The organism is Pantoea sp. DY-5, assembly GCF_019795955.1.
GTDB lineage: Bacteria > Pseudomonadota > Gammaproteobacteria > Enterobacterales > Enterobacteriaceae > Pantoea > Pantoea leporis.
In genome coordinates this window covers 288,358-344,669 of the sequence record NZ_JAIMIE010000003.1, presented here as the reverse complement: position 1 = coordinate 344,669, position 56,312 = coordinate 288,358, and the positions used below count along the sequence as shown (strand labels likewise).

The 56,312-nt window shown below is 55.3% G+C and carries 54 protein-coding genes and 2 tRNA genes (2 of these 56 only partly in view); 34 read left to right on the top strand and 22 right to left on the bottom strand.

All coding sequences use genetic code 11. The features are described 5' to 3' along the window. The 7 genes in view from rpoN to K5Y30_RS12625 are tightly spaced (at most 48 nt apart) and all read right to left on the bottom strand, a layout consistent with a single transcriptional unit that may run on beyond the window. A protein-coding gene (gene rpoN / locus K5Y30_RS12655; RefSeq protein WP_101762282.1) for an RNA polymerase factor sigma-54 crosses the window boundary here: on the bottom strand, positions 1–1,388 show its 5' portion. It extends 52 nt beyond the left edge of the window; only the first 1,388 of its 1,440 coding nucleotides appear in the window; the start codon lies at positions 1,386–1,388; its stop codon lies off the left edge, out of view. Positions 1,389–1,436: 48 nt separating this feature from the next. Next, a complete protein-coding gene (gene lptB, locus K5Y30_RS12650; protein ID WP_008104371.1) occupies positions 1,437–2,162 on the bottom strand; it encodes an LPS export ABC transporter ATP-binding protein in 726 nt (241 codons plus the stop codon). A gap of 5 nt (positions 2,163–2,167) precedes the next feature. Further along, complete coding sequence (gene lptA, locus K5Y30_RS12645) at positions 2,168–2,722, bottom strand: lipopolysaccharide ABC transporter substrate-binding protein LptA (RefSeq protein ID WP_036648348.1); 555 nt, start codon at positions 2,720–2,722, stop codon at positions 2,168–2,170. Beyond that, on the bottom strand, positions 2,697–3,269 hold the full coding sequence (gene lptC / locus K5Y30_RS12640; RefSeq protein WP_101762281.1) for an LPS export ABC transporter periplasmic protein LptC: 573 nt from the start codon (positions 3,267–3,269) through the stop codon (positions 2,697–2,699). Before lptC ends, lptA begins: the two co-directional genes overlap by 26 nt. Continuing rightward, positions 3,266–3,832 carry a 3-deoxy-manno-octulosonate-8-phosphatase KdsC gene (gene kdsC, locus K5Y30_RS12635; protein WP_101762280.1) on the bottom strand — a complete coding sequence of 189 codons (567 nt, stop codon included), beginning with the start codon at positions 3,830–3,832 and terminating at the stop codon, positions 3,266–3,268. Before kdsC ends, lptC begins: the two co-directional genes overlap by 4 nt. Before the next feature lie 12 nt (positions 3,833–3,844). Further along, positions 3,845–4,825 carry an arabinose-5-phosphate isomerase KdsD gene (gene kdsD / locus K5Y30_RS12630; protein ID WP_110868082.1) on the bottom strand — a complete coding sequence of 327 codons (981 nt, stop codon included), beginning with the start codon at positions 4,823–4,825 and terminating at the stop codon, positions 3,845–3,847. A gap of 13 nt (positions 4,826–4,838) precedes the next feature. Further along, positions 4,839–5,822, bottom strand: a complete 984-nt coding sequence (locus tag K5Y30_RS12625; RefSeq protein WP_222211640.1) for a calcium/sodium antiporter — start codon at positions 5,820–5,822, stop codon at positions 4,839–4,841. A gap of 227 nt (positions 5,823–6,049) precedes the next feature. Here K5Y30_RS12625 and mlaF point away from each other — a divergent pair, with 227 nt between their 5' ends. From mlaF to murA, 7 genes are all read left to right on the top strand, one after another. Continuing rightward, on the top strand, positions 6,050–6,865 hold the full coding sequence (gene mlaF, locus K5Y30_RS12620) for a phospholipid ABC transporter ATP-binding protein MlaF (RefSeq protein WP_008104360.1): 816 nt from the start codon (positions 6,050–6,052) through the stop codon (positions 6,863–6,865). A 4-nt stretch (positions 6,866–6,869) separates the two neighbouring features. Then, positions 6,870–7,652 (top strand): lipid asymmetry maintenance ABC transporter permease subunit MlaE, encoded by a 783-nt coding sequence (gene mlaE / locus K5Y30_RS12615; RefSeq protein ID WP_007886633.1) that lies wholly within the window; start codon positions 6,870–6,872, stop codon positions 7,650–7,652. A 4-nt stretch (positions 7,653–7,656) separates the two neighbouring features. Next, positions 7,657–8,193 (top strand): outer membrane lipid asymmetry maintenance protein MlaD, encoded by a 537-nt coding sequence (mlaD, locus tag K5Y30_RS12610; RefSeq protein ID WP_176970166.1) that lies wholly within the window; start codon positions 7,657–7,659, stop codon positions 8,191–8,193. 18 nt (positions 8,194–8,211) lie between these two features. Continuing rightward, on the top strand, positions 8,212–8,847 hold the full coding sequence (gene mlaC, locus K5Y30_RS12605; RefSeq protein WP_222185310.1) for a phospholipid-binding protein MlaC: 636 nt from the start codon (positions 8,212–8,214) through the stop codon (positions 8,845–8,847). Beyond that, on the top strand, positions 8,847–9,152 hold the full coding sequence (mlaB, locus tag K5Y30_RS12600) for a lipid asymmetry maintenance protein MlaB (protein ID WP_008104353.1): 306 nt from the start codon (positions 8,847–8,849) through the stop codon (positions 9,150–9,152). Before mlaC ends, mlaB begins: the two co-directional genes overlap by 1 nt. Before the next feature lie 114 nt (positions 9,153–9,266). Next, a complete protein-coding gene (gene ibaG / locus K5Y30_RS12595) occupies positions 9,267–9,524 on the top strand; it encodes a BolA family iron metabolism protein IbaG (RefSeq protein ID WP_008104351.1) in 258 nt (85 codons plus the stop codon). 46 nt (positions 9,525–9,570) lie between these two features. Then, positions 9,571–10,830, top strand: a complete 1,260-nt coding sequence (gene murA / locus K5Y30_RS12590) for a UDP-N-acetylglucosamine 1-carboxyvinyltransferase (RefSeq protein ID WP_222185114.1) — start codon at positions 9,571–9,573, stop codon at positions 10,828–10,830. Between the two features lie 68 nt (positions 10,831–10,898). Here murA and K5Y30_RS12585 read toward each other — a convergent pair whose 3' ends face one another. Further along, entirely contained in the window at positions 10,899–11,180 is a 282-nt protein-coding gene (locus K5Y30_RS12585) for a helix-turn-helix transcriptional regulator (RefSeq protein ID WP_222185311.1), read from the bottom strand. Positions 11,181–11,414: 234 nt separating this feature from the next. Beyond that, entirely contained in the window at positions 11,415–12,386 is a 972-nt protein-coding gene (gene ispB / locus K5Y30_RS12580; protein WP_222211638.1) for an octaprenyl diphosphate synthase, read from the bottom strand. 253 nt (positions 12,387–12,639) lie between these two features. Here ispB and rplU point away from each other — a divergent pair, with 253 nt between their 5' ends. The 3 genes from rplU to cgtA all read left to right on the top strand — a co-directional run bounded on the left by rplU (position 12,640) and on the right by cgtA (position 14,649). Next, positions 12,640–12,951: a 50S ribosomal protein L21 gene (rplU, locus tag K5Y30_RS12575; RefSeq protein ID WP_007886644.1), complete on the top strand. Its 312-nt coding sequence runs from the start codon at positions 12,640–12,642 to the stop codon at positions 12,949–12,951. 15 nt (positions 12,952–12,966) lie between these two features. Beyond that, positions 12,967–13,224 (top strand): 50S ribosomal protein L27, encoded by a 258-nt coding sequence (gene rpmA / locus K5Y30_RS12570; RefSeq protein WP_009092448.1) that lies wholly within the window; start codon positions 12,967–12,969, stop codon positions 13,222–13,224. A 249-nt stretch (positions 13,225–13,473) separates the two neighbouring features. After that, the gene (cgtA, locus tag K5Y30_RS12565) at positions 13,474–14,649 is read left to right on the top strand and encodes an Obg family GTPase CgtA (RefSeq protein WP_101762271.1); all 1,176 of its coding nucleotides are present in this window, start codon (positions 13,474–13,476) and stop codon (positions 14,647–14,649) included. A 41-nt stretch (positions 14,650–14,690) separates the two neighbouring features. Here cgtA and K5Y30_RS12560 read toward each other — a convergent pair whose 3' ends face one another. Genes K5Y30_RS12560 through K5Y30_RS12540 form a run of 5 tightly spaced genes read right to left on the bottom strand, consistent with a single transcriptional unit; the run spans position 14,691 to position 19,547 of the window. Further along, positions 14,691–15,107 carry a hotdog fold thioesterase gene (locus K5Y30_RS12560; RefSeq protein ID WP_101762270.1) on the bottom strand — a complete coding sequence of 139 codons (417 nt, stop codon included), beginning with the start codon at positions 15,105–15,107 and terminating at the stop codon, positions 14,691–14,693. 3 nt (positions 15,108–15,110) lie between these two features. After that, on the bottom strand, positions 15,111–15,869 hold the full coding sequence (gene dhbA, locus K5Y30_RS12555) for a 2,3-dihydro-2,3-dihydroxybenzoate dehydrogenase (RefSeq protein WP_222211636.1): 759 nt from the start codon (positions 15,867–15,869) through the stop codon (positions 15,111–15,113). Then, entirely contained in the window at positions 15,866–16,720 is an 855-nt protein-coding gene (locus K5Y30_RS12550; protein ID WP_222211634.1) for an isochorismatase, read from the bottom strand. Before K5Y30_RS12550 ends, dhbA begins: the two co-directional genes overlap by 4 nt. 18 nt (positions 16,721–16,738) lie before the next feature. Next, positions 16,739–18,355 carry a (2,3-dihydroxybenzoyl)adenylate synthase gene (locus K5Y30_RS12545; RefSeq protein WP_222211632.1) on the bottom strand — a complete coding sequence of 539 codons (1,617 nt, stop codon included), beginning with the start codon at positions 18,353–18,355 and terminating at the stop codon, positions 16,739–16,741. A 10-nt stretch (positions 18,356–18,365) separates the two neighbouring features. Further along, positions 18,366–19,547, bottom strand: coding sequence for an isochorismate synthase (locus K5Y30_RS12540; RefSeq protein ID WP_137385051.1), 1,182 nt, complete (start codon positions 19,545–19,547; stop codon positions 18,366–18,368). 176 nt (positions 19,548–19,723) lie between these two features. Here K5Y30_RS12540 and fepB point away from each other — a divergent pair, with 176 nt between their 5' ends. Beyond that, the gene (gene fepB / locus K5Y30_RS12535; protein WP_110868075.1) at positions 19,724–20,689 is read left to right on the top strand and encodes a Fe2+-enterobactin ABC transporter substrate-binding protein; all 966 of its coding nucleotides are present in this window, start codon (positions 19,724–19,726) and stop codon (positions 20,687–20,689) included. Here the strand turns inward: fepB and entS are convergent. After that, positions 20,684–21,934 (bottom strand): enterobactin transporter EntS, encoded by a 1,251-nt coding sequence (gene entS, locus K5Y30_RS12530; protein WP_222185134.1) that lies wholly within the window; start codon positions 21,932–21,934, stop codon positions 20,684–20,686. The genes fepB and entS overlap by 6 nt on opposite strands. 141 nt (positions 21,935–22,075) lie before the next feature. On the opposite strand from entS, the gene fepD reads away from it, so the two are divergent. Genes fepD through K5Y30_RS12515 form a run of 3 tightly spaced genes read left to right on the top strand, consistent with a single transcriptional unit; the run spans position 22,076 to position 24,839 of the window. After that, the gene (gene fepD, locus K5Y30_RS12525; RefSeq protein ID WP_222185136.1) at positions 22,076–23,065 is read left to right on the top strand and encodes a Fe(3+)-siderophore ABC transporter permease; all 990 of its coding nucleotides are present in this window, start codon (positions 22,076–22,078) and stop codon (positions 23,063–23,065) included. After that, positions 23,062–24,045, top strand: a complete 984-nt coding sequence (fepG, locus tag K5Y30_RS12520) for an iron-enterobactin ABC transporter permease (protein ID WP_101762263.1) — start codon at positions 23,062–23,064, stop codon at positions 24,043–24,045. Before fepD ends, fepG begins: the two co-directional genes overlap by 4 nt. Next, a complete protein-coding gene (locus K5Y30_RS12515; RefSeq protein WP_110868073.1) occupies positions 24,042–24,839 on the top strand; it encodes an ATP-binding cassette domain-containing protein in 798 nt (265 codons plus the stop codon). Before fepG ends, K5Y30_RS12515 begins: the two co-directional genes overlap by 4 nt. A gap of 84 nt (positions 24,840–24,923) precedes the next feature. Here K5Y30_RS12515 and K5Y30_RS12510 read toward each other — a convergent pair whose 3' ends face one another. Together K5Y30_RS12510 and fes are read right to left on the bottom strand one after the other, a co-directional pair. After that, positions 24,924–28,835, bottom strand: coding sequence for an enterobactin synthase subunit F (locus K5Y30_RS12510; RefSeq protein ID WP_222211630.1), 3,912 nt, complete (start codon positions 28,833–28,835; stop codon positions 24,924–24,926). Continuing rightward, the gene (fes, locus tag K5Y30_RS12505) at positions 28,820–30,049 is read right to left on the bottom strand and encodes an enterochelin esterase (RefSeq protein WP_222211628.1); all 1,230 of its coding nucleotides are present in this window, start codon (positions 30,047–30,049) and stop codon (positions 28,820–28,822) included. The genes K5Y30_RS12510 and fes overlap by 16 nt, the downstream gene beginning before the upstream one ends. A 259-nt stretch (positions 30,050–30,308) precedes the next feature. On the opposite strand from fes, the gene K5Y30_RS12500 reads away from it, so the two are divergent. After that, on the top strand, positions 30,309–32,579 hold the full coding sequence (locus tag K5Y30_RS12500) for a TonB-dependent siderophore receptor (RefSeq protein WP_110868070.1): 2,271 nt from the start codon (positions 30,309–30,311) through the stop codon (positions 32,577–32,579). A 6-nt stretch (positions 32,580–32,585) separates the two neighbouring features. On the opposite strand, the gene pmrB is transcribed toward K5Y30_RS12500, so the two are convergent. From pmrB to dacB, 3 genes are read right to left on the bottom strand one after another with little or no spacing between them, the layout of a single operon-like run. Further along, positions 32,586–33,647 carry a two-component system sensor histidine kinase PmrB gene (gene pmrB, locus K5Y30_RS12495; protein WP_222211626.1) on the bottom strand — a complete coding sequence of 354 codons (1,062 nt, stop codon included), beginning with the start codon at positions 33,645–33,647 and terminating at the stop codon, positions 32,586–32,588. Continuing rightward, positions 33,644–34,306: a two-component system response regulator PmrA gene (gene pmrA, locus K5Y30_RS12490; protein ID WP_222211624.1), complete on the bottom strand. Its 663-nt coding sequence runs from the start codon at positions 34,304–34,306 to the stop codon at positions 33,644–33,646. The genes pmrB and pmrA overlap by 4 nt, the downstream gene beginning before the upstream one ends. Further along, on the bottom strand, positions 34,306–35,739 hold the full coding sequence (dacB, locus tag K5Y30_RS12485) for a serine-type D-Ala-D-Ala carboxypeptidase (protein ID WP_137386837.1): 1,434 nt from the start codon (positions 35,737–35,739) through the stop codon (positions 34,306–34,308). Before dacB ends, pmrA begins: the two co-directional genes overlap by 1 nt. Positions 35,740–35,985: 246 nt before the next feature. Here dacB and greA point away from each other — a divergent pair, with 246 nt between their 5' ends. Then, complete coding sequence (gene greA / locus K5Y30_RS12480; RefSeq protein ID WP_222211615.1) at positions 35,986–36,462, top strand: transcription elongation factor GreA; 477 nt, start codon at positions 35,986–35,988, stop codon at positions 36,460–36,462. A 126-nt stretch (positions 36,463–36,588) separates the two neighbouring features. Here greA and yhbY read toward each other — a convergent pair whose 3' ends face one another. After that, positions 36,589–36,882 (bottom strand): ribosome assembly RNA-binding protein YhbY, encoded by a 294-nt coding sequence (gene yhbY, locus K5Y30_RS12475; protein WP_007886683.1) that lies wholly within the window; start codon positions 36,880–36,882, stop codon positions 36,589–36,591. Positions 36,883–37,008: 126 nt separating this feature from the next. On the opposite strand from yhbY, the gene rlmE reads away from it, so the two are divergent. The 17 genes from rlmE (at position 37,009) to K5Y30_RS12390 (ending at position 55,100) form a co-directional block, all read left to right on the top strand. Beyond that, positions 37,009–37,638 (top strand): 23S rRNA (uridine(2552)-2'-O)-methyltransferase RlmE, encoded by a 630-nt coding sequence (gene rlmE, locus K5Y30_RS12470; RefSeq protein WP_007886684.1) that lies wholly within the window; start codon positions 37,009–37,011, stop codon positions 37,636–37,638. Positions 37,639–37,813: 175 nt separating this feature from the next. Continuing rightward, on the top strand, positions 37,814–39,721 hold the full coding sequence (ftsH, locus tag K5Y30_RS12465; protein WP_036620266.1) for an ATP-dependent zinc metalloprotease FtsH: 1,908 nt from the start codon (positions 37,814–37,816) through the stop codon (positions 39,719–39,721). 130 nt (positions 39,722–39,851) lie between these two features. Continuing rightward, positions 39,852–40,685 carry a dihydropteroate synthase gene (gene folP, locus K5Y30_RS12460; RefSeq protein ID WP_222211613.1) on the top strand — a complete coding sequence of 278 codons (834 nt, stop codon included), beginning with the start codon at positions 39,852–39,854 and terminating at the stop codon, positions 40,683–40,685. A gap of 3 nt (positions 40,686–40,688) precedes the next feature. Continuing rightward, positions 40,689–42,023, top strand: coding sequence for a phosphoglucosamine mutase (gene glmM, locus K5Y30_RS12455; RefSeq protein WP_222211611.1), 1,335 nt, complete (start codon positions 40,689–40,691; stop codon positions 42,021–42,023). A 214-nt stretch (positions 42,024–42,237) separates the two neighbouring features. Then, the gene (gene secG, locus K5Y30_RS12450) at positions 42,238–42,573 is read left to right on the top strand and encodes a preprotein translocase subunit SecG (protein WP_007886689.1); all 336 of its coding nucleotides are present in this window, start codon (positions 42,238–42,240) and stop codon (positions 42,571–42,573) included. A 49-nt stretch (positions 42,574–42,622) separates the two neighbouring features. Further along, positions 42,623–42,709: transfer RNA gene (locus K5Y30_RS12445), tRNA-Leu, on the top strand. Between the two features lie 59 nt (positions 42,710–42,768). Continuing rightward, positions 42,769–42,845: transfer RNA gene (locus K5Y30_RS12440), tRNA-Met, on the top strand. 212 nt (positions 42,846–43,057) lie between these two features. After that, positions 43,058–43,510, top strand: a complete 453-nt coding sequence (gene rimP, locus K5Y30_RS12435; protein ID WP_137386838.1) for a ribosome maturation factor RimP — start codon at positions 43,058–43,060, stop codon at positions 43,508–43,510. 24 nt (positions 43,511–43,534) lie between these two features. Beyond that, entirely contained in the window at positions 43,535–45,022 is a 1,488-nt protein-coding gene (gene nusA / locus K5Y30_RS12430) for a transcription termination factor NusA (RefSeq protein WP_101762251.1), read from the top strand. 17 nt (positions 45,023–45,039) lie between these two features. Next, positions 45,040–47,730 carry a translation initiation factor IF-2 gene (gene infB, locus K5Y30_RS12425; RefSeq protein WP_064737725.1) on the top strand — a complete coding sequence of 897 codons (2,691 nt, stop codon included), beginning with the start codon at positions 45,040–45,042 and terminating at the stop codon, positions 47,728–47,730. Between the two features lie 65 nt (positions 47,731–47,795). Then, positions 47,796–48,203, top strand: a complete 408-nt coding sequence (rbfA, locus tag K5Y30_RS12420; protein ID WP_101762250.1) for a 30S ribosome-binding factor RbfA — start codon at positions 47,796–47,798, stop codon at positions 48,201–48,203. Beyond that, positions 48,203–49,147 (top strand): tRNA pseudouridine(55) synthase TruB, encoded by a 945-nt coding sequence (truB, locus tag K5Y30_RS12415; protein WP_222211609.1) that lies wholly within the window; start codon positions 48,203–48,205, stop codon positions 49,145–49,147. The genes rbfA and truB overlap by 1 nt, the downstream gene beginning before the upstream one ends. 133 nt (positions 49,148–49,280) lie before the next feature. Then, on the top strand, positions 49,281–49,550 hold the full coding sequence (gene rpsO / locus K5Y30_RS12410) for a 30S ribosomal protein S15 (RefSeq protein ID WP_036620269.1): 270 nt from the start codon (positions 49,281–49,283) through the stop codon (positions 49,548–49,550). 309 nt (positions 49,551–49,859) lie between these two features. Beyond that, positions 49,860–51,998 (top strand): polyribonucleotide nucleotidyltransferase, encoded by a 2,139-nt coding sequence (gene pnp / locus K5Y30_RS12405; RefSeq protein WP_101762248.1) that lies wholly within the window; start codon positions 49,860–49,862, stop codon positions 51,996–51,998. Between the two features lie 129 nt (positions 51,999–52,127). Then, positions 52,128–53,012: a lipoprotein NlpI gene (gene nlpI, locus K5Y30_RS12400; RefSeq protein WP_008104288.1), complete on the top strand. Its 885-nt coding sequence runs from the start codon at positions 52,128–52,130 to the stop codon at positions 53,010–53,012. A gap of 104 nt (positions 53,013–53,116) precedes the next feature. Then, the gene (yrbN, locus tag K5Y30_RS24950) at positions 53,117–53,173 is read left to right on the top strand and encodes a protein YrbN (RefSeq protein WP_098053093.1); all 57 of its coding nucleotides are present in this window, start codon (positions 53,117–53,119) and stop codon (positions 53,171–53,173) included. Positions 53,174–53,189: 16 nt separating this feature from the next. After that, the gene (locus K5Y30_RS12390) at positions 53,190–55,100 is read left to right on the top strand and encodes a DEAD/DEAH family ATP-dependent RNA helicase (RefSeq protein WP_137385063.1); all 1,911 of its coding nucleotides are present in this window, start codon (positions 53,190–53,192) and stop codon (positions 55,098–55,100) included. A gap of 69 nt (positions 55,101–55,169) precedes the next feature. Here the strand turns inward: K5Y30_RS12390 and K5Y30_RS12385 are convergent, their stop codons facing one another. Next, positions 55,170–55,916: an SDR family NAD(P)-dependent oxidoreductase gene (locus K5Y30_RS12385; RefSeq protein ID WP_222211607.1), complete on the bottom strand. Its 747-nt coding sequence runs from the start codon at positions 55,914–55,916 to the stop codon at positions 55,170–55,172. A 183-nt stretch (positions 55,917–56,099) separates the two neighbouring features. Between K5Y30_RS12385 and K5Y30_RS12380 the strand changes: the two genes are divergently transcribed. Then, positions 56,100–56,312 carry the start of an AraC family transcriptional regulator gene (locus K5Y30_RS12380; RefSeq protein WP_137385065.1) on the top strand. The gene runs 705 nt beyond the window's last position, so only the first 213 of its 918 coding nucleotides appear in the window; it begins with the start codon at positions 56,100–56,102; the stop codon falls past the right edge of the window.

Below are 56,312 nucleotides of genomic sequence, written 5' to 3'. Positions count from 1 at the left end.
TATTTAGCAACCGTACGTCGCGCTACCATAATGCCCTGTTCGGATAACATGGAGGTCAGTTTGCTGTCGCTCAAGGGTTTTGCGGGGTTTTCCGCTGAGATTAATTTTTTCACCAATGCACGAATTGCCGTGGACGAGGCTTCGCCGCCGCCTTCGGTGTTGACGTGACTGGAGAAAAAATACTTCAGTTCAAAGATGCCACGCGGGCTGTGTAAATACTTTTGCGTGGTCACGCGGGAAATGGTGGATTCATGCATATCAACAGCCTGAGCGATATCCGCCAGCACCATCGGACGCATGTACTCCTCACCCTGCTCAAAAAACGCCTGCTGCTGCTCAACGATACAGCGTGTCACTTTTAGCAGCGTGTCGTTGCGGCTCTCCAGGCTCTTTATCAGCCACTTGGCTTCCTGTAAGTTGCTGCGAATAAACTGATTATCGCTTTCATTACGGCCAGCTCCGCCCATCGCCGCATACTGCTGATTGATTTTCAGGCGCGGCATGCTGTCGGAATTGAGTTCAACCGTCCAGCGCTTGCTGATTTTGCGGACCAGCACATCGGGAATGACATATTCCGGTTCACTGGTGTTAATCGACTGGCCTGGGCGCGGATCGAGGGACTGAATCAGCAGCATCGCCTCTTTCAGCACCTCTTCCTTCAGACGGGTTACGCGCATCAGGCTGCGGAAATCATGGTTGGCCAGCAGATCGAGATGTTCGCTAACAATCAGGCGTGCTTCCGCCAGCATGGGCGTGTCGGCAGCATATTGCGACAGCTGGACTAACAGGCAATCACGCAAATCACGCGCACCGACGCCGATTGGATCAAAACGCTGCACGCGCTTGAGCACGGCTTCGACTTCTTCCAGCGCCAGCTCTTCATCACCAATACTGTCATAAATGTCTTGTAAGCTGACGGTGAGGTAGCCGGTGTCATCAATGGCATCAACAATTGACGTGGCAATCGCGCGATCGGTATCAGTGAACGGCGTTAACTCAACCTGCCACATCAGGTAATCCTGCAGCGATTGGGTGGTTTCGCCTTGGTAGATCGGCAGTTCGTCATCCTGGTAATCGGTGCCGGTGCCTGACGGTGTGCCTGCGGTGTAGATTTCGTCCCAGGTAGCGTCGAGCGGAAGCTCTTCAGGCATATCTTTCTGTTCAAGCGCTTCGCGCGTGTCTAACGAATCACTTTCCTGATCCTGAAATTCACGTGCGTCAACTTCTTCGTGCAGTTCGGTTTGTTCAAGCAGCGGATTGCTTTCCAGCGCCAGTTGCAGTTCTTGCTGGAGTTCAAGCGTAGAGAGTTGCAGCAAGCGAATGGCTTGCTGCAACTGTGGAGTCATCGCCAGCTGTTGGCTGAGCCTGAGTTGCAAACCTTGCTTCATAATTCGGTAAGAATTTCCTAAGCAAACGTAGGGTGTTACAACACCTTATCAGAGTCTGAACTCTTCGCCCAAATAAACACGCTTAACTTGCTCATCTACAAGAATTTCATCAGGCGTGCCATGGGCAATTAAATGTCCCTGGCTGACGATATAAGCGCGTTCACACACCGCGAGGGTTTCACGCACGTTATGGTCGGTAATCAGCACGCCAAGGCCGCTGTCACGCAGATGCTCGATGATTTTCTTGATGTCGATAACCGAGATCGGGTCAACACCGGCAAAAGGCTCATCCAGCAGGATGAATTTCGGATTAGCCGCCAGCGCGCGGGCAATTTCCACACGACGGCGTTCACCACCCGACAGCGCCTGGCCCATGCTGTCGCGCAGATGGCCAATATGGAACTCTTCCATCAGCTCGTTGGCCCGATCCTGACGCTGTTCTTCGGTTAAATCATCACGGATCTGCAGCACAGCCATCAGGTTGTCGTACACGCTCAGGCGACGGAAGATCGAAGCTTCCTGCGGCAGATAGCCGATGCCGCGACGGGCGCGCGCATGCAGCGGCAGAATGCTGATGTCTTCATCATCAATCACGATGCGGCCGGCATCGCGCGGCACAATGCCCACCACCATGTAGAAGGTGGTGGTTTTACCGGCACCGTTTGGGCCCAGCAGGCCGACAATCTCGCCGGATTTTACCTGCAGGCTAACATCTTCCACCACGCGGCGGCCTTTGTAGGCTTTCGCCAGGTTTTCAGCGATTAGTGTAGCCATAGCAATCAGTTACTCTTTTTAGGGCTCGCGGACGAACCGTTTTTGTCCTGCAGCTGCGACGGTACCAAAACGGTAGTCACGCGCTTGCTGTCGCCCTGGCTGAACGCCTGCATCTTCTGCTCTTTCACCAGGTAAGTGATGCGGTCGCCTTTGATGTTGCTGTCCTGCTGCTGAATGAAGGCATTGCCGGTCAGCTCAACAAAATCGTTCGCCAATTCATAGTGCAGTTTACTGGCGTGGCCTTGCACCGGCTTACCGTTATCCTGCATCTGATAGAAGGTGGCTGGCGTGCCGTAAGCATCAACAATGGTTTTTTTGCTATCGCCGCCCGGACGAGTGACCACCACTTTATCGGCGGTAATCTTGATGGAACCCTGCGTCACAATTACGTTGCCGGTAAAGGTCGCAACGTTGCCCTGCAGATCCAGCGCCTGGTTAACGGAGTCGATATTTACCGGTTTGTCTGAGTCACCGGTTAATGCCAGCGCAGGCAGGCTCGTTGCCAGCAGCGTACTCACCAGCAATAACTTAAGGCTATTTTTGTTCATTTTGAATTTCATAGGAAGTTTTGACCTTTTCAAGCAGCTCAGCATGTTTCGTCCGTAAATTGCCGCGCATTTTCATGCCAGTGGAATTAAAACTGCGGCCAAAAAGGGTGACTTGATCGTCAGATGTCACATCCTGGGTGACCAAATTAACCTGAGCGTTATCGGTAAGGATGCGCTCAAGCTGTGAATCCTGAGTCAAAGAATTGACAACAACGTTGCCGTAAAGATAAAGCATACGATCTTTGGTCAGCTTTGCCTTATCGGCGCGTACCGACCATGTCGCCACTTTATTTACGTCATAGGTGGTCATCACCGGATTATCGAACCAACTTATCTCATCGGCAGCAAAGTAGGTCACTTTATCGGAGACCAGCTTATAGCCCAGCGCGCCTGTGGGGTTATACACCACCGTGTTCGATTTCTCGCTGGTGTAGGTTGGCGCTTGATCGTTGGTTGCCACCGGCGTTCTGTCGTCATCCTGGTTGGTGAGATTCCAGCCGATCAGCACTAAGGCGATCAAGGCCAGGATCAGCGTCATCCAACGCCTGCTCTTACTCATATTGATTGCCCTTTGGCATCCTCAAATTTGTTCTGCGCCATCAAAATCAGATCGCACAACTCACGTACCGCACCGCGGCCACCAGCAATGCGGGTCACATAATGCGCGCGCGGCAGTAAAATCGGGTGAGCATCAGCAACGGCAACGCTCAAACCCGCCTGCGCCATTACCGGCCAGTCGATCAGGTCATCGCCAATGTAGGCGACCTGATCGGCCGTTAATGACAGTTTATCCAGGAGTTCCCGCCAGGCCAAAAGCTTATCCGATTGTCCCTGGTAAAGATGCGTAATGCCGAGCGTCTTACAGCGATCTTCCAGCAGTTTTGCTTTGCGGCCGGTAATAATAGCCACTTCGACGCCGGAGGTCAGCAGGCAACGCACGCCATAACCATCACGCACGTTAAAAGCTTTCAGCTCTTCACCGCTGTTGCCCATATAAATGACGCCATCGGACATCACGCCATCAACGTCACAAATCAGCAGGCGAATCTTCGCAGCACGCGCCATGACGTCCGCGCTCACCGGACCGTAGCAAGTCTCGACCATCGCCGTTTCAGCACTCATTATTTCTTCCTGTTAGACCACGCCAGCGCGCAGCATGTCATGCATATGTACCACACCGAGCAGGCGATCGTCATCGGCCACCAGCAGGGCGGTGATGTTTTTGTTTTGCATCAAATTAAGGGCGTCAACGGCCAGCATATTGGGGCGCACGCGAATGCCGCCGCTGGTCATCACTTCCTGAATGGTGGCTTTCTGGAAATCGATGCCCATATCAAACACGCGACGCAAGTCACCATCGGTGAAGATGCCTTCGATTTTCATTAGGTCATCGACGATGACCGTCAAACCGAGATTCTTACGGGTAATTTCCAGCAGCGCATCCCGCATCGACGCATCACGGCTTACGTGCGGGATCTCATCGCCGCTGTGCATGATATCGCTAACGTGTAGCAGCAGTTTGCGGCCCAGCGCACCGCCGGGATGCGACAGCGCAAAATCTTCCTGGGTAAATCCGCGCGCTTCCAGCAACGCCACGGCCAGCGCATCGCCCATCACTAAAGTCGCGGTGGTGCTGGTGGTCGGTGCCAAGCCGAGCGGACAAGCCTCCTGCGGCACTTTCACGCACAGATGCACATCTGCAGCGCGGCCCATCGCGCTCTCAGGACGGCCGGTGATACAAATCAGCTGCACTTTCTGGCGCTTTAACACCGGCACCAACGCAAGAATTTCTCCGGATTCACCGCTGTTAGAAATCGCGATCACCACATCATTGGTGCTGACCATGCCGAGATCGCCGTGGCTGGCTTCGCCGGGATGCACAAAGAACGAAGGTGTACCGGTGCTGGCAAAAGTCGCGGCCATTTTTTTACCGATATGCCCGGATTTGCCCATGCCCATCACCACCACTTTGCCGCGGCAGGCAAAGATCATCGCGCAGGCGCGATCGAAATCATCATTGATATATTGATCAAGCTGCTCCAGCCCTTCGCGTTCGATGCGCAGCACCGCTTTGCCTGCTTGCTGAAAATCGAAATCCGGTTGCTGATGTGACATGGTCAGTCCGTCCTTAATAGCTTGTGATAAGCATGGGGCTCAGCCATAGCCACAGCACCCACGCGATAAAACCACCTAATAATAGTGTGCCTGCGATACGACCAATACGGCGTTTGCGCAGCAGGCAGAGCAAGGCGAACAGTACGCTCACTGCCAGCATCACCCAGTAATCACGTGCGAAGGCATGCGCATCAACGCTGCCGGGATGAACCAGCGCCGGCAGGCCGAGAACAATCGCCAGATTGAAAATATTGGCGCCGATCAGGTTACCGATCGCGATATCGTCCTCACCTTTCAGCGCGCCAGCCACCACGGTGGCCAGTTCGGGCAAGCTGGTGCCGACGGCGATTAGCGTCAGGCCCATCACCAGTTCGCTCACACCAAAGTAGTCGGCAAAGACGGTAGCGTTGTCGATCACCATACGCGTCGACATCGGCAAAATAATCAGTGCAACCGCCAGCCACAGAAAGGCCACGGTGTTGCCTGCCTCATCGCGCGGCAGCTCCGCCAGCTGTTCGCGGGTTAGCGTGTCGTTGTTATCGCGTTCAGCATGGCGAGCAATGCGAATCACCACCAGCAGATAACCCAATGCAATCAGCAGTAACGCGATGCCGTCGAGTCGACTTAAATAGTTATCAAACAGCATGATGCCGCTGAGCAGTGAGACTAGCAGCATTAATGGCAATTCGCGCCGGATCAGATTGGAGTGTACTGTCAATGGGTGGAGCAGTGCCGCGCCGCCCAGAATTAATAGAATATTGGTGATGTTCGAGCCCAACGCGGTGCCAACCGCTAAATCCATCTGCCCATGCTGTGCGGCCGAAAACGAGACGATCAATTCCGGTAATGATGTGCCAATGCTTACCACCGTCATACCAATGATCAGCGGTGGGATGCCAAAGGATCGACAGAGGATCGCGGCGCTAAATACCAAACGGTCGGCACCGTAAACCAGTAAAATCAATCCGATAAACAGCAAGGCAGAGGCTACGAACATTAAAAATCCTTGATGGATGGAGGTGTCGGCGAACCTTGTCCGACGGGTAAAAACATTCTGCACGCACTAACAGGCGCTGATTTTGACTGTCTGAGAGGCAAAAGTAAATTTTAAGGCCGTTTTCGCCACACTAAGTGGGTAAGTTTCTGTAAAACTATCGTGCATTCGAGGCTACCAGGCTACCATCCACAGCTTTGATAGCGCCCGATCCGCATAAAGAGGTAAAGATGATCCAGCAGCAAACGAATCTGGTTGAGGTTCGTGGCGTCAGTTTCACGCGCGGAGATCGTACTATCTTCGACGACATCTCGTTAACGGTACCTGCCGGTAAAGTCACCGCGATTATGGGCCCGTCCGGAATTGGCAAAACCACATTATTGCGTCTGATCGGTGGGCAATTACAGCCCGATAAAGGCGAGATTTGGTTCCGCGATCAAAATATCCCGACGCTTTCCCGCACCAAATTGTACGAAGCGCGTAAAAAAATGAGCATGCTGTTTCAGTCCGGCGCGCTGTTTACCGATCTCAACGTGTATGAAAACGTTGCCTGGCCGTTGCGTGAACATACGCAGCTGCCGCCAGAGCTGTTGCACAGCACCGTATTGATGAAGCTGGAAGCGGTGGGTTTGCGTGGAGCCGCTAAACTAATGCCTGCCGAACTCTCTGGCGGTATGGCACGCCGTGCGGCGCTGGCGCGTGCTATCGCGCTGGAACCCGAATTGATCATGTTTGATGAGCCTTTTGTCGGCCAGGATCCAATTACCATGGGCGTGCTGGTGAAGTTAATTGATGAACTGAATCATGCTCTGGGCCTGACCTGCATCGTGGTTTCACACGATGTGCCTGAGGTCTTGAGCATTGCCGATCATGCCTATATTGTTGCCGGACAAAAAATCATTGCTCAGGGTAGCGCGCCGGAACTGCGGGAAAATCCCGATCCGCGTGTGCGCCAGTTTATCGAGGGTCATGCGGATGGTCCGGTGCCTTTCCGCTTTGCCGCTGGCGATTATCTCAGCGACTTGACCCGCTCAGGGAGAACGTAAACTGATGTTGTTACAGGCGCTAGCGTCATTTGGACGTCAGGGAATCAATACCTGTGCCGCTTTTGGCCGCGCAGGCCTCATGTTATTTCATGCGTTAGTCGGTAAGCCGGCGTTTCGTCGCCATGCGCCGCTGCTGGTGAAACAGCTATATAGCGTGGGCGTGTTATCGTTACTGATCATCGTGGTATCTGGCTTGTTTATTGGCATGGTGCTGGGGCTGCAAGGCTATCTGGTGCTCACCACTTACAATGCGGAAACCAGCCTTGGCATGCTGGTGGCGCTCTCGCTGCTGCGTGAGCTCGGTCCGGTCGTCACGGCGTTGCTGTTTGCAGGCCGTGCGGGTTCAGCGTTAACCGCTGAAATCGGGCTGATGAAAGCCACCGAACAGCTCTCCAGCATGGAGATGATGGCCGTCGATCCGCTACGACGCGTGGTCTCACCGCGCTTCTGGGCCGGATTTATCAGCATGCCGTTGCTGGCGTTGATCTTTACCGCCGTTGGTATTGCCGGTGGCGCGCTGGTTGGCGTGAGCTGGAAAGGGATCGATCCCGGTTTCTTCTGGTCGGCGATGCAGAACGCGGTAGATTTCCGCACTGATGTCGTTAACTGCATGATCAAAAGCGCAGTCTTTGCCGTCACGGTAACCTGGATTGCGCTGTTTAATGGTTATGATGCCATCCCGACCTCGGAAGGGATCAGCCGTGCGACAACGCGTACCGTGGTGCACGCTTCACTGGCGGTACTCGGTTTAGATTTTGTGCTGACAGCACTGATGTTTGGGAATTGATGCAATGCAAAGCAAGAAAAACGAAATCTGGGTTGGCGTCTTCATGCTGGCTGCGCTGCTGGCGCTGTTATTCCTCGGCCTGCGCGTTGCCGATCTCAAAACTATCGGCACCGAACCAACGTGGAAGATGTATGCCACCTTCGATAATATCGGCGGACTAAAAGTCAGTTCTCCGGTGAAAATTGGCGGCGTGTTGATTGGCCGGGTGTCAGATATTGCGCTGGATGAGAAAACCCTCTCACCGCGTGTGACCATGGATATTAGCGATAAATACGCTGATAAGATTCCCGACACCAGCTCATTAGCCATCCGCACTCAAGGCCTGCTCGGTGAGCAGTTCCTGGCGCTGAATTTAGGTTTTGACGATCCCGAGCTTGGCTCTTCTATGCTGAAAGATGGCGGCACGCTGCGTGACACCAAGTCGGCGCTGGTGCTGGAAGACCTGATCGGTCAATTCCTCTATAAAAGCGGCGATAACAAATCTGACGATAAATCACAGGGTGCGGAGAGCGCACCAGCAGCACCAGCAACAACGGAATAACCTACGAGGTAAAACATGATGTTTAAACGTTTACTGATGATTGCCGTGTTGGCAATCGCACCGCTGGCAGCCAACGCTGCAGCGGATCAAACTAATCCTTACAAGCTGATGAACGAAGCGGCGGACAAGACCTTTACCCGTTTGAAAAACGAACAGCCGAAGATTAAGCAGGATCCGAACTATCTGCGTGAAGTGGTACGTCAGGAACTGATGCCGTACGTGCAGGTAAAATATGCCGGTGCGTTGGTTCTTGGTCGCTATTATCGCGATGCGACACCGGCGCAACGTGATGCCTACTTTGCCGCGTTCGGCGATTATCTGGCGCAGGCTTACGGCCAGGCGCTGGCGCTCTACAACGGTCAAACCTACCAGATTCAGCCGGAGCAGCCGATTGGCGATGCCAATATCGTGGCGATTCGCGTCACCATCATCGATCCTAATGGGCGTCCGCCTGTGCGTCTCGATTTCCAGTGGCGTAAGAACAGCCAAACTGGCAACTGGCAGGCGTATGATATGGTGGCCGAAGGCATCAGCATGATCACCACGAAACAGAATGAGTGGGGCGATCTGCTGCGTACCAAAGGCATTGATGGCTTGACGGCTCAGCTGAAAACCTATGCCGCACAGCCGATCACCCTGGATAAAAAGCAATAATGAGTGAACCGTTACGCTGGCAGCGCACTGCCAGCACGCTGGCCTTAAGCGGCAAATTAGATCGTGATACTTTGCTGACTTTGTGGCAGGAACGTGACACTGCGGTGGCTGATATCACCACCATTGATGTCGCCGGGCTGGAAAGGGTGGATTCAGCGGGTTTAGCGCTATTGGTGCATCTGCGTGAAATTGCGCGTGCTCAAGGCAGCGCACCACTTTTCTCTGGGATCTCCGATAAACTCCAGTCACTGATCACGCTGTATAACCTGCAGCAGATTATTGTTTCTGCGGAAAAAATCGCCTGATCGAATGATGTCGATGCTAAGCCCCTGATTTTTTCAGGGGCTTTTGCGTATTTAAGAGTCAGGCGCTTTCCTCTAAGATGTCTGCCTTATTATTATTAAGCGAAGTAACGAGCGATGGAAAATAGTGAAGTTCAGGCCGTGCTGATGCAGGCGCTGGCATTAGAAGAAGTACACGTACTCAGCAACGATGGCAGCCATTTTCAGGTCATCGCGGTGGGCGAAATGTTCGGCGAACTGAGCCGCGTGAAGAAGCAGCAGGCTGTGTACGCGCCGCTGATGGAATATATTGCGGATAACCGTATTCATGCGGTTTCCATCAAAACTTATACCCCAGCCGAGTGGGCGCGCGACCGTAAACTCAACGGTTTCTAAGTGCCTCACCGGTTGTTTTATTGATAGATAATTGAGAGCGGTGTTAATGGACAAATTTCGTGTGCAAGGCCCCACCCGTTTAAGTGGTGAAGTGACCATTTCCGGGGCGAAGAATGCTGCGTTGCCGATTCTGTTTGCTGCGCTGCTGGCTGAAGAGCCGGTAGAGATTCAGAACGTACCGAAGCTGCGTGATATCGATACCACCATGAAGCTGCTGAATCTGCTGGGTGCGCGCGTTGAGCGCAATGGTTCGGTCCACGTTGATGCTCGCGAAGTTAATGTTTTCAGTGCGCCATACGATTTAGTGAAAACCATGCGTGCTTCGATTTGGGCGCTGGGTCCGCTGGTGGCGCGTTTTGGTCAGGGCCAGGTTTCACTGCCGGGCGGCTGCGCTATCGGTGCACGCCCGGTCGATCTGCACATTACTGGCCTGGAACAGCTGGGTGCGGAAATTAAGCTGGAAGAGGGCTACGTTAAAGCTTCTGTCAATGGCCGTCTGAAGGGCGCGCATATCGTGATGGATAAAGTGTCTGTCGGCGCTACCGTTACCATCATGAGCGCGGCCACGCTGGCCACCGGCATCACCATCATTGAGAACGCCGCGCGTGAGCCGGAGATTGTCGATACGGCAAACTTCCTGAACACGCTGGGTGCGAAAATCACCGGCGCGGGCACAGACAAAATCACCATTGAAGGTGTTGAGCGTCTGGGCGGCGGCGTTTATCGCGTGCTGCCAGATCGTATCGAAACCGGTACTTTTCTGGTCGCAGCAGCCATTTCACGGGGCAAAGTTGTTTGCCACAACACGAAGCCAGATACGCTGGATGCCGTGCTGTCTAAATTGCGTGAGGCTGGTGCAGAGATCGAAGTGGGCGAAGATTGGATCAGCCTGGATATGCACGGTAAGCGTCCAAAAGCGGTGAATATCCGTACCGCGCCGCATCCTGGCTTCCCTACTGACATGCAGGCGCAGTTCACACTGTTGAACCTGGTGGCAGAAGGAACCGGTGTGATTACCGAAACCATCTTCGAAAACCGCTTTATGCATATCCCTGAGCTGATTCGTATGGGCGCGCACGCGGAAATTGAGAGCAATACAGCGATTTGTCATGGCGTAGAAACCTTGTCGGGCGCGCAGGTGATGGCCACCGATCTGCGTGCATCAGCGAGTCTGGTGCTGGCGGGTTGTATCGCGGAAGGCACCACGATAGTGGATCGTATCTATCACATCGACCGTGGCTACGAGCACATCGAAGATAAGTTGAAAGCGATGGGTGCAGATATCGAGCGCGTAAGCGGCGAATAATTTCTGCTTCGTAGATCAAAAAAACCAGTCACGGCAACGCGGCTGGTTTTTTTTCATTGGTATTACAGTCAGATCTTTTTACGATCCTTCGGCGTTCGTATGCGCTGCTTTCGATCCATCAGCATGCCGGTAACAGGATCATAATAACGGCTCGGCCATATATCGGCCGGATGAACCTTGATCGCATTGGCGATTAGCCACTCCCCTTTGGGCCAGGGACGCGACAGTGCATTGGCCAGTGTTGAGGAGCTAAGCCCTGATTCGCGGGACAGCGCTGCCAGTGACGTGCCTTTCTTACGTAATGCAGCAATGATATCTGCCGGGTGCCAATCCGCTTTCCTTGGGTACATAACTTTCTTCTCCATGTCCGTGTTATTACTTCATCTCCGCTGAAAAAAGCTTTCCCGTCGCAGAGAGATCTGGAAAAAATCCGCATTTTTATAGCAAATGTTTCCAGTAATTTTCCAGTAAATGTTTGGCCGACGCACGAAACTGCGTCGCTTTTCGCAAAAGCGATGCAAGAGATGTAAGTAAAAAGGAGAAGAGTGAGGAAGGAAACGGAGCCAGAGAAGGCCCCGTTGAAATCAGAAGTCGCGCTGTACTGACATATGAGCCAGCGCTTCGAGTGCGCTGCGCCAAGGGCTTTCGGGTAACACCTGAAGTGCTGCGATGGCTTTATCCGCTTCTTCTTCAGCGCGTTTGCGCGTCCACTCCAGCGAGCCAGTCTGCTGCATTGCTGCCAGCACCGGTTCCAGCAGGTGACGACCGTTACCTTCTTCAATGGCTTTACGGATCATTTGCGCCTGCTCAGGCGTTCCGTTGTGCATCGCGTGCAGCAGCGGCAGCGTCGGTTTACCTTCGCTCAGGTCATCACCGGTATTTTTGCCCAGCGTTTCACCATCTGCGCTGTAATCCAGCAAATCATCAATTAACTGGAAAGCGGTGCCAAGGTAGCGACCATAATCCTGTAACGCCTTTTCCTGCGCGGGCGTCGCCTCAGCTAAAATCGCCGACGCTTGCGAGGCAGCTTCGAACAGGCGGGCGGTTTTGCTGTAGATCACCCGCATGTAACTCTCTTCCGTGATATCGGGATCGTTGCAGTTCATTAACTGCAGCACTTCTCCTTCGGCGATCACGTTGACCGCTTCCGACATCAGCGCAAGGATCTTCAAGGATCCCATGCTAGTCATCATCTGGAAAGAGCGCGTATAGATAAAATCGCCCACCAGCACGCTAGCCGCATTACCAAACGCGGCGTTCGCGGTGGCTTTGCCACGGCGCATATCGGATTCATCCACCACATCATCATGCAGCAGCGTCGCCGTATGGATAAATTCGATCAGCGCCGCATTGGTGATGTGCAACGATCCCTGATAATTCAGCGCGCGTGCCGACAGCACAGCGATCATCGGGCGGATGCGTTTGCCCCCGCCGCTGATAATGTAATAGCCCAACTGGTTAATCAGTGAGACTTCTGAATTCAGCTGCTCGAGGATGGTCTGGTTGACGGCCGCCATGTCCTGCGCGGTTAATTCATTAATCTGTTCTAAGTTCATTCGTCTTTTCAGCTTTACTCGTTTTTTGCATGGTAAGCGCTTTAAACAGCGTGAGTTCAGGTAATCTGTTACTGATTGTACTTGAAAAATCGGGTTGCGAAACGTTTGCATTCGCCTTGCGCTTTTTTTCTGCAAGAGAGTGCAAAGTGCTCTTGTCTTCTGCTGGAGTATTGCGTAGAATTCGCGCCCTATTGTGAATATTTATCGCGCCGCCTGATGAACAAGAAAGGCACGCGCAGAAGCGGAGTTTTATATGTACGCGGTTTTCCAAAGTGGTGGTAAACAACACCGAGTAAGCGAAGGTCAGACCGTTCGCCTGGAAAAGCTGGACATCGCAACCGGTGAAACCATTGAGTTTGACCAGGTTCTGATGATCGCAAATGGCGAAGACGTGAAAATCGGCGCGCCACTGGTTTCAGGCGGTGTGATCAAGGCAGAAGTTGTTGCTCACGGTCGTGGCGAGAAAATTAAGATCGTTAAGTTTCGTCGTCGTAAACACTACCGTAAGCAAGCTGGTCACCGTCAGTGGTTCACAGATGTGAAAATCACTGTGATCGGCGCGTAAGAGGAGATCTGACAAATGGCACATAAGAAGGCTGGTGGCTCGACCCGTAACGGTCGCGACTCCAACGCAAAACGTCTGGGTGTAAAACGTTTCGGTGGCGAATCTGTTCTGGCAGGTAGCATCATCGTTCGTCAGCGTGGCACCAAATTCCACGCAGGTAGCAACGTAGGTTGTGGTCGTGACCACACCCTGTTTGCAACCGCAGACGGCAAAGTAAAATTCGAGGTTAAAGGCCCGAACAACCGTAAATACATCAGCATCGTTGCTGAGTAAGGTTGTCGTGCTGCAGACGTTTAACGTCTGAATACACGAATGAAAGGCCCCGCAGCTTTGCGGGGCTTTTTACATTCTGCTACTGAGGTTGCTGGATAACAGTTACGCTTTAGCACAGTTGTTGTACAATTTATGTACTCTTGGCTTTGCCAATCTTGTATTATCCGCCGTCGGTCAGCGCAGAAGACCCTGGCGGACCCGTTTGCGGCCTGCAAGCTGCCGTGAACGACAGCGTGACGGAGAAATAAAATGAAGTTTGTAGATGAAGCGACGATCCTTGCGGTCGCGGGTGATGGCGGCAACGGTTGCGTAAGCTTCCGCCGTGAAAAATATATTCCAAGAGGCGGCCCGGATGGCGGCGACGGCGGTGACGGCGGCGACGTATATCTGTTGGCGGATGAAAACCTCAACACCCTGATCGATTATCGCTTTGAAAAGTCTTTCCGTGCCGAACGTGGCCAGAATGGCCAAAGCCGTGATTGCACCGGTAAACGTGGTAAAGACATTATCGTTAAAGTGCCCGTTGGTACCCGCGTAATTGACCAGGGTACCGGCGAAACGCTGGGCGACATGACGCGTCATGAGCAGAAGCTGATGGTGGCGAAAGGCGGCTGGCATGGCCTTGGTAACACGCGCTTTAAATCCTCAGTTAACCGTTCCCCGCGTCAAAAAACCATGGGAACACCGGGCGAGAAGCGTGATCTGCAACTGGAACTGATGCTGCTGGCTGACGTTGGTATGTTGGGTCTGCCGAATGCCGGTAAATCGACCTTTATTCGCTCGGTATCCGCAGCGAAACCCAAGGTCGCGGATTATCCGTTCACTACGCTGGTGCCAAGCCTTGGCGTGGTGCGTATGGACAATGAAAAGAGCTTTGTTGTCGCCGACATTCCGGGCCTGATTGAAGGCGCAGCGGATGGCGCAGGTCTGGGTATTCGCTTCCTGAAGCACCTTGAGCGCTGCCGCGTGCTGTTGCACCTGATCGATCTTGCCCCTATCGATGAATCTGATCCGGTAGAAAATGCCCGCATCATTCTCGGCGAACTGGAGAAATACAGCGATAAACTGTTCCAGAAGCCGCGCTGGTTAGTATTCAACAAATGTGACCTGCTGAGCCGCGAAGAAGCGGAAAGCCGTGCCAAAGCGGTAGTGGAAGCATTAGGCTGGGAAGAAAAATATTACCTAATCTCTGCGGCTAGCCATGATGGCGTGAAAGATCTTTGCTGGGATGTGATGAGCTTTATCATCGAAAATCCAAAAGAAGCCGAAGAAGAAACTAAAGAGCCAGAGAAAGTGGCCTTCATGTGGGATGATTATCATCGTGAAGCCATGGAAACGGCGCAGGAAGTGGAAGAAGACGACGATTGGGATGACGACTGGGACGAAGAAGACGACGAAGGCGTCGAAATCATTTACCAGCGTTAATCGCACAAAAAAAGCGGCCAGAAGGCCGCTTTTTTTATCTCTTAACCCAACACCGCCACCGTTAATCTCGACGTGCAGCACAGTTGGTCGCGGGCATTGCGAATCTCAATCTGCCAGCTCTGATTGCGGGCGCCCAAGTGCAGCGGGCGGCAGATACCGCGCACTTCACCGCTGCTCACTGCACGATGGTGGCTGGCGCTCACCTCAATCCCCACCACGCTTTTACCTTCTTCGATGCTGAGATAACCGGCGATCGATCCCATCGACTCCGCCAGCACCACAGAAGCGCCGCCGTGCAGCAGGCCAAACGGCTGATGCGTGCGGGCATCCACCGGCATGGTGGCTTCGAGATAATCTTCACCGATGGTGGTAAACACAATGCCAACGTGTGCCACCAGCGAGTTTTCACCCATCTTATTCAACGTTTCAACATCGACCGAACGTTTCCAGATTGCCATAACTTAGGATCCCAGCGTTGCGCCACCGTCGACCACAATATCCTGCAGCACCACGTGGCTGGCAAGATCCGACGCGAGGAACATCACGTTAGCAACGATCTCCTGCGGTTTAGCGATCTTACGCAGCGGGATCCCCAGCTTGTACTGATCCGGGAAACCATTGATCATCTCCTGCTCGGCTTCTGGCGTATGCCACAGGCTGCGTTGCATATCGGTATCGGTGGAACCCGGAGAAACGATATTGCAGCGCACGCCGTAAGGCGCCATCTCTAAACCCACGGTCAGACACAAGCTGCGCAACGCCGCTTTGGAAGCGCCATAAGCGGACATACCAAGGCGCGGCGCATGCGCCGCATTAGAGGCGATAGTCACAATCGCACCCGCACGCTGCTGGCGAAACACCGGCAAGGTTTGCTGGAACAGGTTGAACGCGCCGCCAGCATTCACCGCCAGACACGCCTGCCAATCGTCGAACGACAGTTCATCGGTGCTGCCAATACGCAGGATGCCGGCACCGTTCACCAGCACATCGAGACGTGGCTGATCTGCCAGCAAACGCTGACAAACCGCCTTCACCTCGGCAGCATTCGCCACATCCAGCACCTGCGTGGCGAAGGGATAGTTGGCCTGATCGAAACGCAAATCGAAGCCGATAACCTGCGCGCCCGCCTGATGGAAGCTCAGCGCGGTGTGATAACCAATCCCTTTGCCTGCGCCGGTTACCCAGACGATTTTTCCACAGAAATCGAAAGTCGCACTCATTTTGCTGGCACCCGTGATAACAGCGCCCACCAGCCATCGATGGTCGGATTTTTTGCCAGGCTGACGAAATCGATGTCGCTGTGCACCTGACGCCAGCGCGCCGCCAGCGCCATCACGCGTACTGAATCCAGACCGTAATCGATCAGGTTCTCGTCATCTGCAGGCACATCGTCATCTTCCAGCAGCGGCAGAATCAGCGCACGCAGATCGTCTTTGCTCAACGGCAGTGGCATCAGATCGGCGGTCATCACCACTTTACCGCTGCGGCCTGCGGTGTAAGTCAGTGCCATCATGTGCTCTTCGCGCGTGAAGTCGGCCAGCGCATCCGCCACCATGAACGGCTGGATATTACGCATAAATGCGTCAGTCGCGGTGGTCAGGCAACCGATGTGCGCGTACACACCGGTGATGATCAGCTGATCGCGGCCCATCTCCTGCAGGATTGATTCCAGCGGTGAGCGCACGAAGGCGCTGTAACGCCATTTGGTCAGTACCTGATCGTCCTGATCCGGTGCCAGCGCATCAACGATCTTCTGCTGATCCGGATGTTTGTTCAGGCCCGGTCCCCACATGTCGTTAAGCAGCGCGCGATCGGCATCGCTCTGCTCGTTCGGCTGAGCGGTATAGAACACCGGAATGCCCTGCGCTTTGCAGTAAGCGCGCAGGCGAGCGATGTTTTCCACCACCTGATTAACCAGCGGACTGTTTTCGCCCCAGAAATTGAGGAAGTAAGCCTGCATATCGTGAATCAGCAGCGCGGCACGCTGAGGCTCGACCGCCCACTTTACTTTGTTGGTTGGCAGTTCAGTCGCTGCGGGCAGCGCGTAAGAGTTCAGTTTTGGAATAGCCATTACAATCTCCGGAACAGGTCAGGCTTGCGCTTGTTGGTCGGCAAGCTGTTGGCGTAAACGTTTTTTATCCACCTTGCCGACAGGCGTCAGCGGCAGGGCATCGACGCAGGTAATACGGTCAGGTAATTTGAACTCGGCCACGCCCAGTTCTCGCAGGTGACGACGCAACGCCACTGCTTTGATCGGTTGGCTGGCAACGATAAAGGCGCAGCTCTTTTCACCCATCAATTCGTCGTTCATCGACACCAGCGCGGCGTGGATCACATCCGGATGGCGTTGCAGCAGGTTTTCGATCTCTTCCGCGGCGATCTTCTCGCCACCGCGATTGATCTGATCCTTTTCGCGCCCTTGCACGGTGATGTAGCCCTGCGCGTCGATCTCAATCAGATCGCCCGAACAGTAAAACCCGTTGGCGTCGAAGCTGGCGGCGTTATGTTCCGGGCTCTTGTAGTAGCCACGGAAGGTGTAGGGGCCGCGCGTCATCAGGCGACCGATGGTGCCGGTGGGCAGCGCGTTGCCGTGCTCGTCAGCGACCCACACTTCGTCATCTTCAGAGATCGGGCGGCCTTGCGTGGTGAGAATGATGTTCTCATCGTCGCCAAAGCGCGTGTAGTTCACCAGACCTTCGGCCATGCCGAAAACCTGCTGCAGCTGACAGCCAATTTCACGCTGAATACGTGCCGCAAGGGTTTCGCCCAGCTTGGCGCCGCCCACCTGAATGCGTTGCAGCGAAGCCAGCTGTTTATTACTGCCCCATTCCTGAATCGCCTGTAGCCACAAACTCACCGCCGGCGGCACCAAACCGGTATCGGTGACCTGATGCTTCTCAATCAGCGGGAAGCAGAGCGTGGCGCTGGGATCGGCAGCCAGAATCACCTGACCACCGGCATAAAACACACCGAGCGAACCCGGGGAGCTCATGGCAAAGTTATGCGGCGCGGGCAGGGCGATGAGATAACGCGTATCGGCGGTCACCTGACAAATCTCATCACTGGCGCGAATGCTGTAGTAATAGTCGTTGTGGGTGCGCGGAATCAGCTTCGGCGTGCCGGTGCTGCCGCCGGAGAGCTGGAAAAACGCCACTTCATCAGCGGCGGTTGGTGTGGCGACGTAATCACCCGCGACTTCCGCCATCAGCGCTTCCAGCGTGTTTTCCGGCTGGTTGTCATTACGCAGAATCACCTGCTGCAGCGAAGGCTGCGCGGCGCACAGCGCGTTGATAAAGCTATCATCAGCAAACAGCGCGTGAGTGCGATCGGCAATCAGCAGTTTAGGTTCGATCTGCGCCGCATAGGCGCTTAGTTCGGTGCGCTGATGGCTGAACAGCGCAAATACTGACGCTACGCCGAGCTTAAACAGCGCAAATACCGTGACATAAAAATCGGCCACGTTGCCAAGCTGCACCAGCGCAGTATCGCCATTTTGCAGGCCACGACGCTGCAGCGCGGCGGCCAGGTTGCTGCTCAGCACGTCCATTTCGCGATAGCTGATCTGGCGATCGCCATCAATCACCGCGATGGCATCATTATGCTGATGACGCGCCAGAATGTCGGTCATCGGCACATCCAGCCAGTAACCTTTTTCGCGATAGCGCGCAGCCAGGTCGTCCGGCCAGCGAGTATAGGGAATGCTCATGTTCTTTCCTTTATTGCAGTCCAAAGGCGCGCAACATGGTGTCCAGCTTCACGCCGGTTTCACGCCATTCTGATTCGGGTTGTGAGTCGGCCACGATGCCCGCACCGGCAAACAGGCGCACCCGCGTGCCATGCACGGTGCCGCAGCGGATGGTGACCACCCATTCGCCATTGCCCTGGCTATCGCACCAGCCGACGATGCCGCCAAATAGTTGGCGATCAAAAGGTTCCAGCTGCTGAATAAGCTGCTGCGCGCGCTGATGGGGGAAACCGCTCAACGCAGGCGTCGGGTGCAGCAGGCAGGCCAGCGACAGCGCATTTTCGCGCTCATCCTGCACTTCGCCGTCGATTTGCGTGGCGAGATGCCACAGCGTGGCGGTGGTAATCAGCGACGGAATGGTCGGCACCGACAGCAAACGGCTGCGCGGCTGCAAGGTGTCGCGCATCGCGTCGGTCACCAGTTTGTGCTCATGACGATCTTTGCCGGAATCCATAAGCGTATCGCCAGCGGCACGATCCTGCTGGGCATCGTCGTGATTGCGGCGCGCTGAGCCCGCCAGCGGACAAGAGCTAAAATCGCGCCCCTGTTTGCGCAGCATCAGCTCCGGACTGGCACCAATCAGCGCACCGCCTTGCGGCAGCGGCAGATGGAAATGGTAGCTATTGGGGTTCTGCGCAATCACGCGCTGCATCAGCGCTGCGGTATCAACCGGCTGTTCGGTAACGATATCCATCAGACGCGACAGCACCACTTTATCCAGATCGCCGCGCTGCGTGGCCGCCACCGCATCTGCCACCATCGTGGTAAACACATCGTGATCCGGCACTGCGGTGCGACGTCGCACCTGCGGCAGATCGCTGACGTTTTCCGGCAACGCGTTTTGCAGGTCAGCGCGATTAAACGTCTGATAGGATTCAGGAATAAACAGCGCGGCGGGCTGGCTAACGTCAAACGGGATCGCCCCGACCAGAATCGGATTGTCGATGCCCTGTTTTTTCGCCGCGGCAAAATGCTGACGTAACTGTTGTTGGAAATCACCGTCCAGCGACGCGGCGTCATCTACCGGCGCGGTAACGGTGGTATAGCATCCTTGCGTTGCCAAACTACGCCACGGCGAGGTAAAGAGGAAACCACGGCTTAGCGCGGAATAATCCTTCAGCCAGGCATTTTCAAACGTGGAAGATTCCACCATAATTTTCACCTATAAATGATAAGATTATTAAGAATGATTATCATTTTTATTATGGGCCTGTAACCTACGTCGATTGGGCAAAAGTGTCAATCCATTCGCGGGATTTCAGCTGCGTTTAGCCGTAATCAGGCGCTGACGCTCAGCAGGGCAATATGCTAAAAAGTGGACCAAAACTTATGAATAAATGCGGTTTTTGGGGCATTGCAGCCCTTATAGGTGTTTTCCAGATTTTCACTAGCGTCGCTCATGCCGAACAGGGTTGGCCGCGTACCGTTCAGGGTGCCAACGGATCGATCACGCTCAATCACGCGCCGCAGCGCATTGTCTCGACCAGCGTCACGCTGACCGGATCGCTGCTGGCCATTGATGCGCCGGTGATTGCTTCCGGCGCGACTGCGCCGAACAGTCGCCTGGCCGACGATCAGGGTTTCTTCCGCCAGTGGAGCGACGTTGCTAAAAAGCAACATCTTCAACGCCTGTACATCGGTGAACCGAATGCCGAAGCGGTTGCCGCGCAAGCGCCGGACCTGATTATCGTCAGCGCCACCGGCAACGATTCTGCCATCAAGCTCGCCGAACAGTTTTCGGCTATTGCACCGACGCTGGTGGTCAATTACGACGACAAAAGCTGGCAGGATGTCGTCACGCAGTTAGGCCAGGCGACCGGGCATGAAGCGCAGGCGGCGCAACGTATTAAAGCTTTCGACGATCGTGAAGCGGCGCTGAAAAAAGCCATCACGCTGCCACCGCAGCCAGTCTCCGCCATGGTGTGGAACGGCGGCGGACGCGCAGTCAATGTGTGGACCGCGGCTTCGGCGCAGGGCAAGCTGCTGGAACAACTTGGCTTCACCCTGGCAACGCCACCGGCGACGGTTGAGCAGGGACACAGCATGGGACAGCGCAAAGACATCATTCAGCTGTCGGGCGAAAACGTTGCCAGCGGCCTGACCGGTAAAACCTTCCTGCTGTTCGCCGCTGACGATAAAACCACGCAATCGGTGTTGAACAATCCGTTCCTTGCACAAAACGCGGCGGTGCAGGGCAAGCAGGTTTACGAGCTGGGCGTCGATTCCTTCCGTCTTGATTACTACAGCGCCAGCAATCTGCTGGCGCGCCTGGAGAAGCTGTTCGTTAAATCATGATGCCTGTTCCGTCAGCTCCGGTGCTGGCGGATGGTAACGACGTAAACGGCCCATAACCCACCACATCACGATGCCGAGCAGCGCCGCCGTAAAGCCAAATACCGCGGCGGCCTGCGGTGGCAGCAACCATGAACCCATCGCACCAATCACCGCCGCACCAATCGCATCGCCGGTCACGTTCTGCGCGGTCCACAAGCCGTTGATGCGGCCTAACAGATGATCTGGCGTTAATGCCTGAATCATCGCGTACTGCACCAGGCTGTTGATGGCGCTGAAGTAACCGAAAGCGACTAAACAGCCTAACGCCAGCGGCAGGTTCGGCATCAGGCTAAACAAACCCAACGCGACAAACGCTGCAATCGCACTGCCGAGCACCAGCTGTCCGGGACGCGCGGCGTGTTTCAGTTTACCGCTGGTGAACGCGCCGATAGCTGCGCCGAGCGGCACGGCGGCATACATCAGGCCAAGCTGGTCAGCGCTCACTGACCAATGCGGCGCGAGCGACGGATAGAGCACGCGCACCGCGCTGGCCAGCGTGACTAATGCGCCAATCAGCGCCACCATGCCGACAATCGGGCTGGCGAAAAGAAACTGCACGCCAGCGGCGAGGGATTTCAGCGGATGTTCACGCGGTTGTGGCGGCGGCGGCAAAGTGGGCAATTTCAGCAGCGTTAACACGGTAAGTAAGGTGCCAAAGGCAGCGAGTGCGTAGTTCCACGTCACGCCGCCGTGAGCAATCACCAGACCAGCAATCGCGGGCGATAAAATGGAGCCGAAGCGCACCGTCAACATGGTGATAGCGCCCGCCTGCATAATGTTTTCCCTACCGACCAGCGCGGGCGTCGCCGCCAGCAGCGCGGTGACGCCAATCGCGCCGAAAAAACCATCCCAGAAACCCAGCAGATAAACCGCGATCAGAGAGGGTTCTGGCAGCGCGGCGTTAATGGCCAGCGCGATAAAACCTAAGCCGCAGGTGGATCGGGCAAACAAAATCAGCTTTTTGCGTTCATGGCGATCCGCCAAAACGCCGCCGGTGAGCAGGCCGATAAACATGCCGGCAGCGGCCAGCGTCACCGCCAAGCCCACCAGCAGCGGTGAATGGGTCATGTGCTGAATCTGCACCGGCACCGCCACAGCGAGCATGCCGAGCGCGACAATCGAGATAAAACGCGCGATAAACACCGCGCGAAAAGCCGGGTGAGTTTTCAGCAGCGAGAGATCGATAAAGTGGGAAGATTTGTTCATGTGTTCGCCTTATTGCACCAATTTTCCTCATCGTCCGCGAGGCGAGTCATGGTAACATAGCTAAACGCGAGTAATAACGATAACCATTATCAAGTTACATCGCGCATGCGACGACGTTGAACAGTGAAGGTTTAGAACGCTATGCGCCAGATTCGTGCATTAGCAGGCTCAGGGATTCTGCTCTTGCTCCTCATTGCACTCAGCTTAATGCTGGGGGCAAAATCAATACCGCTTCCCGATGTTTATCATTCGCTTACCACCTCCTGTCACAGCGCGGAGTGCGTCATCGTGCGTGACGCGCGTCTGCCGCGTACGCTGGCCGGTTTGCTGGCGGGCGTGGCGCTCGGCCTCGCTGGTGCGTTGATGCAGAGCCTGACGCGCAATCCGCTGGCCGATCCCGGCATTCTTGGCGTCAACGCCGGAGCAGGTTTCGCGGTGGTAATTGGCATTGCGCTGTTCGGTGCTGACTCGCCGGTGGATTGGCTCGGCTTCGCCTTTGGCGGCGCGCTGCTGGCGTCCGTGCTGGTGGCGATGACCGGCGCGATTGGCGGCGGGCGTGTCAATCCGGTGCGTCTGACGCTGGCCGGCGTGGCGCTGGGCGCGGTGCTGGAAGGATTAACCTCTGGCCTGTCGCTGCTCAATCCCGACATCTACGATCATCTGCGCTTCTGGCACAGCGGCTCGCTGGATATTCGCAATTTCACCACGCTGCGCACGCTGTTCCCGGCGGTGCTGATCGGCAGCGTGGTGGCCATTGCGCTATCGCAGGCGCTGAACAGTTTGAGTATGGGTGGCGACATGGCGACCGCGCTCGGTACGCGGGTGGCGCGCACCCAACTGCTGGGCCTGCTGGCGATTGCGCTGCTGTGCGGCGCAGCCACGGCGGCGGTGGGCCCGATTGCGTTTGTCGGTTTGATGACGCCGCACTTTGCCCGCTGGCTGGTGGGCAGCGATCACCGCTGGATGCTGCCTGCGACGGCGCTGATCACGCCGATTTTGCTGCTCGCCGCCGATATCCTTGGCCGCCTGCTGGTGGCGGGTGAGCTGCGGGTTTCCATCGTCACGGCGATGCTCGGTGCGCCCATGCTGATTGTGCTGGTGCGCCGTAAATTGGGCCGGGGTGCACTATGACGCGTCGTGTCGGGTTACATACGCTGTGGCTGCTGTGCGCCTGCGCTCTGCTGGCTTATCTGGCGATGACGCGCGGTGCATTGCAGATCAGCAGTGATCAAATCTGGCAAATTCTGCTCGGGCAGGGCGCCAGCAACGTCAAACTGATCGTGCTGGAATGGCGCTTGCCGCGCGTGCTAATGGCGCTGCTGATTGGTGCGGCGTTAGGCATCAGCGGCGCAATTTTCCAGTCGCTGCTGCGTAATCCGCTTGGCAGCCCGGACATTCTCGGTTTCAACACCGGCGCTTACAGCGGCGTGCTGGTGGCGCTGGTGCTGTTTAATCAAAGCGTCACGGCGATGACCGGCGCAGCGTTGATTGGCGGCATCGCCACGGCGGCGCTGGTCTATCTGTTTGCCTGGCGCAACGGCGTAGAGACCTTCCGGCTGATTATCGTCGGCATCAGCGTGCGCGCGCTGCTGATGGCGTTGAATTCCTGGCTGATTATCAGCGCCTCGCTGGAGTCGGCGCTGAGTGCGGGCTTGTGGAGCGCCGGATCGCTCAACGGCATTACCTGGGCAAAAACGCCGCCGGTGATTGCGGTGCTGCTGCTGGCGTTACTGTTGATGGCGCTGCTGGCGCGGCGGATGCGTTTGCTGGAGATGGGCGACGATACCGCCTGCGCGCTTGGCGTGCCGGTGGAGCGCAGCCGCATGTGGCTGATGCTGATTGGCGTGGTGCTCACGGCGGCGTCAACCGCGCTGGTCGGGCCGATTTCGTTTGTCGCGCTGCTGGCGCCGCAGATTGCCCGTCGTCTTGGCGGCGGCGTTAAAGGTGCCTTGCCGCTGGCGGCGCTGTGCGGCGCGCTGTTGCTGATTGCCGCAGACTTCGCCGCGCAGCATCTGTTCCTGCCTTATCAATTACCGGTTGGCGTGATAACCGTCATTCTCGGTGGACTTTATCTGATCGCTTTACTGGTGCGGGAGGCGCGACGCCAATGACCGATATCCCTTCACGTCTGCGCGGCGATAGCCTGACGCTGGGCTATGACAAAAAGGTGGTGGCAGAGAATCTGTCAGTGACGATTCCGCAAGGTGAGCTGACGGTGATTATCGGCCCTAACGCCTGCGGAAAATCGACGCTGCTGCGCACGTTGAGTCGCTTGCATACGCCGTTAAAAGGTGAAGTGTTGCTGGATGGTGCGGCCATTGCCAGCTATCCCACCAAAGAGGTGGCGCGGCGTCTGGGTTTGCTGCCGCAAAGTTCCAATGCGCCAGCGGGCATCAGCGTCACCGAGCTGGTGGCGCGCGGACGTTATCCGCATCAGGCGCTGTTTGGTCGCTGGCGTGCGGAAGATGAAGCGGCGGTGCAGAACGCGATGCGCGCCACCGGCGTGGCCGATTTGGCGCAGCAGTCGGTAGATACGCTATCGGGCGGTCAGCGTCAGCGCGTGTGGATTGCCATGGTGCTGGCGCAGGAAACGCCGCTGCTGCTGCTGGATGAACCGACCACCTGGCTGGATATCACCCATCAAATTGAGCTGCTGGAATTGATGCAGGAGCTGAATCAACAGCATGGGCGAACGCTGGTGGTGGTGCTGCACGATCTTAATCACGCTTGTCGCTATGCCACGCATTTGATTGCGATGCGTGACGGCAGGATTGTTGCCGAAGGGAAGCCGTCGGAGATTGTGACGCCCGCGTTGATCGAGCAGGTGTATGGCTTGCGCTGCGTTATTGTGGACGATCCGGTGGCGCATACGCCGATGATTGTGCCGCTGGGGCGCGGCGGATAATTGAGGAGGTCGCCATGAATGGCGACCCTACAACATCGTACCGGCCCTGCGTAAGGTCGCCATTCATGGCGACCTTCTTACAAATTAACCCAATAACCGCTGCAACAACGGCCCAATCTGCTCAAACATCTGCGGTGAAATGATCTCCACGTGGGCACAATCCATCGGCCACACTTCCAGTTCACCGACATACGGTGCCCAGACGCGGCGCGCATCTTGTCCTGGCTGCTGCGTCTGTTCGGCGAGGAACAGCGTGGCGCGACCGTTGAAACGCGCGCTGCGTGCGGTTGCCAGCAGGCGCACCGAACTGGCGTAGTTGGCTTCGATGGTATCGAACATCGCGCGCATCTCTTCACCGGCCTGATGGCGCTGCGCAGCGATAAACTGCTCGCGCTCGCGGTTCACCTCTTCCAGCACCGCCGGATCCAGCACGTTCTCGCCGCGTTTCTCATCCCAGTTTTGCGTTTCTGGTGGCCAGGTATCCAGCAGGCCGAGGAACGCCACCTCTTCACCGGCCGCTTCCAGCCGTGCCGCGATGCCCTGCGCCAGGGTTCCGCCAAGCGAATAGCCGAGGAAATAGTAAGGTCCGTGCGGCTGTACGTCGCGCAGGGTTTGCAGATGGGCGTCGCACACGTCATCCAGATGCGCGCTTTGGTTCAGCGGGCTACTGATATCCGGCGACTGAATGCCGACCAGCGACCAGCGCGCATCGAGATAACGCTGCAGGATGCTGAATTGCCAGGCAAACCCTGACGCCGGATGGAAGCAGAACAGCGTTGGTCCGTTGCCCTGACGCAGCGGCAGCACCGCTTCGAAACCGGCTTGCTGATGGGATTGCGTATCACTGAGCAGCGTTGCCAGCTTCTCCACCGTTGAGGCCACCATGATTTGTCCCACCGACACCGGCTGTTGCAGCTCACGGCGCAGCTGCGCCGCTAAGCGCATCGCCAGCAGCGAATGGCCGCCGAGGGCGAAAAAGTCATCCTGCGCGCTGATTTCCTCGCGCGCCAGCAGCTGACAGAAAGCATTGGCTAAGGTGGTTTCCAGCCCAGCGTGCGGTGCCCGTCCCGTGTGGGCGCTGGCGGATGCGGGCAACGGCAGCGCTTTGCGATCCAGCTTGCCATTGCTGCTGAGCGGGAAGGCATCGAGCTGCACAATGGCTACCGGCACCATATGCGCGGGCAAGCGTTGCGCCAGCGCCTGGCGCAGCGCGTCGCGATCAACCGGCTGCCCGGCAATCACGTAGCCAACCAGCTGACGCGCATCACCTTGCGCTGCCGTGCCGCCAAGCACCACCGCGTGTGTGACCGCCTGCTCAATGCCGGGCTGCGCGCTGAGCACATGATCGATCTCATTCAGTTCGATACGCTGACCGCGGATCTTCAGCTGATCGTCGCTGCGACCGAGATATTCCACTGCGCCGTTATCCAGCCAGCGCGCTACGTCGCCGGTAAGATACATGCGCTCGCCAGGCATGAAAGGATCGGCGATAAAGCGGCTGGCAGTAAGATCGGGACGGCCGAGATAGCCATGCGCCAGCTGCACGCCGGTTAAGTAGAGATCGCCCGCCACGCCCGGCGGCACCGGCTGCATGCGGGCATCAAGGATGCGCAGGCCGGTATTCCACACCGGGAAACCAATCGGCACGCTGGCACCTTCGACGGCGGCCAGGGCAGCACCAAACGCCGGATACCAGCTGACATCCACCGCCGCTTCGGTTGGGCCATACAGATTGTGCAGCGGCACGCGCGTCAGTTTTTCCCACTCGCGCGATAAATCCGTCGGCAGCGCTTCACCGCTGCAGAACACGTTACGCAGGCTGGCGCAGCAGGCAATTGCCGGTTGATCATCCAGCGCCGCGACAAAGGCCGCCAGCATCGAGGGAACGAAATGCGTGGTGGTGACTTTGTAGCGGGCAAACAGCTGCTGCAGCGCTTCCGGGTCGCGATGGGCTTCTGGCGGTGCCATCACCAACTGCGCACCGACCAGCAGCGGCCAGAAGAATTCCCACACCGAAACGTCGAAGCTGCTCGGGGTTTTTTGCAGCACCACGTCGTCGGCTTGCAGCGGATAGCGATCCTGCATCCACAACAGGCGATTGACGATGGCTTCATGCCCCACCAGCACGCCTTTAGGGCGACCGGTCGAACCTGAGGTGTAAATGATGTAGGCGCCATCCTGCGGCGTCGGCGCGCTGGCCGGCTGCGGTGCATGGGCATTGTGATACAGCACATCAAAATGCAGCTGATTGACCGACGCGATGGCGCTGAAACGTGCGCTGAGCGCTGCGCAGGTGATCAGCGTTTTTGGCGCGGCGTCTTCCAGCATCAGCTGTAAGCGGTCATCCGGATAACCGGTGTCGAGCGGCAAATAGGCAGCGCCGAGCGAAACAATCGCCTGCAGCGCCAGGGAGAGCTGCACCGAACGCGGCAGCGCCACGGCGACAATATCGCCACGCTGAACGCCGGCGGCGCTGAGATCGGCGGCCAGCGCAAACACCTGCTGTTGCATCGCGCGATAGCTAAGCTGATGCTGCGCATCGGCCAGCGCCGGTGCATCGGGGGTGCGTGCCGCCTGCTGCGCTAACAGGGAAGCCAGCGTTTCTGCTGGCAGCGGATAGGCGGTTTGGTTGATCGCGGCAATCTGCGCATGCTCTTCGGCAGTGAGCAGATCGAGTTCGCCGCACGGCCGCTGCGGCTGTTGCGCCAACTGATCGAGCAGCAGGGCAAAGCGGCTGGCATGACGCTGCAAGGTTTGTTCGCTATAGCGTTCGGCATTGGCCAGCAGCTCCAGCGTCAGTTCACCGTGCTCGCTGATGTAAATGGCGATCTCCAGATCGCGCACCGGCCCGGACGCCAGTTGATGGGTGATGCCTTCCACGCCAGCGAAATCGAGCTGGTAGTCAAACATCTTCAGGTTGATCACCGGACCGTACAGCGGATCGTCATCGCCGAGGCGGCCGAGATCGCGCTGCACCTGTTCGGCGTCATAGCGCTGATGACGACGCATCTTTTTCACTTCACCCGCGAGCTGCGCGGCGAGCGCGCCGATCGGCTGCACGGGATCGTAATGGATTGCCATCGGCAATACGTTGATCACCGGACCGGTGGCGCACAAGGCGGCCGAGCCGATGCGGCGCATAAAGATGAAGCCAGCGGCAAAGTCGTTTTGCCCGCTGAGACGCGCCAGCCACAGCGCCACCAGCGCAAAGGCGAGATCGGCCGCGCTGGCGTGCGGATGCTGCTGCACCAGCCTCTGGAAGGTGCTGCGATCCAGCGTAACGCTATGGCGCAGCAGATCGGTGCTGGCGTGTTGACCGGCGAGCGGCAGCGGCGAGAGCGAAGCCGGTGAGGGCAGCGCCGCCCCTTTTTCGCGCCAGAACTGGCTGTCACGCGCAAAAGAGGAGGATTCGCGGTAGCGCTGATACTCGTCCACCACTTCGCTAAACGGAATAAACGGCGTCGGTTCAGCGGCTTGCTGGCGTACGGCCGCGCTGTAGAGATTGGCGATGCGGCGCGTCAGCGCGGTAAAGCTGAAGCCATCCACCACCAAATGATGATAGCGCTGATACCAAAACCAATGCTGATCGTCGAGACGGAACAGGCGGTGATGCCACAGCTTTGCGCCGCTCAATACGCGCAGATCGCCATTCATGTCGTCACGCATCAGCGCGCGCGCTTTGGCGGCCGCATCGGCCTCCGCGCGCAAATCGACAATCTGCGGCAGGCTAAAGGCGTGTGGCTGCGGCCACTGCAACGCTTCGCCTTCCACCTCACCAAAGGCCATGTTCAGCGTGTCGGCTTCCTGCATGCCCGCAACGATCGCCTTCGCCAACAGGGCGCTATCAATCTCACCGCGCAGTTCGACAAAGTGCGCCACCGCGTAAGCGTTGTGGTGAGGTGACAGCTGATCGGCAATCCAGATGCCGGGCTGTGCCGCGACTAACGGCAAGGTTTGTTGGTCGGTCATAGGCTTATTCATCAGGGATTCGGACATGGATGCTCCGGTTTGCTCCACAGCGCTTGCAGGCCATTCAGCAGGCCGCCGCGCCAACAGAGCGCGTCATGGCCGCCTTCCACCGGCAGGTAATTCACCTGATAGCCGGCAGCGCTAAGCTGCTGTTGAAGTTGTTGATTAGCTTGCAGAATCAAGCCTTCGCGTTTGCCCGCTTCGAGCCAGAAACGCAGCGGTTGACGCGGTGCAAGACCGTTATCCAGCGCCTGCAGCAGCCAGCCGTGCGGATTGCCGCGTTCCGGCCACCAGAAGGAGCCCGATAAGCTGAGCGCGTTGCCAAAGGTTTCCGGCCAGTGCAGCGCGGCAAACACCGACGCCAGGCCGCCAAAGCTTTGTCCGGCGACGATGGTACTGTGCGCCTGCTGGCGATAAGGCGTTGATTGTGCAACTTGCGGTAACAGTTCTTGCTGAATGGCTTGCCAAAACTGCGCGTTACACGGCAGCTCGCGGCTGCGGTGTTCGCGATCAATGATGTCGATAAACAGATACACCGCTGGCGGCAAAGAACCGGCATCAGTGAGCTGCTGCAGCGGTCCGGCAATCGGCATGCTGTGCGCCCAGAATTGCCCGTCAAGCATGATGGCCAGCGGACGCTGTGCGGGATTGGCTGCGCCGGTGGTGTAAATCCACACCTTGCGGCTGTTGCCTAATAGCGCGCTATCCCATTGCTGCTGTTGCAGTTCAAGGGTTGGCGCTGTGCCGTTATCCACCGCTTGCCACAGCTGTTGATCGGGCGCGTGAGGCAGATGCAGCGGCGAGACGCCCATGCCGCGACCACCGGACCAGCCACGTAAGCTGTTCAAAGGATCGGCCTGCGCCGTCGGGAATTTGTCGCGCCACCAGTTGCGCAGCGTGGACATCTCGGCAACGCCAGTGAAGTCCGTGGCCTGCTCATCGGGCATCAAACAGTAACTGCCGCGCCAGTTGGCGGGCAGCGAGGTCTGCCAATACCAGACGTTGGTGCCCGCCACACGCATTAACGACTGCGGCGGGCGGCGCTGGTGGTGATCGGTCACGCCGGTAATGTTAATCCACACGCGCTGGGTCGACGATTGCGTCTCATCGCCTTGCGGATCACGCCAGAAGAAAGTGACCTGACATTGGCCATCGTCTGCTAACTCAATGCGGGGAATACCTTGGGATTGTTGCGCCTGCCACCAGGCCGCACTGCCGGTTACATCATTTCGCCAGGTCATAGGGCTGCCAGTCGGTGTTTACGCGGAGATTTACATAAGCTTGATGAATAATACTATTGATAATAATTTGCATTTGCAATAGGGTGACTGCGCTCAAAAATGAGCACGCCTGTTCCGCCAGAGGCTTACCGTTCGGTAAGGTTGCGCTACGGATGGTTTGAAGGGTCTGGAACTGGGCGCGATATGGACAGGGATCTTCTCACCGGCTCGCCAGTTAAGCATCCAACGGCTTTTTGCTGGCCATCCAGGAACGTATAAAATGAAAAATTACTCACGGTTATCGTTAGCCATTCTGATTGAACTGGGGCTCAGCGCCTCACTGCTTTCCAGCAGCGCCTGGGCAGCAGAGACTTCCTCCAGCAAAACCTCAGCCAGCACGACTGACGCACAATCAATGGACGGCGGCACCTTGATGGTCACCGCGCAGCAGCAGAACCTGCAAGCGCCGGGCGTCTCAACCATTACCGCCGACGAAATCAAAAAACATCCGCCCGCGCGTGATGTGTCTGAAATTATCCGTACCATGCCAGGCGTTAACCTGACCGGCAACTCCACCAGCGGCCAGCGCGGTAACAATCGCCAGATCGATATTCGTGGTATGGGCCCGGAAAACACCTTGATCATGGTGGACGGCATGCCGATCACCAGCCGCAACTCGGTGCGCCTTGGCTGGCGTGGCGAGCGTGATACGCGTGGCGACACCAACTGGGTGCCGCCGGAGATGATCGATCACATCGACGTGATTCGTGGACCGGCGGCGGTGCGTTACGGTAACGGCGCGGCGGGCGGTGTGGTGAATATCATCACCAAAAAACAGACCGATCAGCAGTGGCACGGTTCCTGGAACACCTATTACAACGTGCCGGAACATAAAGCGGAAGGCGCCACTAAGCGCACTAACTTCAGTCTGGAAGGGCCGCTGGGCGATGATTTCAACTTCCGTTTGTACGGTGGTTTAGCCAAAACCCAGGCCGATGCCTATGACATCAACGAAGGGCATGCGGCGGCGCGCACTGGCAGCTATGCGGGCAGCTATCCGGCCGGTCGTGAAGGTTCGGTTAATAAAGATATTAATGCTTTGCTGAGCTGGGCGTTTGCACCGATGCAGACGCTGGAGCTGCAGGCCGGTTACAGCCGTCAGGGCAACCTGTATGCGGGTGATACGCAGAACACCAACACCAGCGCGCTGGTGAAAAGTCTGTACGGTGATGAAACTAACCGCCTGTATCGCCAGAACGTCTCATTGAAATGGACCGGCGCATGGGATAACGGCGTCAGCACCAATACTTACGCGCGCTACGAGAAAACCCGCAACTCGCGCATCAATGAAGGTTTGGCCGGCGGCACCGAAGGCATCTTCTCTAACAGCGGTTTCAACACCATTCAGCTGGATGACGTGCTGCTGCATAGCGAAGTCAGCATTCCGTTTGAGCTGCTGTTTAACCAAACGGCGACGCTGGGTACCGAATGGAACCAGCAGCGCATGAAGGATGGCTCTTCCAACACGCAGGCGGCGAGCTACGGTGCGGTACCGGGCATCGATAACACCGGTCGCAGCCCGTATTCCCAGGCAGAGATTTTCTCGCTGTTTGCGGAAGACAACATGGAGCTGACCGATAGCACCATGCTGACGCCAAGCCTGCGTTTCGATCATCACTCGATTGTTGGCAATAACTGGAGCCCGTCGCTCAACCTGTCACAAGGTTTGGGCGATGACTTCACGCTGAAGATGGGGATTGGTCGCGCCTATAAAGCGCCGAGCCTGTATCAGACCAACCCGAACTACTTGTTGTACAGCAACGGTCAGGGTTGTGCGGCCAGCACCGGCGCCTGTTATCTGCAGGGTAACAGCGACCTGAAAGCGGAAAACAGCATCAACAAAGAGATTGGTCTGGAGTGGAAACACGAAGGTTATCAGGCCGGTTTAACCTGGTTCCGCAATGATTATCGCAACAAGATCGAAGCCGGTTACTCGCCAGTGAGCAAAGCATCCAATGGCACCACAGATATTTATAAGTGGGAAAACGTACCGAAAGCGGTGGTGGAAGGGCTGGAAGGCACCGTCAACGTGCCGTTCTCCGACAGCGTGATGTGGAATAACAACTTCACCTATATGCTGCAGAGTAAGAACAAAGAGACCGGCGATCGTTTATCGGTGATTCCGGAATACACGCTGAATTCGACGCTGAGCTGGCAGGCGACGCAGGATCTGTCGCTGCAAACCACGCTGACCTGGTACGGCACGCAGACGCCGAAGAAGTATGATTACAAAGGGAATCTTTCGACCGGCAGCGCAACGGATAAAGTGAGTCCTTACTCAATTATCGGTATGAGCGGTACCTACGATATCAACAAGTACGCCAGCGTCACGGTGGGCATTGATAACCTGTTCGATAAACGTCACTATCGCGAAGGTAATGCGCAAACCACCGGTAACGCCAACACCAACTCTTATCTGTATGGAGCGGGTGCGAATACCTACAACGAATCTGGGCGTACTTACTTTATGAGCCTGAATACCCACTTCTAACGGCGCTTAGCCAATCAGTTGATGCGGTAAATAGCAGCGGGCAATCAGCCCGCTGCGATCTTCACGGTTCACCAGCTCCAGCCTGCCGCGATGCATCTGCACGATGCGCAGCACGATATTCAAACCCAAACCGCTGCCGCCATAACGCTGATCGCGACGACGAAACGCCTGCGTCAGCTCTTCCGCAGCGGCGGCTTCAATGCCGGGACCCTGATCCCACACTTCGATGATCACCTGCTGCTGGTCCTGCTGCATCTTCACCGCGACTTCGCTGCCTTCCGGGCTGTAGCGCGAGGCGTTTTCCAGCAGATTGCGCAGCATCAGGCGCAGCAGCACCGCTTCACCTTGCTGCGGCACATCGTCGTTCTGCGGCCAGTGCAGGATTTGCTGACGCTGTTGATACAGCTCGGTCATTTCTGGCTCCAGCGGCTGCATGATGTCCTGTTGCCACTGCAACTGCTGATAGTGACCGCCCGCCAGCGCTTGCCCGGCGCGCGATAACATCAACAGCTGTTCCACGGTGTGCATCAACTGATCGATACGTTCAATTAGCATCTCGCTCTGCGGCACGTTCTGCTGGTGGAGCAGCTCGAGATGCAGGCGTAATCCGGCCAGCGGCGTGCGCAGCTCGTGCGCCGCATCGGCAGTGAACAGGCGTTCCTGCTGCAACGTGTGATCGAGGCGTGAAAACAGTTGGTTGATCGAGGTGGTTACCGCCACGATCTCATCCATTTCGGAGTAGATCGGCAACTGTGTCAGATTATCCGCTGAACGATGCGCAAGGCTGTCCTGCAGCGATTTCAGCGGACGAATAATCCAGTTAATCGCCCAAAACGACAGCAGCAAGGTGAGGGCGACCATGACTAAGGAAGGCAGCAGCAACGAGGCAATGGCTTCACGGATCTCGTTTTCTACCCGATCGTTACGCGCCTGCGCAGAGAGCGTTTCGTTGACTAAAAAACTGATCTGCTCGCGGCTTTCATGCCACAGCCAGATGGCGCTCATCACCTGACAGGTGAGGAGAATCAGCGCCAGCATAATCAATAACCGCTGACGCATGCTGTTCATTCGCGGATTTCCAGACGGTAACCGACGCCGCGCACGGTTTTGATGCGATCTTTTCCGAGCTTGCGACGCAAATTGTGGATGTGAACTTCGAGAGTGTTGGAGCCGGGATCGTCATTCCAGCTGTAGAGATCCTGCTGCAGCGTTTCGCGGTGTACGTTTTGCCCCACGCGCATCAGTAAGCGGGTGAGCAGTGCGAACTCTTTGGGCGTGATCTCCAGCGGCTGATCTTCAAGCAAAACCTGTTGTGAACTGAGATTGAGCGTCAGATCGCCCTGTTGCAGCAGGTTGTCGCTGTGGCCCTGATAACGGCGGATCAGCGCCCGCACGCGTGCCTTCAGTTCAACCAACGCAAACGGCTTCACCAGATAATCGTCAGCGCCGGCATCCAGACCATCAACGCGATCCTCCAGCGCATCGCGCGCCGTGAGGATCAGTACCGGCACCGCAATGCCGTCACGTCGCCATTGTCGCAGCAGTGATGCGCCATCGCGATCCGGCAAGCCGAGATCGAGCACGATCAGGCTGTACTGACCGCTACGCAGCAGCGCGTTGCTCTCTGCGGCGGTACTGGCGCAGTCGATGGCGTAGCCTTGCGAGCTTAACGCCTGCGCAAGGCCCGATTGCAACAGCGCATCATCTTCAACGATTAGCAGTTTCATCAGTTGTTCTTGTTGATATCCGTATAGAGGCGGCTCTCAAAACGTACCAGCGGAATGCGGCGCGTTTTCTGATTTTCCGGCGGTACCGCGTAACCGGACAGGAACTGGACAAAGGCGACGCGCGCGCCGCTGGAGGTGGTGATGAATCCTGCCAGATTATAGACGCCCTGCAGCGAACCGGTTTTCGCCGAGACTTTGCCATCCAGCCCTGCTTCATGCAGACCGCCGCGATATTGCAGCGTGCCGTCGTAACCGGCTAGCGGCAACATCGAAATGTAATTCAGCGTCGAATCATTTTTCGCAATGTATTGCAGCACTTGCATCATGGTCTCTGGCGCGATCAGGTCATGACGCGACAGCCCGGAACCATCAACCTGAATGCTGTTGCCCAGATCGACCCCGGCTTTTTCGCGCAGAATACGACGTACCGCATCTGAACCCGCACGGAAGGTGCCCGGCACGTTGAAGTAATGATGGCCGATGGTGCGGAACACGGTGTCGGCAATCATGTTGTCCGACTTCTTCAGCATGGTGTGCAGCAGCGTGTGCAGCGGCGCTGATTGCGTTGAAGCCAACACGGTACCCGGCGACGTCACTTGCGCCTGGCGAACCAGATGACCGCTGTAATCAATATCGGCGGCGCGCAGCTCGGCTTTAAGTATCTCACCGGCCCACGCAGCACCATCCTGCACGGCAAAGGCCAGCGGCAGCGGCTCTGAACGTTGACGCATGCAGCCGGTTAAGGTGTAACGATTGAGCTCGCCTGGCACCACATCCAGCTCGCAATATTGTCCGTCACCGCTGTTGCGGCCAATGGTGCGCACCTGACTGAACATGTGGGCCGGATAATAGGAGGCGATACGCACAAAGGCGTTTTCGCCCGGCGTATTGGCGCTATACAGCGACACGGAGAAACAGTTTTTATCGACGATGGCCGCTGCGGGTGGCGCACTGAAGCACTGCGTCAAATCGTTCCACGGCCAGCCTGGCGCCATATCGTGGCTGGCGAACACCGAGGTGTCGATCACCAGATTGCCCTTAATATGGGTGATGCCCTGCTTTTTCAGCGCTGTGACCATGTTGCGCAGATCCTGGCGGCTCAGCGTAGGATCGCCGCCAAATCGTGCCACTAAATCACCATTTAGGGTGCCGTCATTGACCGCTCCTTTGGTTTCCATAGTGGTCTGGAAACGAAAATCGGGCCCGAGCTCTAATAAAGCCGCCAGCGCTGTCACCACTTTCATGGTGCTGGCCGGTAACGCCATCTGTTTGCCGTGATAATCGATTATCGGGGTGGATGCGCCCACTTTTTGTACCATCAGCGCCAGGTTTGCGCCGTCTGGCAAATACTGCATGTATTCTTCAACGGGAGCTGCTTGTGCCTGCAGCATAAACGCACAGGTTAATCCGGTAACAAGTCGTGAAAATCGCATAATCTCGCGGTAACTGACGGGTGAGGGCGTCAATACTACGTCCCCGGACGGTGGAAAGTAAACGATGACCCACAGGGAACTCTGGGGTAAAATACGTATCAAAATGCAAAACCGAACCTGACCCGGAAAGCTTTCCGGGTCAGGCTTCTTTTGCTTGTGAAAAGAGGTAACGCGCTGCAGAAGCTGTTTTCTGCTGTCACCGGTCAGGATGACGCCGTTAACCAGGATAGATGACGAGGAGCCAAAATGAATCAGATTCCGATGACGTTGAAAGGCGCTGAGAAGCTGCGCGAAGAGCTGAACGAACTGAAAACTGTGAAGCGTCCGCGCATCATCGCCTCCATCGCCACGGCCCGTGAGCACGGCGATTTGAAAGAGAATGCCGAATATCATGCGGCTCGCGAAGAACAGGGTTTCTGCGAGGGGCGTATTCAGGAGATTGAAGCCAAGCTTTCTAATGCGCAAGTCATTGATGTGACTGCTATGCCGAAAACCGGTCGCGTGATTTTTGGCGCTACCGTGACCATTCTGAATATGGATACGGATGAAGAGTTCACCTACCGCATCGTGGGTGACGATGAAGCTGACTTCAAGCAGAACCTGATTTCAGTGAATTCGCCGATGGCGCGTGGATTGGTTGGAAAATCAGCCGACGATGTCGCGATTGTGAAAACCCCAGGCGGGGATGTGGAATATGAAGTCCTGAAGGTGGAATACCTTTAAGATATTGCTACGCTTTGCAATATGTCGCTGCATTTTGTAAAGAAAGGAAAAAGGCCGCATTGCGGCCTTTTATCACATGCAGGAGCGTGGCACTTTCTTTGCCCGTCGCCGCCTTTAAAGGCATGATTAACGCGGAAGAGTAATTTTACGCTCTTTGGCAGGGCGATACAGCACCAGCGTGTTGCCGATTACCTGTACGTTGCCTGCTTTAGTTTCACGCACGATAGCGTCCACGATCAGCTGCTTAGTTTCACGATCTTCCGAGGCAATTTTTACCTTGATCAATTCGTGATGCTCGAGCGCCAGTTCGATTTCGGCAAGCACGCCTTCGGTCAGGCCATTTCCGCCCAGCATGACAACCGGCTTAAGCGGATGGGCAAGGCCTTTCAGGTGCTGTTTTTGTTTGGTACTCAGATTCATCGTATTTTTTTGCTTACTCAGGGATTGAAAACGGTTCATTCTACCGCCATCTCGGGTATATCGCCAAATCAACGCGACCATTGCGTGCTGATTTATCGCTACGATGACGATTTAATTGGAAAAATTATGACGGGTAAAAAGCGTTCGGCCAGTTCCAGTCGCTGGCTACAGGAACACTTTAGCGATAAATATGTGCTGCAGGCACAGAAAAAAGGGTTACGTTCGCGTGCCTGGTTTAAACTTGAAGAAATTCAGCAGGGTGACAAGATTTTCAAACCCGGGATGACGGTTGTTGATCTCGGTGCGGCACCCGGCGGTTGGTCGCAATACGTGGTTCAGCTTATCGGATCAAGTGGTCGTATCATCGCCTGCGATCTGTTACCAATGGATCCGATTGTCGGCGTTGATTTTTTGCAGGGCGATTTTCGCGATGAGGCGGTACTTAACGCCTTACTGGAGCGCGTTGGCGACCAAAAGGTGCAGGTGGTGATGTCTGATATGGCACCCAACATGAGCGGTACACCTGCGGTTGATATTCCACGTTCGATGTATTTGGTAGAATTGGCGCTGGAAATGTGTCGGGATATCCTGGCTCCAGGCGGCAGTTTTGTCGTGAAAGTGTTTCAGGGAGATGGCTTCGATGAATACCTGCGGGAAATTCGCTCCCTGTTTACGAAAGTAAAAATTCGTAAGCCGGACGCTTCGCGATTACGTTCGCGCGAAGTGTACATTGTGGCGACGGGGCGCAAACTTTAGCCCGAATTGCCGGAATCAAAGCAAGACGACCAATGCGTTTACTCTGATGTGTAATTCTGAGTTTCAGGGTAAACAAGCAAAATCATCCGCACTGCGATTCCAGGTATGAAGGATCTATAGTACCCTACGCTGTCTGTTAACATCGTTGTAATATGAGGTTAATCCCTTGAGTGACATGGCGAAAAACCTGATTCTCTGGTTAGTCATCGCGGTCGTGCTGATGTCTGTATTCCAGAGCTTTGGGCCCAGCGAGTCGAATGGCCGTAGGGTTGATTATTCAACTTTCCTATCGGAAGTGAACCAAGATCAGGTCCGCGAGGCACGAATTAACGGGCGTGAGATTAACGTTGTCAAAAAAGACAGCAATAAATACACCACCTATATCCCCGTCAACGATCCTAAGTTACTCGATAACCTGTTGACCAAAAACGTCAAAGTCGTTGGCGAACCGCCTGAAGAACCAAGCCTGCTGGCTTCCATCTTCATCTCATGGTTCCCAATGCTGCTGCTGATTGGCGTGTGGATCTTCTTTATGCGGCAGATGCAGGGCGGCGGCGGCAAGGGCGCGATGTCCTTCGGCAAGAGCAAAGCCCGCATGCTGACCGAAGATCAGATCAAAACCACTTTTGCTGACGTGGCCGGTTGTGATGAGGCCAAAGAAGAAGTTGGTGAGCTGGTTGAGTATCTACGTGAGCCGAGCCGTTTCCAGAAGCTGGGCGGTAAAATTCCGAAAGGCGTCCTGATGGTCGGCCCTCCGGGTACCGGTAAAACGCTGCTGGCGAAAGCGATTGCTGGTGAAGCCAAAGTCCCGTTCTTTACCATTTCCGGTTCTGACTTCGTGGAAATGTTTGTCGGTGTAGGTGCATCTCGTGTGCGTGACATGTTCGAACAAGCGAAGAAAGCGGCACCGTGCATCATCTTTATCGATGAAATCGATGCGGTTGGCCGTCAGCGTGGCGCCGGTTTAGGCGGTGGTCACGATGAACGTGAACAAACGCTGAACCAGATGCTGGTTGAGATGGATGGCTTTGAAGGTAATGAAGGCATCATCGTCATCGCGGCAACTAACCGTCCAGACGTACTTGACCCGGCGCTGCTGCGTCCGGGCCGCTTTGACCGTCAGGTTGTGGTGGGTCTGCCAGACGTGCGTGGTCGTGAGCAGATTCTGAAAGTCCATATGCGTCGTGTGCCGCTGGCAACCGATATGGATCCATCAGTCATCGCACGTGGTACGCCTGGTTTCTCCGGTGCGGATTTGGCTAACCTGGTCAACGAAGCTGCGCTGTTCGCTGCTCGCGGCAACAAGCGTGTTGTTTCGATGGTTGAGTTTGAAAAAGCCAAAGACAAAATCATGATGGGTGCGGAACGTCGCTCCATGGTGATGACCGAAGAGCAGAAAGAATCGACGGCTTATCATGAAGCGGGTCACGCGATCGTCGGTACGCTGGTTCCGGGTTACGATCCGGTGCACAAGGTCACCATCATCCCGCGTGGTCGTGCTCTGGGTGTGGCCTTCTTCTTGCCAGTAGGCGATGAGATCAGCGCCAACCGTCAGAAGCTGGAAAGCCGTATTTCTGTGGCTTACGGCGGACGTCTGGCGGAAGAGATCATTTATGGTCCGGATTATGTTTCTACCGGTGCTTCATCTGACATCAAAATGGCGACCAGCGTAGCGCGCAACATGGTTACGCAGTGGGGCTTCTCTGAGAAGCTGGGTCCATTGCTTTACGCTGAAGAAGAGGGCGAAGTGTTCCTCGGTCGTTCAGTGGCGAAAGCAAAACACATGTCAGATGAAACGGCGCGCATTATCGATCAGGAAGTTAAACACCTTATCGATACCAACTATCAACGTGCACGCCGTATTCTGAATGAAAACATGGACATCCTTCACGCGATGAAAGACGCGCTGATGAAGTATGAAACCATTGATGCACCGCAAATCAGCGATCTGATGGCACGCCGCGAAGTGCGTCCACCAGCAGGTTGGGAAGAGGCGAAAGTTGCTGTGGGTAACGGCGACTCTACGCAGGCTCCACGTCCTGTTGATGACCCGAAAACGCCGGGTTCAGACAAGATCATGTGATGGCATTCTGGCGGGATGCGTTGCTCACCGCCAGATCTCCCGCCCGCAATACTTGTTACAATGCAAACCCCGGCCAGTCCGGGGTTTTTTACATTCCGCGATTCAGTAATTCCTCAAGGAGATTCTCACCATGAAGTTGTTCGCCCGTGATTCCCATCTCGATCTCTCTTTTCCCCATGTGATGGGTATTTTGAATGTCACGCCGGACTCTTTCTCTGATGGTGGAAGCCACAATACGTTGGTCGAAGCGCTGACGCACACCAATGAAATGGTGAATGCCGGTGCCACCATTATTGATGTGGGCGGTGAATCAACGCGTCCGGGCGCTGATGAAGTTAGCGTGGAAGAGGAGCTGGCACGCGTTATTCCGGTGGTGGAAGCCATCGCGCAGCGTTTTGAGGTGTGGATTTCGGTCGATACTTCCAAACCAGAAGTGATCCGTGAAGCGGCGCGAGTGGGTGCTCACATTATCAATGACATTCGTTCTTTGTCCGAACCGGGCGCGCTGGCGGCGGCGGCAGAAACAGGCTTGCCGGTGTGTCTGATGCATATGCAAGGTGAACCGCGCACCATGCAGCAGGCACCGGAATATAGCCACATCGTGGGCGAAGTGGACGCTTACTTCGCTGCACAGATTGCGCGATGTGAAGCCGCCGGCATCAAAAAAGATAATCTGATGCTCGATCCTGGCTTCGGTTTCGGTAAGAATCTCAGCCACAACTATGAACTGCTGGCCAACCTCAGCCATTTCCACCACTACGGCTTACCGCTGTTGGTAGGAATGTCACGCAAGTCGATGGTTGGGCAGTTGCTAAATGTCGGTCCGGCGCAGCGCCTGACCGGAAGCCTCAGCTGTGCGGTGATTGCCGCCATGCAAGGGGCGCAAATTATTCGCGTACATGATGTGAAAGAGACTGTCGAAGCGATGCGCGTCGTCGAAGCGACACGGAGAGCAAAAGGATAAAGCATGAGTAATCGTAAATATTTCGGTACAGATGGGATTCGCGGCAAAGTCGGTGAAGCACCGATTACCCCTGATTTTGTCCTCAAGTTGGGCTGGGCGGCCGGTAAGGTGCTGGCGCGCCAGGGTTCACGCAAAGTATTGATTGGTAAAGATACGCGTATTTCAGGCTATATGCTGGAATCGGCACTGGAAGCGGGTCTGGCGGCGGCGGGATTGTCGGCGGCTTTCACCGGCCCGATGCCGACGCCTGCAATTGCCTATTTGACTCGCACTTTCCGCGCTGAAGCGGGCATCGTGATTTCAGCTTCTCATAATCCCTTTGACGACAATGGCATTAAATTCTTCTCGGCTGAAGGTACCAAGCTACCGGATGAAGTTGAAGAAGCCATCGAACTGGAGATGGAAAAGCCAATCACCTGCGTGGAGTCGGCTGAACTGGGCCGCGCCAGTCGCATTGTCGATGCTGCTGGTCGTTACATCGAGTTCTGCAAAGGGACTTTCCCAAGCGAGCTGAGCCTGAATGGGCTGAAGATTGTGGTTGATTGCGCGAATGGCGCGACGTATCACATTGCGCCTAACGTGCTGCGCGAGCTGGGTGCGAATGTGATTGCTATCGGCGTGCAGCCGGATGGCATGAACATCAACAAAGATTGCGGTGCGACCGATCTGCGTTTGCTGCAGCATCGCGTATTGGAAGAGAAGGCCGATCTCGGACTGGCGTACGACGGTGATGGCGACCGCATCATGATGGTTGACCATTTAGGTCACAAAGTCGATGGCGATCAAATTCTCTACATCATTGCGCGTGAAGGGCTGCGTCAGGGCCAACTGCGTGGTGGCGTGGTAGGCACGCTGATGAGCAACATGGGTCTGGAACTGGCGCTGAAACAGCTGGGTATTCCATTTACCCGTGCAAAAGTGGGCGACCGCTATGTGCTGGAAAAAATGCAGGAGAAGGGCTGGCGTTTAGGAGCGGAAAACTCCGGTCACGTCATTCTGCTGGACAAAACCACCACCGGCGACGGCATCGTAGCAAGTTTGCAAGTGCTCACTGCAATTGTGCGCAATCATATGACGTTGCATGACCTGTGCAGCGGCATGAAAATGCTGCCGCAGATTTTGGTCAATGTGCGCTTCGCTGGCGAGCACGATCCGCTGGAAAACGAAAGCGTGAAAGCTGTCACTGCGGAAGCTGAAAAAACGCTGGCGGGACGCGGTCGCGTGTTGCTGCGCAAATCCGGCACTGAACCCCTGATTCGTGTGATGGTGGAAGGTGAAGATGAGGCGCAGGTCAGTGCGCTGGCGCATAAAATCGCGGATGCAGTAAAAGCGGTGTAAGTTTTCAGGCGGGGAGTTTTTAAACTTTCCGCCTGCAAAATCACCGGGATGGTGCTTTTTTCCGCAATCGAAAGCGATGGTGAAAATTGCACTTGCAGAGGTATGTGCCTTTGGTTAGTATTCACACCCGCTTCTGATGGGTGATGACGAGACTCCCCATCGATATTGGTTGAAGCTTTAACTGTGCAGATACGCGCAAGGAAACAGGTTGATTATGTACGAAGCTCTGTTAGTTGTTTTCCTTATTGTAGCGATTGGCCTCGTGGGTTTGATCATGCTGCAGCAAGGCAAAGGCGCTGATATGGGAGCCTCATTCGGTGCAGGCGCTTCTGGTACGCTGTTCGGTTCAAACGGGTCTGGCAACTTTATGACTCGCATGACCGCGGTACTGGCTACGCTGTTCTTCATCATCAGCCTGGTTCTGGGTAACCTGAACAGTAATAAAACAGCCAAAGGTAGCGAGTGGGATAACCTCACTGCGCCGGCGCAGTCTGAACAGCAGACTCAGCCAGCTAAACCGGCAACGCCGGGCAATGATATCCCGCAGTAAGATCGTCAACGCTGTAGTGCGATAAAACAACGTCGCAGTCTAGTGATGTACCGAGGTGGTGAAATTGGTAGACACGCTACCTTGAGGTGGTAGTGCTCGAAAGGGCTTACGGGTTCAAGTCCCGTCCTCGGTACCAAATCTCAGTTTAACTTGCATTTTTTGCAAGGTCGGCGTATTATTCGCCACGTTTTCGGACGCGGGGTGGAGCAGCCTGGTAGCTCGTCGGGCTCATAACCCGAAGGTCGTCGGTTCAAATCCGGCCCCCGCAACCACTTTCCCTTAGAGTTCTTTTTCAAATATACTGTATGCATCGACGGACGCAATCTCAGTGATTTTTGAAAAAAATTCTTTTGGATTGTGCTCCGAAGCCGCTATGCGGCGTACAGGGTCCAGTCACAAAAAGCCCCGAATATTCGGGGTTTTTTGTTATCAGGAAATCGAAACACTGGGCTATAGGCCCTTTTTTTATGTCTTGGGGGTGGGCTTGTCCACATTAGAGCAAAAATTGACAGAGTTGATCTCTGCTCCAGTAGAAGCGCTTGGCTACGAATTAGTCGGTATTGAGTTTATTCGTGGTCGCACATCAACCCTGCGCATCTATATTGATAGTGAAGAGGGTATCAATGTTGATGATTGCGCCGATGTTAGCCACCAGGTTAGCGCAGTAATGGATGTGGAAGATCCAATTACCGTGGCTTACAACCTTGAAGTTTCCTCGCCGGGTCTCGAACGTCCTCTTTTCACTGCTGAACACTATGCACGTTTTGTCGGTGACGAGGTGAGCCTGGTACTACGCATGGCCGTACAAAACCGCCGTAAATGGCAGGGTATCATCAAGTCTGTTGAAGGCGAGATGATCACGGTGACCGTTGAGGGTAACGATGAAGTGTTCGCGCTGAGCAACATTCAGAAAGCGAACCTGGTCCCCCACTTTTAAAAGTCCGGATTGAGGCTAACCAGGATGAACAAAGAGATCTTAGCTGTAGTAGAAGCCGTTTCTAACGAAAAAGCCCTGCCGCGTGAGAAAATCTTCGAAGCGCTGGAGAGCGCTTTGGCCACTGCGACCAAAAAGAAGTATGAGCAAGAGATCGAAGTGCGTGTCAGCATAGATCGCCGCAGCGGCGATTTCGACACCTTCCGTCGCTGGCAGATTGTAGAAGAAGTCACGCAGCCGACTCGCGAGATCACGCTGGATGCAGCCCGTTATGAAGACGAAGCGTTCAATCTGGGCGAATTTGTCGAAGATCAGATTGAATCTGTCACCTTCGACCGTATCACCACCCAAACTGCTAAGCAGGTTATCGTACAAAAAGTACGTGAAGCTGAGCGTGCAATGGTGGTTGATCAGTTCCGTCAACACGAAGGCGAAATCATCACCGGCGTGGTGAAGAAAGTGAACCGTGACAACATTTCACTGGACCTCGGCAGCAATGCTGAAGCCGTGATTTTGCGTGAAGACATGCTGCCGCGTGAAAACTTCCGTCCAGGTGACCGTATCCGCGGTGTGCTGTATGCCGTTCGCCCTGAAGCGCGTGGCGCGCAGCTGTTCGTCACCCGTTCTAAACCAGAAATGCTGATCGAGTTGTTCCGCATTGAGGTGCCAGAAATTGGCGAAGAAGTTATCGAGATCAAAGCGGCAGCGCGCGATCCGGGTTCACGCGCCAAAATCGCGGTGAAGACCAACGATAAACGTATTGATCCAGTGGGCGCTTGCGTCGGTATGCGCGGTGCGCGTGTCCAGGCGGTTTCGAGCGAGCTGGGTGGCGAGCGTATCGACATTGTGCTGTGGGACGACAACCCGGCGCAGTTCGTTATCAACGCCATGGCGCCAGCCGATGTGGCGTCAATTGTGGTGGATGAAGACAATCACACCATGGATATCGCTGTTGAAGCCGGCAATCTGGCTCAGGCGATCGGCCGTAACGGCCAAAACGTGCGTCTGGCTTCCCAACTGAGCGGTTGGGAACTAAACGTGATGACCGTCGATGATCTGCAGGCTAAGCACCAAGCTGAAGCCCATGCAGCGATCGATATGTTCACCAAACATCTCGACATCGACGAAGAGTTCGCCACCATTCTGGTGGAAGAGGGCTTCTCTTCGCTGGAAGAATTGGCTTATGTGCCAATCAACGAGCTGCTGGAAATCGACGGCCTCGATGAAGAGACCATTGAAGCCCTGCGTGAACGAGCAAAAAATGCGTTAACCACCCTGGCATTAGCGAAAGAAGAGAGCCTTGGTAATCAGGAGCCCGCTGAGGATCTTCTGAATCTTGAGGGCTTGGATCGTGCGCTGGCGTATCGCCTGGCGTCGAAAGGCGTTTGCACGCTGGAAGATCTCGCTGAGCAAGGTGTTGACGATCTGACAGATATTGAAGGGCTGGATGACGAGAAAGCCGGTGCGCTGATTATGGCTGCACGTAATATCTGCTGGTTCGGCGATGACGCGTAATAACAGGAAGGAACAGCATGACAGATGTAACCGTAAAATCGCTGGCCGCCGAAATTCAGACCCCGGTCGATCGCCTGGTACAGCAATTTGCTGATGCAGGGATTCGTAAGTCTGAAAACGATGCGGTATCCCAGCAAGAGAAAGAAACCTTACTGTCTCACCTGAATCGTGAGCACGGTCAGACCGGTTCAAGCAAGCTGACTTTGCAGCGCAAGACGCGCAGCACCTTGAATATTCCCGTCACCGGGGGTAAAAGTAAGTCGGTACAAATCGAAGTCCGCAAAAAGCGCACATACGTGAAAGGCGATGCAGAGTCTGAGCAAGCTCAGGCAGAAGCAGAAGCCGAGGCGCAGCGTGAAGCGGAAGAGCAGGCGCGTCGCGAGGCGGAAGAACAAGCCCGTCGCGAAGCTGAACAGAAAGCGCAACGTGAAGCCGAAGACAAAGCCAAGCGCGAAGCCGCTGACAAGGCTAAACGTGAAGCAGCGGAAAAAGAGAAATTGACTAATCAACCTACCGATGTAGTAGCCAAGGCTGCGCAATCTGATAAAGCCCGTCGTGAAGCAGAAGCTGCCGAACTGAAACGTAAAGCAGAAGAAGAAGCACGCCGTAAGCTGGAAGAAGATGCGCGCCGCGTGGCTGAAGAAGCCCGCCGCCTGGCTGAAGAGAAAGGCGCTGAATGGGCAAAACCTGAAGAAGAGGATAAAGGCGATTATCACGTCACTACCTCTACTCACGCCCGTCAGGCAGAAGACGAGAACGATCGCCAGGTAGAAGCTGGCCGTGCACGTGCTCGCACCACCAAAGCGGCTCGTCCGGTTAAGAAAGGCAACAAGCATTCTGAAGCTAAAACCGATCGCGAAGAAGCGCGTGCTCAGGTGCGTGGCGGCAAAGGCGGTAAGCATCGTAAGCCAAGCACCCTGCAGCAGGGCTTTAACAAGCCGGCTCAGGCGGTTAACCGCGATGTTGTCATCGGTGAAACCATCACCGTTGCTGAACTGGCCAACAAAATGGCGATCAAAGGTTCTCTGGTCGTTAAAGCGATGATGAAGATGGGCGCCATGGCGACCATCAACCAGGTTATCGATCAAGAAACCGCTCAGATGGTTGCGGAAGAGATGGGTCACAAAGTGATCCTGCGCCGTGAGAATGAGCTGGAAGAAGCGGTAATGGACGATCGTGACACCGATGCTGCGCAGGAAAGCCGTGCGCCAGTCGTCACCATCATGGGTCACGTTGACCACGGTAAAACCTCCCTGCTTGACTACATTCGTTCAACGAAAGTGGCATCAGGCGAAGCGGGCGGTATTACCCAGCACATTGGTGCTTACCACGTTGAAACTGACAACGGTATGATCACCTTCCTCGATACCCCGGGACACGCCGCGTTTACCGCAATGCGTGCTCGTGGTGCGCAGGCCACGGATATCGTTATCCTGGTTGTGGCTGCTGACGATGGCGTGATGCCTCAGACCGTTGAAGCTATCCAGCATGCGAAAGCAGCCGGTGTGCCAGTGGTTGTTGCGGTTAACAAAATTGATAAGCCTGATGCTGATCCAGACCGCGTTAAGAACGAACTGACCCAGTACGGAATTCTTCCGGAAGAGTGGGGCGGTGAGAACATGTTCGTTAACGTCTCTGCGAAAGCCGGTACCGGTATCGACGACCTGCTGAATGCGATTCTGCTGCAAGCTGAAGTTCTGGAACTGTCTGCTATCCGTGAAGGTATGGCCAGCGGCGTGGTGATTGAATCGTTCCTCGACAAAGGTCGTGGCCCGGTTGCTACCGTGCTGGTACGTGAAGGTACGCTGAACAAAGGCGATATCGTGCTGTGCGGCTTCGAATATGGCCGTGTACGTGCGATGCGTGACGAACTGGGTCGTGAAGTACTGGAAGCGGGTCCATCCATTCCAGTCGAAATCCTCGGTCTGTCCGGTGTGCCGGCTGCGGGTGATGAAGCGACTGTAGTACGTGATGAGAAGAAAGCGCGTGAAGTTGCACTGTATCGTCAGGGCAAATTCCGCGAAGTTAAGCTGGCGCGTCAGCAGAAGTCTAAGTTGGAGAACATGTTCGCCAACATGACTGAAGGCGAAGTGTCTGAGCTGAACATCGTGCTGAAATCTGACGTACAGGGTTCTGTCGAAGCCATCTCTGATTCGCTGCTGAAACTCTCTACCGACGAAGTGAAAGTACGCATTATCGGTTCAGGCGTGGGTGGTATCACCGAAACCGACGCCACGCTGGCTGCAGCATCCAACGCCATCATTCTCGGCTTCAACGTGCGTGCTGATGCATCTGCTCGCCGCGTGATTGACGCTGAAAACGTTGACCTGCGTTACTACTCCGTCATCTATAATCTGATTGACGAAGTGAAAGCTGCGATGAGCGGTATGCTGGCTCCAGAGTTCAAACAGCAGATTATCGGTCTGGCTGCAGTACGTGACGTGTTCAAATCACCGAAATTTGGTGCCATCGCGGGCTGTATGGTCACTGAAGGTATCATCAAACGTCACAACCCAATCCGCGTACTGCGTGACAACGTGGTTATCTATGAAGGCGAGCTGGAATCTCTGCGTCGCTTCAAAGATGACGTCAACGAAGTTCGTAACGGCATGGAATGTGGTATTGGCGTGAAGAACTATAACGACGTTCGCGTTGGCGATATGATCGAAGTGTTCGAAGTGATTGAAATTAAACGCACCATCGATTGATCATCATTTGATGTGTTGCAATTTGGGAGGCCTCTGGCCTCCCGAATTATTTGGGAGAAAGAATAATGGCAAAAGAATTTGGCCGCCAACAGCGCGTTTCTCAGGAGTTGCAGAAAGAGATCGCAATTATCCTGCAGCGCGAAATTAAAGATCCACGTCTCGGTATGATGGTGACGGTTTCGGGCGTCGAAGTGTCGCGCGATCTTGCCTATGCCAAGGTGTTTGTGACCTTTTTGAATGATAAAGATGAAGAAGCAGTGCAAAACGGCCTGAAGGCGCTGAAAGAAGCCTCTGGCTATATCCGCACGCTGGTAGGTAAAGCGATGCGCCTGCGCATCGTGCCGGAGCTAACCTTCTTCTACGACAACTCGCTGATCGAAGGTATGCGCATGTCGAACCTGGTCAGCAACGTTATTAAGAGCGATGTTGAGCGTCGTGGCGATAGCCCGGCGGAAGATGACAAGGAGGACTAATGAGTCGTCCTCGTCGTCGCGGTCGCGACGTCCACGGTGTGTTTCTGCTGGATAAGCACCAAGGCGCATCTTCCAATGATGTGCTGCAGAAAATAAAACGTCTGTTCAACGCGAACAAAGCGGGCCACACCGGCGCCCTCGATCCTCTGGCGACCGGCATGCTGCCGGTTTGCCTCGGCGAAGCCACCAAGTTTTCGCAGTATCTGCTCGATTCGGACAAGCGTTATCGCGTCATTGCTCGCCTGGGTGAACGCACCGATACGTCTGATGCCGACGGTAATATTGTTGAGACGCGTCCGATTACTTTTGATCAGGCGGCACTGGATGCAGCGCTGGACTATTTTCGTGGCGACACCATGCAGGTGCCGACCATGTTCTCCGCGCTGAAGTATCAGGGACGCAAGCTTTACGAGTACGCACGTGAAGGCATAACCGTGCCGCGTGAAGCGCGCCCGATCAAAGTTTTTGAGCTGCAGTTTATTCGCTGGGAAGGTGATGAACTGGAGCTGGAGATTCACGTCTCTAAAGGCACTTACATCCGCACTATCATCGACGATCTCGGTGAACGGCTTGGCTGCGGTGCGCACGTTATCATGCTGCGTCGTTTGCAGGTGGCGCGTTATCCGATCGAAAGAATGGTGACGCTGGAGCAGCTGCAGGAAGTGGCGGCCACCGTCAACATGGCGGAAACGCCGGATTACAGTGCGCTCGATGCGTTATTGCTGCCGATGGATAGTCCGGCAGAAGAGTTCCCGATAGTGAATTTGCTGCCTACGGTGGCGGCTTATTTCAAACAAGGTATGCCGGTTCAGGTGGCGGATGCGCCGGAACAGGGATTGGTGCGCGTGACGGAAGGTGATGAGCAAAAATTCATTGGTATGGCCGAAATCGCCGACGATGGACGCGTGGCGCCGCGTCGTCTGGTGGTAGAATTTCCTGCGTAATCAAGCCTCCCGCATTTGACCTAACGGCGCATTTGCGTTGCTATCAGGCGAAGAGTAGAATGGCGCGGCTTTAAAAGCGGGCTGCTGAATTAGAGATCGGCACCCATACATTCATTATCCAACGGAGTTTATTATGTCTCTAAGCGTAGAAGCTAAAGCAGAGATCGTTGCTAAATACGGTCGTGGTACCAACGACAGCGGTTCAACTGAAGTTCAGGTTGCTCTGCTGACTGCTCAGATTAACCACCTGCAGGGTCACTTCTCTGAGCACAAGAAAGATCACCACAGCCGTCGCGGTCTGCTGCGCATGGTATCTCAGCGTCGTAAGCTGCTGGATTACCTGAAGCGTAAAGACGTTGCTCGCTACACCGGTCTGATCGAAAGCCTGGGTCTGCGTCGCTAAGTCTGAAGAATCTGATCAAGGATGTAGCGCATGCACCATGCAAAAAAACGCATCTGACGATCAGATTTGTGCGAGTTTCGCGAAAAGGGGGCCTTTATGGCCCCTTTTTTCGAGCAATCCGCAGCAATCCGGACCAAACTCATGTATTGTTGCAGAGAGTGATCTTTGCTTGCAGAGGTTCGCGCGGCTAATGAGAGGCTTTACCGCATGGGCGGTTAAGGTTGTCATTAGTCGCGAGGATGCAACTGAAGATCGGTAATCCCCGGCGCGCCAGAATGGGCTGCGCCTCTGAATTTAAGGACTTAAATTTTGCTGAACCCGATCGTACGCAAATTCCAATATGGTCAGCATACCGTCACGCTGGAAACCGGCATGATGGCGCGCCAGGCTACCGCTGCAGTAATGGTGAGCATGGATGACACTGCTGTATTCGTTACTGTTGTTGGCCAGAAAAAAACTAAACCAGGTCAGGATTTCTTCCCGCTGACGGTTAACTATCAGGAGCGTACTTACGCTGCTGGTCGTATCCCGGGTAGCTTCTTCCGTCGTGAAGGCCGTCCAAGCGAAGGCGAAACCCTGATCTCACGCCTGATTGACCGTCCAGTTCGTCCGCTGTTCCCGGAAGGCTTCATTAACGAAGTGCAGGTTATTGCAACCGTTGTTTCTGTTAACCCACAGGTTAACCCAGACATCGTTGCGATGATCGGCGCCTCTGCTGCGCTGGCTCTGTCAGGTCTGCCGTTCAATGGCCCAATCGGCGCAGCGCGCGTGGGTTATATCAACGATCAGTACGTACTGAACCCAACTGCTGATGAAATCAACGAATCACGTCTGAACCTGGTTGTTGCCGGTACCCAGAACGCGGTGCTGATGGTGGAATCAGAAGCTGACATCCTTACTGAAGAGCAGATGCTTGGCGCTGTGGTATATGGCCACGATCAACAGCAGATCGTTATCGAAAACATCAATGCGCTGGTTGCCGAAGCGGGTAAACCACGTTGGGATTGGCAGCCACTGCCAACTAACGATGCACTGATCGCACGCGTTACTGCACTGGCAGAAGCGGGCATCAGCGATGCCTATCGCATCACTGATAAGCAAGAGCGTTACACTCAGGTTGGCGCAGTGAAAGACGCGACCATTGCTGCACTGCAGGCTGAAGATGAAACGCTGGATGCTGGCGATATCGCTGACATCGTTCACGACCTTGAGAAGAGTGTTGTTCGAAGCCGCATCATCCGTGGCGAACCGCGTATCGATGGCCGTGAGAAAGATATGATTCGTGGCCTGGATGTGCGCACTGGCGTACTGCCACGCACGCACGGTTCTTCACTGTTTACCCGTGGTGAAACGCAGGCGCTGGTTACCGCAACATTGGGTACCGCACGTGATGCGCAGAATCTGGATGAGTTGATGGGCGAGCGTACTGATAGCTTCCTGTTCCACTACAACTTCCCTCCATACTGCGTGGGCGAAACCGGTATGGTTGGCTCACCGAAGCGCCGTGAAATTGGTCACGGTCGTCTGGCGAAGCGCGGCGTGCTGGCAGTAATGCCTAAGCAAGCTGATTTCCCCTACACCGTGCGTGTGGTTTCAGAGATCACTGAATCTAACGGTTCTTCTTCAATGGCTTCCGTGTGCGGTGCATCTCTGGCACTGATGGACGCTGGCGTACCGATCAAAGCTGCCGTAGCCGGTATTGCGATGGGTCTGGTTAAAGAAGCCGACAACTTTGTGGTTCTGTCTGACATCCTGGGTGACGAAGATCACCTCGGCGATATGGACTTTAAAGTAGCGGGTAGCCGCGATGGTATCACTGCGCTGCAGATGGATATCAAAATCGAAGGCATCACCCGCGAAATCATGCAGGTTGCTCTGAACCAAGCGAAGGGTGCGCGTCTGCACATTCTGAGCGTGATGGAACAGGCAATCAGCACGCCGCGTCAGGAAATTTCTGAGTTCGCGCCGCGCATTTACACCATCAAAATCAGTTCAGACAAGATCAAAGATGTCATCGGTAAAGGCGGCTCAGTGATCCGTGCGCTGACCGAAGAAACCGGCACCACCATCGAAATCGAAGATGACGGTACCGTGAAGATTGCTGCTACTGATGGCCTGAAAGCCAAAGAAGCCATTCGTCGTATCGAAGAGATCACTGCTGAGATCGAAGTTGGTCGCGTTTACTCTGGTAAAGTGACACGTATCGTTGATTTCGGTGCCTTCGTGGCAATCGGCGGCGGTAAAGAAGGTTTGGTGCACATCTCTCAGATCGCCGACAAGCGCGTAGAGAAAGTGACCGATTACCTGCAGATGGGCCAGGAAGTTCCAGTAAAAGTCATGGAAGTGGACCGTCAGGGCCGTGTACGCCTGAGCATCAAAGAAGCGACAGAGCAGAAACCAGCGGAAGAAGTTGCTACCGCTGCATCTGATGCATCTGACGCCGAGTAAGCGTTTACCGATTTACCTCTCCCTGCTTTGCGGGGAGAGGTGTTTAGATCATCGCGAGGGCGGGAATCCTTGTGCACAGCAGGAGGATGACAGGATGGTTGTCCCAATGTTTGTATTCGGGAGTGGGAAATGAAGCCTTTTTTGCGCTGGTGTTTTGTTGCGACAGCTATCACGCTGGCAGGATGCAGCAACTCCAATTGGCGTAAGAACGAAGTTCTGGCAGTACCTTTGCAGCCCACACTGCAGCAAGAGGTGATCCTGGCGCGAATGGAACAAATTCTTGCCAGTCGTGCCCTGACCGATGATGAACGCGCACAGCTATTATATGAGCGCGGAGTGTTGTATGATAGTTTGGGTCTGAGGGCATTAGCGCGGAACGATTTTTCGCAAGCGCTGTCTATAAGACCAGATATGCCAGAGGTATTTAACTATCTCGGTATATACTTAACGCAGGCAGGCAACTTTGATGCTGCCTATGAAGCGTTTGATTCTGTACTTGAGCTTGATCCAACTTACAACTATGCGCATTTAAACCGTGGTATCGCCCTCTATTACGGCGGTCGATACAAGTTAGCGCAAGATGATCTGCTGGCGTTTTATCAAGACGATCCTAACGATCCATTCCGCAGCCTTTGGCTCTATCTCGTTGAAAGCGATATGGATGCCGACAAGGCAAAAGTTACGCTGAGACAGCGTCATGACAAAGCGGTTCGCGATCAATGGGGATGGAATATTGTCGAGTTCTACCTTGGCGACATCAGTGAAAAAACGCTGATGGAACGTCTCAAGGCGGACGCAACGGATAACACCTCGCTCGCTGAACATCTCAGTGAAACCAACTTCTATTTAGGTAAGTACTACCTAAGTCTGGGGGAGAAGGACGACGCGAAAGCGTTGTTCAAACTGGCGGTGGCCAACAACGTAAATAACTTTGTTGAGCACCGATACGCATTGTTGGAACTGGCGCAACTCGGCCAGACACAAGACGATTTATCAGAATCTGACCAGCAATAGCTGACGAACTTTTATTGCCTGAATACCTGTAAAGTCATCATCTTCAGAGATGAGGGCTTTTCTGTTCGTCAAAACTTCTAATTTGAGCCGGTTCACACTTTTTGATGAAAATGACTGAAAGTTTTCACGACGAGTTATGTAGACTGGCCGCCGCAATCTAAGAGGCACGTGTACTACATGACTGATATTCAAACCACTTTTGCTGACCTTGGCCTGAACGCCGACATCCTCGAATCACTGAACGGTATGGGCTACGTAAAGCCTTCTCCAATCCAGGCTGAGTGTATTCCTCACCTGCTGGCTGGCCGTGACGTGTTGGGTATGGCGCAGACCGGTAGTGGAAAAACTGCGGCTTTCTCACTGCCGCTGCTAAACAACATTGATCCTACTGTTAAAGCACCGCAAATTTTGGTGCTGGCACCTACCCGCGAATTGGCGGTACAGGTTGCTGAAGCCGTCACAGAATTCTCTAAACACATGCGTGGCATTAACGTTGTAGCCCTGTACGGCGGCCAACGTTATGACGTACAGCTGCGCGCACTGCGTCAGGGACCACAAGTTGTTGTGGGTACGCCTGGTCGTCTGCTGGATCACCTGAAGCGTGGCACGTTAGATCTGTCTAACCTGCGCGGTCTGGTGCTGGACGAAGCTGATGAAATGCTGCGTATGGGCTTCATCGAAGACGTTGAAACCATCATGGCGCAGATTCCAGACGGTCATCAGACCGCGCTGTTCTCAGCCACCATGCCAGAAGCGATTCGTCGTATTACCAAGCGCTTCATGAAAGATCCACAGGAAGTGCGCATTCAGTCAAGCCTGACTACGCGCCCAGACATTTCTCAGTCTTACTGGACCGCATACGGCCGTAAAACTGATGCGCTGGTTCGTTTCCTGGAAGCGGAAGATTTCGATGCAGCCATCATCTTCGTGCGTACCAAAAATGCCACGCTGGAAGTGGCCGAAGCGCTGGAGCGCAGCGGTTACAACAGTGCAGCACTGAACGGTGACATGAACCAGGCACTGCGTGAGCAGACGCTGGAGCGTTTGAAAGATGGTCGTCTCGACATCCTGATCGCGACCGACGTTGCAGCACGTGGTCTGGACGTTGAGCGTATCAGTCTGGTCGTAAACTTTGATATCCCGATGGATGCAGAGTCTTACGTTCACCGTATCGGTCGTACCGGCCGTGCTGGTCGTGCAGGTCGTGCGTTGCTGTTCGTTGAGAACCGCGAGCGTCGTCTGCTGCGCAACATCGAACGCACCATGAAGCTGACTATTCCAGAAGTTGAGCTGCCTAACGCAGAACTGCTGGGTGAGCGTCGTCTGGCTAAATTCGCGGCTAAAGTACAGCAGCAGCTGGAAAGCAGCGATCTGGACCAGTACCGCGCACTGCTGAGTAAAATGCAGCCGGGCGAAGATCTGGATATCGAAACGCTGGCCGCAGCACTGCTGAAAATGGCTCAGGGCGAACGTCCACTGATTCTGCCACCAGAAGCACCGCGTCCAGCGCGTCGCGAGTTCAGCGATCGTCCTGACCGTGGTGAGCGTCGCGATTCACGTGATTCTCGTGGTCCACGCGAAAGCCGTGACAGCCGCGATGGCGATCGTCCACGTCGTGAACGTCGTGACGTTGGCGAAATGCAGCTGTACCGCATTGAAGTGGGCCGTGATGATGGTGTTGAAGTTCGTCACATCGTTGGCGCGATCGCTAACGAAGGTGACATCAGCAGCCGTTACATCGGTAACATCAAGCTGTTTGGTACTCACTCAACCATCGAGCTGCCGAAAGGCATGCCGGGCGAAGTGCTGCAGCACTTTACTCGTACGCGTATTCTGAACAAACCGATGAATATGCAGCTGATGGGTGATGCGCCAGTGCACGAGCGTAGCGAACGTCGTCCATCTGCTGGCGGCGAACGTCGTGGCAATGGCGCACCGCGCGGTGATGGTGCTCCACGTGGCGAAGGCGCTCCACGTCGCTTCTCCGAACGTCGTGAAGGTGGCCGTGAAGGCGGACGCTTCAGCCGTGAAGGTGGTCGTGGCCCGCGTCCAGAAGGCGCTGCTGCACCACGTCGTCGTGACGCATAAGCGATAAACGCGAAAAGCAAAAAGGGACGCTAACGCGTCCCTTTTTTTTATGCCTGTGGAAAGTAAATTTTACACGCCACCAGCAATCAGCACGCGTTCACCGCTGACGTAAGCTGACTCTTCTGACGCCAGAAACAGCGCCACCTGCGCCACATCTTCCGGCAAGCCAAATCGTCCGAGCGGCGTTGTCGCTATCAGCTGTGCTTTCAACTCCGGGTGCATCTTCTTCGCCGCCAGCAAACCTTCGGTCAAAATAATGCCGGGTGCTAACGCATTGACGCGAATATTACGTGGCCCAAGCTCGCGTGCGAGGCCCTGCGTTAAGGTATCGATCGCGCCTTTGGTTGCCGCCCAAAGCACCGAGCCGGGCGTGCTGCGTTGGCTATTTAAAGCGCTAAGGTTGATGATGGAACCGCCGCGTGCGGGGAAATGTTTTGCCGCCTGCTGACACACCAGCAAGGTGCCCAGCAGATTCACATTCAGCTGCTGCTGCATCTCGCTGAGGCTAAGCTCGGCAAAGTCACCGTGGTGAAAAATGCCGGCGTTATTCACCACAATATCGGGCGCGCCAAACTGCTCAATGCTGCTAGCGAACAAGCGCTGCACATCGGCCTCGCGTGAAATATCAGCCTGTACGGCGATGGCGTCGCTACCCAACGCCTGAATGTCGGTCACCACATCCGCCGCACCCACTTCGTCCTGAAGATAATTCACCACTACCCGAGCACCGGCCGCCGCGAAAGTCATGGCGATGGCGGCACCAATGCCTTTCGAAGCGCCCGTCACCAGCGCAATTTTGCCTTCAAGTGTTTTCATCGTGTCTCTCCACCTGAGATTTCGGGGAAAATAAAGCATGCGCTGTCCATACAATCGGGTGGTAGCGCAATCCTGCAAGCTTCTTGCACGATCCTGCAAATCTGCTGTTCAAGGACTAGTCGCAGCGCCAACCACAAGCGAGAATATCAAATCAGTGATTTCTTACCGCGGAGCACCGAGCGCATGATTCATCAGGAACAATGGCAGCAGTTGGTGGCAATTATTGCTCGCCACGCACCGCAGGATGGTCGTCACTATTGCCCAATCGATTTTCTCTCTTTCGGCCGCAGTTCTCAGCCCACCAGTTTGGCGCATGTGGCGACCTGGGCGAGCTTTGCCCTGATCGCGCAGGGGCAAAAAGCGCTGCGCATGGGTGATGAAGTGATGCATTACGGG

What these genes read in the sequence shown, in the direction of transcription:
- mlaC (WP_222185310.1), top strand. Translation starts at nt 8,212, where the DNA reads ATGTTTAAACGTTTACTGATGATTGCCGTGTTGGCAATCGCACCGCTG.
- murA (WP_222185114.1), top strand. Translation starts at nt 9,571, where the DNA reads ATGGACAAATTTCGTGTGCAAGGCCCCACCCGTTTAAGTGGTGAAGTG.
- K5Y30_RS12510 (WP_222211630.1), bottom strand. Translation starts at nt 28,835, where the DNA reads ATGTCCGAATCCCTGATGAATAAGCCTATGACCGACCAACAAACCTTG.
- K5Y30_RS12625 (WP_222211640.1), bottom strand. Translation starts at nt 5,822, where the DNA reads ATGTTCGTAGCCTCTGCCTTGCTGTTTATCGGATTGATTTTACTGGTT.
- kdsC (WP_101762280.1), bottom strand. Translation starts at nt 3,832, where the DNA reads ATGAGTGCTGAAACGGCGATGGTCGAGACTTGCTACGGTCCGGTGAGC.
- K5Y30_RS12550 (WP_222211634.1), bottom strand. Translation starts at nt 16,720, where the DNA reads ATGGCTATTCCAAAACTGAACTCTTACGCGCTGCCCGCAGCGACTGAA.
- cgtA (WP_101762271.1), top strand. Translation starts at nt 13,474, where the DNA reads ATGAAGTTTGTAGATGAAGCGACGATCCTTGCGGTCGCGGGTGATGGC.
- pmrA (WP_222211624.1), bottom strand. Translation starts at nt 34,306, where the DNA reads ATGAAACTGCTAATCGTTGAAGATGATGCGCTGTTGCAATCGGGCCTT.
- K5Y30_RS12385 (WP_222211607.1), bottom strand. Translation starts at nt 55,916, where the DNA reads ATGAAAACACTTGAAGGCAAAATTGCGCTGGTGACGGGCGCTTCGAAA.
- nusA (WP_101762251.1), top strand. Translation starts at nt 43,535, where the DNA reads ATGAACAAAGAGATCTTAGCTGTAGTAGAAGCCGTTTCTAACGAAAAA.
- glmM (WP_222211611.1), top strand. Translation starts at nt 40,689, where the DNA reads ATGAGTAATCGTAAATATTTCGGTACAGATGGGATTCGCGGCAAAGTC.
- mlaD (WP_176970166.1), top strand. Translation starts at nt 7,657, where the DNA reads ATGCAAAGCAAGAAAAACGAAATCTGGGTTGGCGTCTTCATGCTGGCT.
- kdsD (WP_110868082.1), bottom strand. Translation starts at nt 4,825, where the DNA reads ATGTCACATCAGCAACCGGATTTCGATTTTCAGCAAGCAGGCAAAGCG.
- K5Y30_RS12540 (WP_137385051.1), bottom strand. Translation starts at nt 19,547, where the DNA reads ATGGTGGAATCTTCCACGTTTGAAAATGCCTGGCTGAAGGATTATTCC.
- nlpI (WP_008104288.1), top strand. Translation starts at nt 52,128, where the DNA reads ATGAAGCCTTTTTTGCGCTGGTGTTTTGTTGCGACAGCTATCACGCTG.
- K5Y30_RS12545 (WP_222211632.1), bottom strand. Translation starts at nt 18,355, where the DNA reads ATGAGCATTCCCTATACTCGCTGGCCGGACGACCTGGCTGCGCGCTAT.
- mlaF (WP_008104360.1), top strand. Translation starts at nt 6,050, where the DNA reads ATGATCCAGCAGCAAACGAATCTGGTTGAGGTTCGTGGCGTCAGTTTC.
- rlmE (WP_007886684.1), top strand. Translation starts at nt 37,009, where the DNA reads ATGACGGGTAAAAAGCGTTCGGCCAGTTCCAGTCGCTGGCTACAGGAA.
- fes (WP_222211628.1), bottom strand. Translation starts at nt 30,049, where the DNA reads ATGACCTGGCGAAATGATGTAACCGGCAGTGCGGCCTGGTGGCAGGCG.
- ispB (WP_222211638.1), bottom strand. Translation starts at nt 12,386, where the DNA reads ATGAACTTAGAACAGATTAATGAATTAACCGCGCAGGACATGGCGGCC.
- K5Y30_RS12390 (WP_137385063.1), top strand. Translation starts at nt 53,190, where the DNA reads ATGACTGATATTCAAACCACTTTTGCTGACCTTGGCCTGAACGCCGAC.
- truB (WP_222211609.1), top strand. Translation starts at nt 48,203, where the DNA reads ATGAGTCGTCCTCGTCGTCGCGGTCGCGACGTCCACGGTGTGTTTCTG.
- rpsO (WP_036620269.1), top strand. Translation starts at nt 49,281, where the DNA reads ATGTCTCTAAGCGTAGAAGCTAAAGCAGAGATCGTTGCTAAATACGGT.
- dacB (WP_137386837.1), bottom strand. Translation starts at nt 35,739, where the DNA reads ATGCGATTTTCACGACTTGTTACCGGATTAACCTGTGCGTTTATGCTG.
- secG (WP_007886689.1), top strand. Translation starts at nt 42,238, where the DNA reads ATGTACGAAGCTCTGTTAGTTGTTTTCCTTATTGTAGCGATTGGCCTC.
- ftsH (WP_036620266.1), top strand. Translation starts at nt 37,814, where the DNA reads ATGGCGAAAAACCTGATTCTCTGGTTAGTCATCGCGGTCGTGCTGATG.
- lptC (WP_101762281.1), bottom strand. Translation starts at nt 3,269, where the DNA reads ATGAGTAAGAGCAGGCGTTGGATGACGCTGATCCTGGCCTTGATCGCC.
- K5Y30_RS12500 (WP_110868070.1), top strand. Translation starts at nt 30,309, where the DNA reads ATGAAAAATTACTCACGGTTATCGTTAGCCATTCTGATTGAACTGGGG.
- rbfA (WP_101762250.1), top strand. Translation starts at nt 47,796, where the DNA reads ATGGCAAAAGAATTTGGCCGCCAACAGCGCGTTTCTCAGGAGTTGCAG.
- yhbY (WP_007886683.1), bottom strand. Translation starts at nt 36,882, where the DNA reads ATGAATCTGAGTACCAAACAAAAACAGCACCTGAAAGGCCTTGCCCAT.
- folP (WP_222211613.1), top strand. Translation starts at nt 39,852, where the DNA reads ATGAAGTTGTTCGCCCGTGATTCCCATCTCGATCTCTCTTTTCCCCAT.
- fepD (WP_222185136.1), top strand. Translation starts at nt 22,076, where the DNA reads ATGCGCCAGATTCGTGCATTAGCAGGCTCAGGGATTCTGCTCTTGCTC.
- K5Y30_RS12585 (WP_222185311.1), bottom strand. Translation starts at nt 11,180, where the DNA reads ATGTACCCAAGGAAAGCGGATTGGCACCCGGCAGATATCATTGCTGCA.
- pmrB (WP_222211626.1), bottom strand. Translation starts at nt 33,647, where the DNA reads ATGAACAGCATGCGTCAGCGGTTATTGATTATGCTGGCGCTGATTCTC.
- rplU (WP_007886644.1), top strand. Translation starts at nt 12,640, where the DNA reads ATGTACGCGGTTTTCCAAAGTGGTGGTAAACAACACCGAGTAAGCGAA.
- K5Y30_RS12515 (WP_110868073.1), top strand. Translation starts at nt 24,042, where the DNA reads ATGACCGATATCCCTTCACGTCTGCGCGGCGATAGCCTGACGCTGGGC.
- rpmA (WP_009092448.1), top strand. Translation starts at nt 12,967, where the DNA reads ATGGCACATAAGAAGGCTGGTGGCTCGACCCGTAACGGTCGCGACTCC.
- entS (WP_222185134.1), bottom strand. Translation starts at nt 21,934, where the DNA reads ATGAACAAATCTTCCCACTTTATCGATCTCTCGCTGCTGAAAACTCAC.
- fepG (WP_101762263.1), top strand. Translation starts at nt 23,062, where the DNA reads ATGACGCGTCGTGTCGGGTTACATACGCTGTGGCTGCTGTGCGCCTGC.
- greA (WP_222211615.1), top strand. Translation starts at nt 35,986, where the DNA reads ATGAATCAGATTCCGATGACGTTGAAAGGCGCTGAGAAGCTGCGCGAA.
- lptA (WP_036648348.1), bottom strand. Translation starts at nt 2,722, where the DNA reads ATGAAATTCAAAATGAACAAAAATAGCCTTAAGTTATTGCTGGTGAGT.
- K5Y30_RS12560 (WP_101762270.1), bottom strand. Translation starts at nt 15,107, where the DNA reads ATGGCAATCTGGAAACGTTCGGTCGATGTTGAAACGTTGAATAAGATG.
- ibaG (WP_008104351.1), top strand. Translation starts at nt 9,267, where the DNA reads ATGGAAAATAGTGAAGTTCAGGCCGTGCTGATGCAGGCGCTGGCATTA.
- infB (WP_064737725.1), top strand. Translation starts at nt 45,040, where the DNA reads ATGACAGATGTAACCGTAAAATCGCTGGCCGCCGAAATTCAGACCCCG.
- lptB (WP_008104371.1), bottom strand. Translation starts at nt 2,162, where the DNA reads ATGGCTACACTAATCGCTGAAAACCTGGCGAAAGCCTACAAAGGCCGC.
- mlaB (WP_008104353.1), top strand. Translation starts at nt 8,847, where the DNA reads ATGAGTGAACCGTTACGCTGGCAGCGCACTGCCAGCACGCTGGCCTTA.
- fepB (WP_110868075.1), top strand. Translation starts at nt 19,724, where the DNA reads ATGAATAAATGCGGTTTTTGGGGCATTGCAGCCCTTATAGGTGTTTTC.
- mlaE (WP_007886633.1), top strand. Translation starts at nt 6,870, where the DNA reads ATGTTGTTACAGGCGCTAGCGTCATTTGGACGTCAGGGAATCAATACC.
- dhbA (WP_222211636.1), bottom strand. Translation starts at nt 15,869, where the DNA reads ATGAGTGCGACTTTCGATTTCTGTGGAAAAATCGTCTGGGTAACCGGC.